38 protein-coding genes are annotated in these 42,526 nt (G+C 69.2%); 14 read left to right on the top strand and 24 right to left on the bottom strand.

Annotation, left to right across the window (positions count from 1 at the left end):
• Positions 1 to 208: 208 nt before the first annotated feature.
• The 7 genes from ACAH41_RS20420 to ACAH41_RS20390 are packed head-to-tail and all read right to left on the bottom strand — an operon-like array spanning position 209 to position 8,409.
• Positions 209 to 1,480, bottom strand: coding sequence for a glycosyltransferase (locus ACAH41_RS20420; RefSeq protein ID WP_370538443.1), 1,272 nt, complete (start codon positions 1,478 to 1,480; stop codon positions 209 to 211).
• Positions 1,480 to 2,733, bottom strand: coding sequence for a hypothetical protein (locus ACAH41_RS20415; protein WP_325653191.1), 1,254 nt, complete (start codon positions 2,731 to 2,733; stop codon positions 1,480 to 1,482). The genes ACAH41_RS20420 and ACAH41_RS20415 overlap by 1 nt, the downstream gene beginning before the upstream one ends.
• A 17-nt stretch (positions 2,734 to 2,750) precedes the next feature.
• Positions 2,751 to 3,095 carry a hypothetical protein gene (locus ACAH41_RS20410; protein ID WP_325653190.1) on the bottom strand — a complete coding sequence of 115 codons (345 nt, stop codon included), beginning with the start codon at positions 3,093 to 3,095 and terminating at the stop codon, positions 2,751 to 2,753.
• 4 nt (positions 3,096 to 3,099) lie between these two features.
• Entirely contained in the window at positions 3,100 to 4,554 is a 1,455-nt protein-coding gene (locus ACAH41_RS20405) for a cytochrome P450 (RefSeq protein WP_325653188.1), read from the bottom strand.
• Positions 4,555 to 4,568: 14 nt separating this feature from the next.
• A complete protein-coding gene (locus tag ACAH41_RS20400) occupies positions 4,569 to 5,717 on the bottom strand; it encodes a hypothetical protein (protein ID WP_325653187.1) in 1,149 nt (382 codons plus the stop codon).
• 31 nt (positions 5,718 to 5,748) lie between these two features.
• Complete coding sequence (locus ACAH41_RS20395) at positions 5,749 to 6,684, bottom strand: MBL fold metallo-hydrolase (RefSeq protein WP_325653185.1); 936 nt, start codon at positions 6,682 to 6,684, stop codon at positions 5,749 to 5,751.
• Between the two features lie 12 nt (positions 6,685 to 6,696).
• A complete protein-coding gene (locus ACAH41_RS20390; RefSeq protein WP_325653183.1) occupies positions 6,697 to 8,409 on the bottom strand; it encodes a long-chain-fatty-acid--CoA ligase in 1,713 nt (570 codons plus the stop codon).
• A gap of 206 nt (positions 8,410 to 8,615) precedes the next feature.
• On the opposite strand from ACAH41_RS20390, the gene ACAH41_RS20385 reads away from it, so the two are divergent.
• The 3 genes from ACAH41_RS20385 (at position 8,616) to ACAH41_RS20375 (ending at position 11,829) form a co-directional block, all read left to right on the top strand.
• Positions 8,616 to 9,122 (top strand): hypothetical protein, encoded by a 507-nt coding sequence (locus tag ACAH41_RS20385; protein ID WP_325653181.1) that lies wholly within the window; start codon positions 8,616 to 8,618, stop codon positions 9,120 to 9,122.
• Positions 9,119 to 10,795 (top strand): GMC family oxidoreductase N-terminal domain-containing protein, encoded by a 1,677-nt coding sequence (locus ACAH41_RS20380; protein WP_370538442.1) that lies wholly within the window; start codon positions 9,119 to 9,121, stop codon positions 10,793 to 10,795. The genes ACAH41_RS20385 and ACAH41_RS20380 overlap by 4 nt, the downstream gene beginning before the upstream one ends.
• A 71-nt stretch (positions 10,796 to 10,866) precedes the next feature.
• Positions 10,867 to 11,829 carry an alpha/beta fold hydrolase gene (locus ACAH41_RS20375; RefSeq protein ID WP_325653179.1) on the top strand — a complete coding sequence of 321 codons (963 nt, stop codon included), beginning with the start codon at positions 10,867 to 10,869 and terminating at the stop codon, positions 11,827 to 11,829.
• Positions 11,830 to 12,381: 552 nt separating this feature from the next.
• On the opposite strand, the gene ACAH41_RS20370 is transcribed toward ACAH41_RS20375, so the two are convergent.
• From ACAH41_RS20370 to ACAH41_RS20355, 4 genes are all read right to left on the bottom strand, one after another.
• Entirely contained in the window at positions 12,382 to 13,230 is an 849-nt protein-coding gene (locus tag ACAH41_RS20370; protein ID WP_325653177.1) for an HDOD domain-containing protein, read from the bottom strand.
• A 101-nt stretch (positions 13,231 to 13,331) separates the two neighbouring features.
• Positions 13,332 to 13,613, bottom strand: coding sequence for a hypothetical protein (locus ACAH41_RS20365; RefSeq protein ID WP_325653175.1), 282 nt, complete (start codon positions 13,611 to 13,613; stop codon positions 13,332 to 13,334).
• 51 nt (positions 13,614 to 13,664) lie between these two features.
• Positions 13,665 to 13,844, bottom strand: a complete 180-nt coding sequence (locus ACAH41_RS20360) for a hypothetical protein (protein WP_325653173.1) — start codon at positions 13,842 to 13,844, stop codon at positions 13,665 to 13,667.
• Positions 13,845 to 14,347: 503 nt separating this feature from the next.
• On the bottom strand, positions 14,348 to 14,950 hold the full coding sequence (locus ACAH41_RS20355) for a hypothetical protein (protein WP_325653172.1): 603 nt from the start codon (positions 14,948 to 14,950) through the stop codon (positions 14,348 to 14,350).
• Positions 14,951 to 15,033: 83 nt separating this feature from the next.
• Here ACAH41_RS20355 and ACAH41_RS20350 point away from each other — a divergent pair, with 83 nt between their 5' ends.
• A complete protein-coding gene (locus tag ACAH41_RS20350) occupies positions 15,034 to 15,960 on the top strand; it encodes a hypothetical protein (protein ID WP_325653171.1) in 927 nt (308 codons plus the stop codon).
• A 15-nt stretch (positions 15,961 to 15,975) separates the two neighbouring features.
• Here the strand turns inward: ACAH41_RS20350 and ACAH41_RS20345 are convergent, their stop codons facing one another.
• The 12 genes from ACAH41_RS20345 to ACAH41_RS20290 form a co-directional block, all read right to left on the bottom strand.
• Positions 15,976 to 17,385 (bottom strand): NADPH cytochrome P450 oxidoreductase family protein, encoded by a 1,410-nt coding sequence (locus ACAH41_RS20345; protein ID WP_325653169.1) that lies wholly within the window; start codon positions 17,383 to 17,385, stop codon positions 15,976 to 15,978.
• Positions 17,382 to 18,398 (bottom strand): FAD:protein FMN transferase, encoded by a 1,017-nt coding sequence (locus ACAH41_RS20340; RefSeq protein WP_325653167.1) that lies wholly within the window; start codon positions 18,396 to 18,398, stop codon positions 17,382 to 17,384. The genes ACAH41_RS20345 and ACAH41_RS20340 overlap by 4 nt, the downstream gene beginning before the upstream one ends.
• A gap of 7 nt (positions 18,399 to 18,405) precedes the next feature.
• The gene (locus tag ACAH41_RS20335; protein ID WP_325653165.1) at positions 18,406 to 19,272 is read right to left on the bottom strand and encodes a DUF4198 domain-containing protein; all 867 of its coding nucleotides are present in this window, start codon (positions 19,270 to 19,272) and stop codon (positions 18,406 to 18,408) included.
• 20 nt (positions 19,273 to 19,292) lie between these two features.
• Positions 19,293 to 19,811 carry a DUF2271 domain-containing protein gene (locus tag ACAH41_RS20330; RefSeq protein WP_325653163.1) on the bottom strand — a complete coding sequence of 173 codons (519 nt, stop codon included), beginning with the start codon at positions 19,809 to 19,811 and terminating at the stop codon, positions 19,293 to 19,295.
• Positions 19,812 to 19,861: 50 nt separating this feature from the next.
• Positions 19,862 to 20,500, bottom strand: a complete 639-nt coding sequence (locus ACAH41_RS20325; protein ID WP_325653162.1) for a PepSY-associated TM helix domain-containing protein — start codon at positions 20,498 to 20,500, stop codon at positions 19,862 to 19,864.
• A 3-nt stretch (positions 20,501 to 20,503) separates the two neighbouring features.
• Positions 20,504 to 21,181, bottom strand: coding sequence for a Fe2+-dependent dioxygenase (locus ACAH41_RS20320; RefSeq protein ID WP_325653160.1), 678 nt, complete (start codon positions 21,179 to 21,181; stop codon positions 20,504 to 20,506).
• A 12-nt stretch (positions 21,182 to 21,193) separates the two neighbouring features.
• Positions 21,194 to 21,613 carry a biopolymer transporter ExbD gene (locus ACAH41_RS20315; protein WP_325653158.1) on the bottom strand — a complete coding sequence of 140 codons (420 nt, stop codon included), beginning with the start codon at positions 21,611 to 21,613 and terminating at the stop codon, positions 21,194 to 21,196.
• A 10-nt stretch (positions 21,614 to 21,623) separates the two neighbouring features.
• Complete coding sequence (locus tag ACAH41_RS20310; RefSeq protein ID WP_325653156.1) at positions 21,624 to 22,397, bottom strand: MotA/TolQ/ExbB proton channel family protein; 774 nt, start codon at positions 22,395 to 22,397, stop codon at positions 21,624 to 21,626.
• Positions 22,398 to 22,415: 18 nt separating this feature from the next.
• Positions 22,416 to 23,162 carry an energy transducer TonB gene (locus ACAH41_RS20305; protein WP_370538441.1) on the bottom strand — a complete coding sequence of 249 codons (747 nt, stop codon included), beginning with the start codon at positions 23,160 to 23,162 and terminating at the stop codon, positions 22,416 to 22,418.
• 229 nt (positions 23,163 to 23,391) lie between these two features.
• The gene (fusA, locus tag ACAH41_RS20300; RefSeq protein WP_325653153.1) at positions 23,392 to 25,485 is read right to left on the bottom strand and encodes an elongation factor G; all 2,094 of its coding nucleotides are present in this window, start codon (positions 25,483 to 25,485) and stop codon (positions 23,392 to 23,394) included.
• A gap of 176 nt (positions 25,486 to 25,661) precedes the next feature.
• On the bottom strand, positions 25,662 to 28,040 hold the full coding sequence (locus ACAH41_RS20295; protein ID WP_325653152.1) for a catecholate siderophore receptor Fiu: 2,379 nt from the start codon (positions 28,038 to 28,040) through the stop codon (positions 25,662 to 25,664).
• 349 nt (positions 28,041 to 28,389) lie between these two features.
• Positions 28,390 to 29,868 carry an AMP nucleosidase gene (locus ACAH41_RS20290; protein ID WP_325653150.1) on the bottom strand — a complete coding sequence of 493 codons (1,479 nt, stop codon included), beginning with the start codon at positions 29,866 to 29,868 and terminating at the stop codon, positions 28,390 to 28,392.
• Positions 29,869 to 30,116: 248 nt separating this feature from the next.
• Here ACAH41_RS20290 and ACAH41_RS20285 point away from each other — a divergent pair, with 248 nt between their 5' ends.
• From ACAH41_RS20285 to ACAH41_RS20240, 10 genes are all read left to right on the top strand, one after another.
• Entirely contained in the window at positions 30,117 to 30,539 is a 423-nt protein-coding gene (locus ACAH41_RS20285) for an EF-hand domain-containing protein (RefSeq protein WP_325653148.1), read from the top strand.
• Positions 30,540 to 30,838: 299 nt separating this feature from the next.
• A complete protein-coding gene (locus ACAH41_RS20280; RefSeq protein ID WP_325653146.1) occupies positions 30,839 to 31,690 on the top strand; it encodes a transporter substrate-binding domain-containing protein in 852 nt (283 codons plus the stop codon).
• A complete protein-coding gene (locus tag ACAH41_RS20275; RefSeq protein ID WP_325653144.1) occupies positions 31,687 to 34,410 on the top strand; it encodes a response regulator in 2,724 nt (907 codons plus the stop codon). The genes ACAH41_RS20280 and ACAH41_RS20275 overlap by 4 nt, the downstream gene beginning before the upstream one ends.
• A 110-nt stretch (positions 34,411 to 34,520) precedes the next feature.
• On the top strand, positions 34,521 to 35,510 hold the full coding sequence (gene phnD, locus ACAH41_RS20270; RefSeq protein WP_325653142.1) for a phosphate/phosphite/phosphonate ABC transporter substrate-binding protein: 990 nt from the start codon (positions 34,521 to 34,523) through the stop codon (positions 35,508 to 35,510).
• Positions 35,511 to 35,532: 22 nt separating this feature from the next.
• Positions 35,533 to 36,609 (top strand): selenide, water dikinase SelD, encoded by a 1,077-nt coding sequence (gene selD, locus ACAH41_RS20265; protein ID WP_325653140.1) that lies wholly within the window; start codon positions 35,533 to 35,535, stop codon positions 36,607 to 36,609.
• Positions 36,610 to 36,775: 166 nt separating this feature from the next.
• Positions 36,776 to 37,966: a sigma-70 family RNA polymerase sigma factor gene (locus ACAH41_RS20260; protein WP_325653138.1), complete on the top strand. Its 1,191-nt coding sequence runs from the start codon at positions 36,776 to 36,778 to the stop codon at positions 37,964 to 37,966.
• Positions 37,967 to 38,098: 132 nt separating this feature from the next.
• The gene (locus ACAH41_RS20255) at positions 38,099 to 38,569 is read left to right on the top strand and encodes a Spy/CpxP family protein refolding chaperone (RefSeq protein WP_325653136.1); all 471 of its coding nucleotides are present in this window, start codon (positions 38,099 to 38,101) and stop codon (positions 38,567 to 38,569) included.
• 53 nt (positions 38,570 to 38,622) lie between these two features.
• Complete coding sequence (locus tag ACAH41_RS20250) at positions 38,623 to 39,144, top strand: isoprenylcysteine carboxylmethyltransferase family protein (protein ID WP_325653134.1); 522 nt, start codon at positions 38,623 to 38,625, stop codon at positions 39,142 to 39,144.
• A 39-nt stretch (positions 39,145 to 39,183) separates the two neighbouring features.
• Positions 39,184 to 39,882: a response regulator transcription factor gene (locus ACAH41_RS20245; protein WP_325653132.1), complete on the top strand. Its 699-nt coding sequence runs from the start codon at positions 39,184 to 39,186 to the stop codon at positions 39,880 to 39,882.
• On the top strand, positions 39,882 to 41,210 hold the full coding sequence (locus ACAH41_RS20240) for a HAMP domain-containing sensor histidine kinase (protein ID WP_325653130.1): 1,329 nt from the start codon (positions 39,882 to 39,884) through the stop codon (positions 41,208 to 41,210). Before ACAH41_RS20245 ends, ACAH41_RS20240 begins: the two co-directional genes overlap by 1 nt.
• Before the next feature lie 13 nt (positions 41,211 to 41,223).
• Here ACAH41_RS20240 and ACAH41_RS20235 read toward each other — a convergent pair whose 3' ends face one another.
• Positions 41,224 to 42,204: an integron integrase gene (locus ACAH41_RS20235; protein WP_370538444.1), complete on the bottom strand. Its 981-nt coding sequence runs from the start codon at positions 42,202 to 42,204 to the stop codon at positions 41,224 to 41,226.
• Positions 42,205 to 42,526 lie beyond the last annotated feature (322 nt).

The following is a 42,526-nucleotide window of genomic DNA, read 5'->3' as shown; positions in this document are numbered from 1 at the left end:
CTTCCCATCCCGAACAGGACAGTGAAACGCCTCTGCGCCGATGATAGTGCGGATTCCCGTGTGAAAGTAGGACATCGTCAGGCTACTAATACCAGAGTAAAACGCCCGGTCTTTGCCGGGCGTTTTTGTCTCTGAAGAATGAACCCTCGTTACTTGGTATCGAGGGTTTTTTGCTTTCTGGGCGATCAATTGGCAATGAGCGTCACGTTCATTGCGTGAGGTGATCTGCTGCAAATTGACAAGCGAGATTTGGATTCCCCGGCAGGGAATGGGTTGATCGGCCAGGTCTGTTCGTTTGAATGCGGCCCGCGAGCTTGGCCAGCGCAGCGACGATTGCCGCTGGTGTCGCCGTTCGACTGTCCAGCCAGATGCCTGTGTTCGTTCTGGCCAATCTTTCTCCGTTGTCATGCTGATCGTAGGCGGAAGCGAGCACCAACTGCTGGGTGCCTGAGGCCAACCCTTGAGCGCAGCTGCCGATGCCACCGTGGTGGATCCAGGCGGCGGCGCGCGGAAGCAAGTGCATGAGGCTGACCGGAGCGGAGACGAACACTTGGTTGCTGTTGAGCGCGTGAGCTTCCGACGAGGATGCGTCGGTCGCCTGGATCAGCACGGCGCGATGCCCGAGTTGCTCGGCCGCCTGGAGCGCCTGCACTCCCCGATGCGCGGTACTTCCGGCAGAGCCACCGAAAATCACGATGGGTTTCGGCCCGGCGTCCAGGAAATTGGACAGGATGGTCGGAAGAGGACGGTCTTCGGCCTCGAACAGCGGAAATCCACTGTTGACCACGCCGCGCCGCGCCCAGCGTTCGGGCACCTTGGCGAAACAGGTGTCGTACAGCGCCAAGCCGCCGTTGGGTGAATGAACCCAGTCGCCGAAGATGCTGCCCGGCAACGGCCTAGCGCCAAGCGATGCCTGCCAACGAGTCAAAACGGGTCGAGCCATTGGTTCCAGTTTCCAGCGGTCAACGCCGCGCCACAGCGCATGGCGCAATGTGGAAGGGACCAGCGTGGGCACTTTCCATGTGCCAATGAACATCGGGTCTTCGACGTTGCGCAAAGCGCTGGGGGCTGTGTAGCCGGTCCACAGATGCATCGGCAAGATGTCCTGCCCAAGGCGGGCACCCACCGCCAGCGGCGAGGCCAGCACGCGCAGCGGATTGGCTCCGTCGGTCGCCAGCGCCTTCAAAGCCTCCACCGTCGGACCGATGGCGGGCACACACAGATGCCGCCATAGCACCCCAAAGCCCGCGATCGGTTGCCACAGCCGTGGATGATTCAGCGTCTTGTTGTGCGTCCTTTCGTCGACGACGGCGGTGAACTGTAGGCCCGCGGCGCGCGCGGCGGGCTCGTATGGGGCCTGGCTCAGCAGATGCACTTCGTGGCCGCGCTCGGCCAATGTGCGGCCAATGGCGAGATACGGATGCAGATCGCCGGCGCTGCCCAGCGTGACCATCGCAAAGCGAAGGGGATGCGAAGGCATCAGCGTGCGGGGGGGCCGAAGCGCTGCAGGTCGCGAAAGCCCGGCACTGCGGGTACCGCCTCAAACCGCCGATCCAGCGTGGACCCGCCTGCGGTGATCGCAAAGAAATCGTAGTCGCCGACCCGCTCGCTGGCCATCAGGTACTGGAAATGGCAGCGGTACTTGTCGCCCTTGACCTCGCGGTAGGTGGCCGGGTTGAACAGTTGCGCAAAACGCGGTGACACGCACTTGGCGCCGCCCAAGTCGCCGGCGGGCGCATTGGTGAGGCCGTCGAGACAAACGCCGCTCGGGTCGTGCAGTGCAAAACAGCAGCCGTCCGGCGGTGCGGTAACGTCCAGCCAGAAGAGTTCGGGGGCGCGCCTCAGCGTGTTGAGTTCCGCCCTGAATGCCGTTGCTTCCGGCTGATAGCTCAACACGGGCATGCATTGCCCGAGCGTCAACAGACTGAGGCGACTCGGGGACGGAAGTCCAGCCGCTTTGGCCATGCGCAATGCGCGGGCGACCGCGCTGACGGCCAGCATCGCGCCCGAGCTGTGCCCGACGACCAGCACCTCGTCCAACTCTGGCTGACAGCGCAACTGGTGCAGCCGACCTGCGAATTCATCCAGGCGGACTTCCAGATCAGGCGTCTCGCCTCGGGCTTGTTGAAGAATCACCGTGGCGCTGCGCATCAGCCAAGCCATTTGCGTGCGCGCTTGCAGCCAGCGGGCGGCAAAGGCCAAGGCGGGCAGGCCCAGCACCAACACGGCGAGCGCAGGCCACCCGCTGGCGCTCGCGGCCTGTGCGCCCAGGGCAGCGGCGAACAGCAGGCCCAACATGATGACCACGCCCAGCACGGTCAACGCCGGCGCGCTGATGGCCAAAAACGCCGGCCAACTCGTCTGCAGCATGCGCCACAGCGAACCGTTGGCCAGCATTCGCCAGGTGGTCTGCAGCGTCATGCCGATCAGCCTGGCCTGGCCTTTGGGCCAATGCTGGCGCACGAAGTCGTCCCAGCGCAGGAATTCGTAGTCTGTTTCGCAGACCTCGCCGTTCGGGCCCTGCCAGGACAGCGCCCAGGTCGCCGCAAGTGCACCCGCGCGCTGGCGTGGTCCAACGCTCAAGGTATAGCCGCTGACCGCAGCCTGCTTGGCGGCTTCGCGCTGGTACATCGCGTGGTAATGCGCCGGGCCCTGCGGATCGAAGCCGCCCAGGTACAGCACATGCCGGCGGCGCACCGGCTTGTGGGTTTCGGCATTGGACACAGCCGGCATGGTGCGCGTGCGTTGCCTCAGAAGATCGTCTGCTTGTGCAGGCCCTTGGCCAGCATCAGGTCGACGACGGGCTGCTCGCGCTTGTTGGCGCGCTGGCAGTGGCCGCGTTGGAAACTGTCGGTGACCCAGATCACCAGCCGCGCCCAGCGGCGCTCGCGCATGCGCCAGGCATGCGAGGAGACCGATTCCCAGGCGTAGCCATTGAACAGCGTGGCGTTGACGAAGTGGTCCAGCGCGCGCACGCCGGCGCGGCCACGCTCGGTGCGGCCGAAAAAGCCGACCCACACCAGCAGCAGGTAGCCGGACACCGCCAGCGGCACGATGGCCGTCATCAACACAAAACCCGCCAGCCGCTCCTTCATGCCCTCATCCTGCCTGCCACCGATGGACCTTCAACCGGATGCCATTGTCGGCCCGGATCGTCAGCCGGCCCACGGGCTGGGGTACATGGCCTGGCACCGGCTCGAAACGGAATTCGCGCGCCAGCATGGCCAGGATCAGCGAGGCTTCCTGCAGCGCAAACGCCGTGCCGATGCAGACCCGCGGCCCCATGCCAAACGGCAAATAAGCCCTGCGCAAGGACTCGCGGGCATGCGGACAGCCCGCGGCGGCTTCCGCATCCGAAGCCTCCCGCTCGTAGCGGTCTGGATCAAAGTCGTCCGGCGCCGCCCACAGCTCACGGTGGCGCTGGATCAGCCATGGCGAGATGACCACCGAAGCGCCGGGCCTGACCTGCTTGTCGCGCATCGTGCAGCCGACCGCCGCCTGGCGCGCAAAGAAGCCGACCGGCGGGAACAGCCGCAGCGTTTCGCGGAACACATTGCGCACCAGCACCATGTCCTTGACGCGGCTTGCCGCCTCGTCGTGGTCCAGCGCCTCCACGCCCACCAGACCGGCCACAGCCTCGTCGTGCATGCGCTGCTGCACGTCCGGCGCATGCGCCAGCAGGTGCAGCGACCAGGACAGCGCGCTGGCCGAAGTCTCGTGGCCGGCCAGGAACAGCATTGCGACCTGGTTCACCAGCTCGTCGAAGCCGAAACCTTCGCCAGTCTTCGCGTCGCGCACGCGCAGCAGCGTCGCGAGGATGTCGTCATCGGGCAGCGCCGCCGCGTCATCGCCCGCCTTCAGCGCACGTTGGTAGTCCTCGTGGCGTGGCTGGATCATGCCGACCAGCAGTGAGCGGATCTCGGCCGCGGCGCGTTCGCTCTGGCGCTGAAGCCACCAGGGGCGCAGCCAGCGCAAGCCGAAAAACGCCGGCATCATCAGCTTCGGTGCCAGGGCCTGGTAACGCTCGAAAGCCTCGAACACCCGGTGGGCGCTGTCACCGTCCAGCGGCTGCGAAAGAATCGTGCGCAGGATGATGTCCGCCGCGACGTGCGTCATCTCCACTTCCAGGTCGTGTTCGCTGCCGGCCGGTACCTGGCGCAGGCGTTGCACCATCGCATCGGCCGCGTCGCGCATGCGGCCGAACACCCGCTTGACCCGCGCCGCCTCGAAAGACGGGTTCATCAGCTCGCGCTGCCGCTGCCAGACGGCGCCGTTGGTCGTGAAGATGCTGTCGCCCAGCAGCGGGCGCAGCGCATCGCCCAGCATCTCGTGCTTGGGGAAATTAGCGGCCTGCTCGACCATCACCTGGCGCACCAGCGGCGGCTCGTTGACCATGTAAAGGTCCACGCCGGGCAGGTGGATTTCGCCCATCTTCATGCGGTAGCTGCGGTCATACAGCCCGTCCAGCCAGGAGCGGCGCTTGTGGAAAAACAGCTGCCACGGCCCCGGTTTGCGAGGCGCGGGTGGTGGGTAGTGCGGGCGGAAATGGGTCATCAAATTCAGCGGAATCAGGGGGCGCGTGGCTTGGCCAGAGCGGCTTGCCGGTCGGCCAGCGTCAGGGGCCCGGCGGTCAGCGTCACCGGATCGTAGCCGCCCGGCCGTTCCGGTGCGTGCAGGTAGTGCATGTGCATGCGGTGGCGGTCGCGGCGGAGCTGCGCGTAGGCTTCGGGCGACATCTGCTGGTGAAACCGTGGCGAACGGGCTTCAAGGCGGGCGGCCGCATCCTTGCCGTCCATCCACGGCGGAACCTGCGCCATCGCTGCCCAGTCCGCTGGCGCGGTGAAGTCCCACCACACCAGCGGCGCATGCGTGCGCAACCGAGCCAGCTCCGCGCGGAATTTTTCGGCCGGCAGTTGCCAGACCATCAGCGGCGTGCAGTGGCCCAGCGTCAGTAGCGCGATCCGCGGCCCGTCGGCAGCCCCCAATTCAGGTGCCTTTTGGATCGCACGCGCCAGCACGCTGACCGCCATGATCGCGCCCACGCTGTGGCCCACCACCAGAACCTCGCGCGCGCCGCCTTGCCGCGCCTGCTGCACCAGCTCGTCGGCCAGTGCGTCCAGCCGCGCATCCATTGCCGGCACACGGCCTTCGGCGAAAGCGTTGACGAAGGCGTACAGGCGCAGCAGCCACTCGCCGTCCAGGCGTTTCTCCAGCGTGCGCCACAGCGGCAGCCAGGCCGCCACGCCCAGCACCGAGGCCAGCCAGGCCGGCAGCGGCGTCAACCACGCCAGCAACGACATCACCAGCGTGACGGCCAGCGCCGTGCCGCTGGCCACGTACAGTGGCATCTGCGCCAGCTGCCGCATGTTGGGCGCATGGCGGCGCACGCGCGTCAACACACCGTGCAGCTGTGCGCGCACATGCAGCTGGTACAGGTCTTTCACCGCCTGGCGCAGGTGGCGCGGCCAGTGTTGCAGCACGATGTCGTCCCAGCGCATCACCGCGTAGCGGGTCAGCAGTGTTTCGCCATTGGGCGCAAGCCAGTTCACGTTCCATTCATCGCGAATCGCCGAGGCTTCCTGGCGCGGTCCGACCTTCACCTGCTCGCCGGCTTCGGGCTGGCGACCGCGCACCGCTGCCCGGTACAGGCGGTGGTAGTGCCGCGGGGTGCGCGGATCGAAGCCGCCGAAGAAAAAGACTTGCCGGTGCAAGGACATGACGCCATTGTCGGCGACCACGCGAACCGTCTCAGGCCGACGGAGCAGCGGGCAAGCGCAGGCGTTCGTTGACCTGCGTCAACAGCCCGTCATCCAGCAGGCCCTGCAGCAGCGCGTGGGCCCATGCCGCTGCGCCGCCGGGCGTGCCGCTGCGCGTGGCCATCGCGGCAAACAGCGGCGTGCGCTGCAGCCAGACGGTCAGCCCGGCGCGCTCGCGTTCGCGCATCTCCATCATGTGGAACATCACCAGCGCACGCGCGGCATGGCGCAGGTGGCGCGCCGGTTCGGCGGCAAAGGCCTTGAGCCGCGCGCGGCTGGCGGCCAGTGCGGCCGGCAGGTCCTCGAATGCGGCACCGTGGCCGGGAATGACGCGTCGCGGCGCCAGGCGTTCAATCAAAGCCAGCGTCTGCGCAGCCGGCTCGAAGCCCGGCTGGTCTTCCAGCTCGGGAAAGATGATGGCCAGGCGGTCCTCCCACAGCGCGTCGCCCGAGATCAGCGTGCGCGTCTGCGGCTCGAACAGCATCAGCGCATCCGGGTCATGCCCCGGTGCCGCATGCACCTGCCACTCGGCCGGGCCGAGGCGGACCGTGTCGCCGTCCCGCAGCACGCCGTCGACCCGGAAGCGCTCGCAGTACTGGCCCGTGGGCCGGTAGCTGAGCCGGCTTTCGTCCCACTGCGACACCGCTTCGAACGAGGCCGCGGGGATCAGCGTCTGCAGCTCACTGCGCGCCTGCAGCGCGCGATTGCCGCCGCAGTGGTCCGAGTGCAGATGGGTGTTGACGATGCGGCCCAGCGGTGCGCCGGCGAGTGCGCGGTCCACCAGGGCCAGCGTCAGGTCCGCATGGCGGGCGTAGCCGGTGTCGACCACGGTGGCCGGTGCCGGCCCGTGGGCCGCGAACACGATGTGGTTGGCCGACAGCCAGTCGCGCTGCAGCAGCTGCAGTCCCAGCGCCTGTTGCCAAGCCACGGCCGGTGCGGGTCAGGCTGCAGCGCTGGCCACGCGCAGCTCGCGCCGCAGCACCTTGCCGACGTTGCTCTTGGGCAGCTCGTCGCGGAACTCGATGAACTTCGGCCGCTTGTAGCCGGTGAAGTTCTCGCGGCAGTAGGCGGCGATGTCGTCCTCGTCCAGCGCCGGATCCTTGCGGATCACGAACAGCTTGACCGCCTCGCCGGACTTTTCGTCCGGCACGCCCACCGCGGCGCACTCCAGCACGCCCGGGTGCAGGTTCACCACTTGCTCGATCTCGTTCGGGTACACATTGAAGCCCGAGACCAGGATCATGTCCTTCTTGCGGTCGACGATCTTCACATAGCCGCGCTCGTCCATGATGCCCACGTCGCCGCTCTTGAAGTAGCCGTCGGGGGTCATGACCTTGGCGGTTTCGTCCGGCCGGTTCCAGTAGCCGGCCATCACCTGCGGGCCGCGGATGCAGATCTCGCCCGGTTCGCCAGCCGGCATGTCTCGGCCGTCGTCGTCGCGGATCGCGATCTCGGTCGACGGGATGGGCACGCCGATGTTGCCGCTGAACTCGCGCACGTCCAGCCGGTTGCTGGTCGCAACAGGTGAGGTCTCCGACAGGCCGTAGCCCTCGACCACCGGGCAGCCGGTGATTTTCAGCCACTTCTCGGCCGTGGCCTGCTGCACCGCCATGCCGCCGCCGTTGGAGACCACCAGTTCGGAGAAGTCCAGCCGCGCGAAGGCCGGGTCGTTGGCCAGCGCGTTGAACAGCGTGTTGACGGCCGGGAACATGTTGACCTTGTGCTTGGACAAGGTGTTGATCAGGCCCGGCAGGTCACGCGGGTTGGGGATCAGCAGGTTCAGCATGCCCAGCCGCGCGCCCATCATGTAGCAGATGGTCAGTGCATAGATGTGATACAGCGGCAGCGCGCAGACGACGGTCAGCTGCTTGTCGCCGACCTTGTCGAGCATCGGCTTGAACCAGGCCTCGGACTGCAGGATGTTGGCCACCACGTTGCGGTGCAGCAGCGTCGCGCCCTTGGACACGCCGGTGGTGCCGCCGGTGTACTGCAGGAAGGCTACGTCGTCCGGTGTCAGCGTCACCGGCTTGAAGCTCAGGCTGCCGCCTTCGGCCAGCGCCTTGTTGAAGCGGGTCACGCTGCGGCCGCCGTCCAGCGGCAGACGGAACTCGGGCACCATCTTCTTCAGGTGGCGCACCGCGAAGTTCACCACCGTGCCTTTGACCAGGCCCAGTTGGTCGCCCATTGCGCACAGCAGCACATGTTTGAGGGAGGTTTGCGCGATGACTTCGGCCAGCGTGTGCGCGAAGTTCTCCAGCACGATGATGGCCTGCGCATCCGAGTCCTTCAGCTGGTGCACCAGCTCGCGGGCCGTGTAGAGCGGATTGACGTTCACCACCACGCAACCCGCCCGCAGGATCGCGCCCATCACCACCATGTACTGCGGCAGGTTGGGCATCATCACCGCGACGCGGTCGCCCTTGCGCAAGCCCTTGGCCTGCAGCCACGCGGCGAGGTCGCGTGAGCGCTCGTCCACCTGGCCAAACGTCATGCGGGCACCCATGCAGTCGCAGGCATCGCGCTTGGCGTGCCGGCGCCAGGCTTCTTCCAGCAAGGCCACCAGCGAGGCGTAGCCATCGGTGCGCACGGTGGCTGGCACCGAGGGCGGGTAATGCTGCAGCCAGGGGGCAGGGGGGAACGCGGCAGTCGACACGGCAAGTCCTGGGATCAAGGGCCCGAAGGCGGTTGAAGAAGAAGCGAGGGCATGCTGCCTCAGCGTGGGGTATCGCGCTACCGTAGTACTCCTGTCGCTAGCGAGACAGCACAGACCCTTGCCTGGGGAAGCTCAGGGTTTGTCATGAAGCAGGCTGGCTCGCAGGGTCCTGGATTTGGCCGGCCTGGCCCGCCACACTGCCCGCCATGCAGAGAAGAACCTGGTTGAAATTGGGCGGGACGGCCGGCGTACTGCTGGCCTTGGCCGGCGCTGGCGCCGCCTTGTGGACGCCGGGTTGGCGCGACGACAAGCTCAGCCCACCGGCGCGCGCCTTGTTCGGCGCCGTGGCCGGTGTGGTGCTGGACGGCAGCCTGCCGGATGCGCCCGCACCGCGCGCCGCGGCGCTGCAGGCCCAGCTCGAACGCCTCGAAGCTTCGCTGCGCGGCCTCGCGCCGGCCACGCGCGAGCAGCTTTCGCAGTTGCTGGCCGTGCTGTGCACAGCGCCAGGCCGGCTGGCCTTGACGGGGCTCTCGGCCGACTGGTCGCAGGCCACGCCGGCCCAGGTCGCCAGCTCGCTGCAGTCGCTGCGCACCTCGCCGAACACCACGCGCCAGCAGGTCTATCACGGGCTGCGCGACCTCACCAATGCCGCCTATTTCGCCGACCCCGGCACCTGGGCTGCAATCGGCTATCCGGGGCCGCAAGCGGTATGAGCCTGTTGAGTCGTTCGAGCGCGCCGCGTGCGGCGATTCCCTTGGCTGCGGCGGCCGCCACCCCCAGCATTCCTGACCCGATCCGCGCCGGCCTGGCTGCGGGTTGGAAAGTCAAAGGCGGGCCGCATGGCGAACTGCCGGCCACCTTGAGCTGCGACGTGGCCATCGTCGGCAGCGGCGCCGGCGCCGGCATCACCGCCGAGCTGCTCACGCGGGCCGGGCTGCAGGTCGTGATCGTCGAAGAAGGCCCGCTGCGCTCCAGCAGCGACTTCCGCCAGATCGAGGCCGAGGCCTATCCCGCGCTGTACCAGGAAAGCGCTGCGCGCAAGACGGTGGACCAGGCCATCACCATCCTGCAGGGCCGCTGCGTGGGCGGCTCCACCACCGTCAACTGGACCACCTCGTTCCGCACGCCGCCGGACACGCTGGCGCACTGGCGCAGCCACTTCGGCCTGAAGGACTTCACCGAAGCCGGCATGGCGCCGTGGTTCGAGCAGGCCGAGCAGCGGCTGTCCATCGCGCCCTGGCTGACCTCGCCCAACGAGAACAACGACCTGCTGCGCCGCGGCGCCGAAAGCCTGGGGCTGCAGAACGGCAGCATCCGGCGCAATGTCAAAGGCTGCTGGAACCTTGGCTCCTGCGGCATGGGCTGCCCGACGAATGCCAAGCAGTCGATGCTGGTGACCACGCTGCCCGCCGCACTGGCCGGCGGCGCCTCGCTGCTGGTGCAAACGCGCGTGGAGCGGCTTGAGCTGCAGGGCAACAGGGTGCAGGCGCTGCAATGCGTGCCGGTGCAGCTGGACGGCAGCGTGGCCACGGGCGGTAGCACGCGCATCGTCGCAAAACACGTGGTTGTCGCCGGCGGCGCGATCAACTCGCCAGGCCTGCTGCTGCGCTCGAAGGCACCGGACCCGCACCAACGCCTGGGCTTGCGCACCTTCCTGCACCCGGTGGTGATCTCGGCCGCGCTGATGCCCCAGCCGGTCGAAGCCTGGCGTGGCGCGCCGCAAAGCATCTACAGCGACCATTTCCTGCACGCCGCGGCGGCCGACGGGCCGATGGGCTACAAGCTCGAAGTGCCGCCGCTGCATCCGGTGATCTTCTCGTCCTCGCTGATCGGCTTCGGCCGCGAGCAGGCCGAGTCGCTGCGCCAGTTCCCGAACACGCACTCGCTGCTGGCGCTGTTGCGCGACGGCTTCCATGAACAGTCACCCGGTGGCCAGGTGCGGCTGCGCAGCGACGGCAGTCCCGAGCTGGACTATCCGCTGACACCTTTCGTGATGGAAGGCGCCCGGCGCGCGCTGCTGAGCATGGCCGAGATCCAGTTCGCCGCCGGTGCCACGCAGGTGCTGCCGGTGCATGAGCTGGCCCGGCCGGCGGGCCGATGGTCCGAGGCGAGGGCGATGATCGAAACCCTGCCGATGCAGCCGCTGCTGACCCGCGTGGTCAGCGCCCACGTGATGGGTGGCTGCGGCATGGCCGGCGATGAAACCCTGGGCGTGGTGCGGCCGGACGGCCAGCACTGGCAGATCGAGAACCTTTCGGTGCACGACGGGTCTCTCTTTCCGACCAGCATCGGCGCCAACCCGCAGCTCTCGGTGTATGGTCTGGCGAACCGGCTTGCCACCGGGCTGGCGCAGCGCCTCGGTGCGAAGCCGGTCAGCCTGGTCTGAGCCGGGGTGGCCGGCGGCAGCCCGGCAGCAAACCGGGAACAACCTCTGATGACACGACAAGGAGCCGACCGATGGTGGCGCGCTGGCAGCGTTTCCTGACGCTGCTGGGCTTTGCGCTGGTGCTGGGTGGCACGGGCTGGTTGCTGGCCCAAGGCCATGCCGGCTGGGCCGCGGCGCTGCTAACGCTGGGCTTGTGCGGTCACGCGGCCTGGCTAGGTTTCACCTGCGCACTGGCGGCATGGCAGAACCGGCGGGACGCGGCGGCCACCGTTCCAGCCGCGAGCGCGGCGCAATGGCTGGCCGCCTGGTGGGCCGAGGTGTGCACCGCGCCGCAGGTCTTCTGCTGGCGCCAGCCCTTCCGCAGCCAAGTCGAGCCGGACGTGCTGCCCACCGACGCGCGCGCTCAGGGCCGCGTCGGCGTGGTGCTGGTGCATGGTTTCCTGTGCAACCGCGGCTTCTGGAACCCCTGGCTCCGCCGTCTGCGTGCGCTGGGTGTGCCGTGTGTTGCCGTGTCGCTGGAGCCGGTGTTCGGCTCGATCGACGACTACGTGCCGACGCTGGAAGCGGCGGTGCGCCGGCTCAGCCAGTTGACCGGCCGGCCGCCGCTGCTGGTTGGCCACAGCATGGGCGGGCTGGCGATCCGGGCCTGGCTGCGTGCCAACCAGGCCGCGGGCGGCAGTGATGCAAGCGTGCACGGCGTGGTGACCATCGGCTCACCGCACCACGGCACCTGGTTGGCAGGCTTTTCGCGGCGGGCCAATGGCGAACAGATGCGCCAGCACAGCGTCTGGCTCAGCGCGCTGGCGGCCAGTGAATCGGCCTCAAGACAGGCCTTGTTCGTGTGCCTGTTCAGCCACTGCGACAACATCGTGTTCCCCGCCAGCAGCGCGGTGCTGCCGGGCGCCCGGGCCGTCCTGCACGTCCCAGGCGCAGCCCATGTGGACCTGATGCAGCGGCCCGAGAGCTTTGCCGCGGTGTGCCATGCGCTGGGGCTCGCGCCGCCTGAGCTTGGCGTTATGCTGGCTGCCGGCTGACGCTGTCCGCCGGCTCAGCAGACCGGCCGGGCCCAGCCACAGCGGCAGCATCTGCAGCCACAGCAGCGCCCGGGCGTCGGCTTCTGCCATCGGCTCGTCAACCTGGGCCTGCCAGCTGAGCAGCCAGAGTGCCCAGGCCAGCAGCACTGCACCGCCTTGCAGCCCGCCCGCCCAGGCCCGCGCCCAGCCGGGGTGCACGTGCTGCGCCAGGCATTGCCGGCAGGCGGCGGTGGCCAGCCAGGCGATGCTCAGGTGCAGCAGCGCGGCGACCAGGGCCATCGGCAGGCCATGGCCCCGCAGCGAAGCCAGCGGATCCAGTGCCGGCAGCGCCGCCAACCCGCAGGCAACCGCCAGAGACAAGGCCGTGAACAGCAGCAACGCGCTGCGGCGGGAGACGGAAGATGACATGGGTGAAAGGCTTGCTCGGCAGCAGGCGCGAAACGGCAGGCGCGAAGTGTCGGCCCGTATGCAAGGGCCACGCCATCGCTCCCTTGGGGGATGGGAACCAGGCAACCCCTTTTGGCCACTGCCGCCTCGCCAGCGACAGCAAAGTCAGGCGTCCAGGTCCTGCAGCAAGCCCAGCGTGGGCGCGGGCGCCATGTTCAGCAGCGCGGCAATGTCGCGCACGTCGTCCGGCACGGCCGGGTTGTCCCAGCCGCGGCTGGTGTGGCGTGCCAGGCGGATCGCCAGCAGCACGTTGCGCACCTGCGAGGCTTCCTCGTGCCGGTCGTCGGTGATGTTGACCAGCAGCTCGGGCAGGTGCCAGGCCAGCATCAGCGCATGCTGCAACTCGGCCAGCGTGATGCCGAGCAACTGGCGCTGCACCGTGGCGCTGCGCAGCGTCGGGTCGGCCTGCTGGCGCAACTGCATCTCCAGCGCCAGCGCGGGCGCGTACAGCCACAGCAGCATGTCGGCGAAGTCGTGCAGCAACGCGGCTTCGTGGATCACGCCGGCGTCGTGGTCCTGGCGGTGCACTGCAAATGCCAGTGCAAAGCGGCCGGCGCGTTCGGCGCGGCTGATCACGGCCATCAGCCCGTGCAGCGCTTCGGGCTGGCCGGCCAGTTGGTGCTCCACCGTGGGCTGCGGGCCGAAGCCGGCAAAAAACGGCGTGATGCCCATCAGCACCACGGCTTCGCAAATCGTCTCGGCGTCGGTGGTGCGGCGCTGCCGGTGCAATTCGGCCGTGCGGGCCAGCACCTTCAGCGTCATCAGCGGGTCCACGCCCACCGCTTCGGCCACCATGCGGGCGTCCACTTCGTCTTCCATCGGCCGCAGCTCTTCCAGTGCAGCCGCGGTGCGCGCCAGCACCGGCAGATCGGCGTGCTGGAACAGGCGCACCCAGCCGGCCAGGTCATGTGGGTGACCGGTGGCGGGCGGGGGTGCGGTGGGCATCTGGGACATGGCGGACGGCAAGGGGCTTCCCCCTGGCTATCGGCATTCAGCGGGCCGACTGAAGACAGCCCGTCACCACCCAGGGTTTTCCTGGCGGTGACGGCGCGTGCTCAGAGCCGCCCGACGTCGATGCGGCCGACGAATTCACCGTTGACGTACAGCGCACCTTCGGGTGCGCCGGCGTCGCTGTGCACGGCGTGGAACTCGATGGTCGGCAGCTCGCAGGCGGGGCCGACCGGGCGCGCCGTGCGCCCGGCGAGGCGGCGGGCGACAAGGCTCAGGCTGGCGCCCGAGCGGCGCAGCAGGCGGGCGAGCCAGCGGCGGGGCGCGGGCAAGAGATCAACAAGGGGCAGGGCGCCATGGGCGGGCGCGGCAATCAGGCGGCGGTGCATGGGAGGCTCCAGAAGGCCCCACGCATGCGCGCGTGGGACCAGGGTCGGGATTCAGGGGCTGTGTCTGTCGGGTGCGGCGAAATGCATCTCGCGTTGCACGTCGCGCTGTAGCGAGCGACGCTGCTGCTGGCGTTGCGCCTTACCGGAGGGCTGGTGTGAGCCGGCGCGGCGCTGGCGGGCCAGCGTGGCGAGGGGATTGCGGGGCTTTTGCGGGGTGAGGGTCAGCTTCATGAAAGTCTCCTTGGCGCATGCGGCGGCGCTGCCCGGGGTCTGGGCAGGCTGGCGGCAAGCGCAATGAACAAAGCAAAACGGCCCGGGGGACACACCACCCGGGCCGCTTCAGCGGAACGCGCCGATGAACGAAGTCAGCGGCGGCCGCGAGGGCGGATCGGGCAATGCACGGGCGACATCGGGGCCACGCCCACCAGGGCTGCCAAAGCAGCACGGGCGGCGCAGGTCCACAAGGTCAACAGCATTGGCATTCCAGTCAGGTGGCAGGGCCGGCAGGTGCGGGAGCCGCCCGGCATGGGAGCCGAGGCTCCGAACCAGGCGCCGTCACCCGCCGGGGCGGTGAGGGCTGGCGCTGGGGGCCGGCGGTGCTTTCCGGGGAAGGAAGCGGTGTCGCGGCTCAGCGCTGATCAACAACGTGCCGCGATGATAAACAACTGATTATCTTGCGCAAGTGATTTTTATCATTTGAGCAACGATTTCCGGCGAGCGCCGGCTGCGGCCGCTCAGCGCTTTTTCTTCAGCGGTGCCACGCCGGTCTGCAACTTCAGCCACAGCGCGTGCGGATCTTCCGGCGCGGGCGGCGGAGGTGGCGGTGGCCGGACGATGCCAGAGCCCGGCGCTGGCAGCGGCGCGCTGCGGGTTGCGGGCGCCGGGCTGGGCTCGGCAGCGGGCGCGGGCACCAGCACCTCGCCCAGCAAGTCCAGCAGCCGGGTGCGGGCGCGCTGCGGGTGGCGCCGGTAGTAGGTCAGCACCAGGCCGACGATGAAACGCTCGTCGTCGTCCTGGGGCAACGGGTGCTCCGCCGCTTCGTCGGCGTCGCCCAGGCCCAGCGCGGCGCGGCCGCCGGCATGCGGCTGGTCCATCCAGCCGGCCGGCTTCTGGCAGCACTGCTCGAACTGGCGGGCCAGCCGTTCGCCGATCTGGCGCGAGCGGCCCTTGATCTGGCTCCAGTAGCTGGGTTGGATTTGCAGACGTTCGGCGAAACGCCGCTCCAGGCCACGCAAGGTGGCGGCGTCGGCGTGTTTGACAGTGCTGCGGACAAATTCGTCGAACAGGACCAGCGCGTTGTCGAGGCGAATGGCGGCCACGTCGCGGGGAAACTCCATGGTCCCGATGATAAAGCCGCCTTGCCCTGCCCACGGCCGGCAGGGTCGGCCGCCGACGATGCTGCGTGCATCAAAATCGCCGCATGCACGCCACTTCTTCTCCCCGACCGAAGTTTGTGAACCGCTGGCACTTGACGCTGGCTTTGGGCTTGGCCGCCGCTGCGCCGCTCGCCGATGCGGCCGGCGCCGCGCCGGACAGCCGCACGCCGATCTACCTGCACCGCGCCGGTTTGGGCAATGTCGCGGGCCTGAAAAACGGCATCCTGGTGAGCGTGGAGGCCTGCCGGCTGGAGAAAAACCTGCCGCCGACCCCGGCACCGGCCAAGCTGCCGTCGGACGACTACCTCGCCAAGCTGATGGTCACCGAGACCGAGGAGTATTTCGACGGCGCCCGCCATGCCACCTACACCACCGTGAGCCGGGTCGCGGCCGATCCGGCCAGTGGCAGTTGCGCGCTGGCGCTGTTTGCCGAACGCCACGCCTGGGCCGGCGACGTGTGCGGCGAGGCGACCCTCGGTGGCTCCACGCCGCTCGGGGAGATGATCGATTACACCGCCCCGCAACCGTCCCGGCCGGAGCTGAGCACCGTGCTCGCCTCACGGGCCGACTGTGGCAAGAAGGCCGTTGCTGACGACCTTGCCGGCCTGCCGGCCGAAGATGCCGGCGGCGCCCGCTGTGTCTGGCAGAGCGACGTGCTGGCCAAGTCGCTGAAGGCCGCAGGCCTGGCCGCCAAGGGCCATGACAGCAAGAGCCGCGAGGCGGACTACTGCCTCTACGAGCGCCAGCCGCTCTACGTGCACAACGGCCACCACGAGCTTGTCGTGCTGAAAGGTTCCGCCTCGACCGAAGGCGATGTGCTGGACCAACTGCTGGGTGAGTCCAGCGCCTTCCTCAATGAGCGTCTGCTGACCATCACCGACGGCACGCCCATCCCCGCAGAGCGTTTCAGCGCAGCCGCGGTGCGCAGCTTCGTGTCGCAGCCCGGCAAGACATCGTTGGCCAAGCCTTGATGGATTGGCTGGAACTCAGTAAAGGTCGCGCTTGTAGCGGCCCTGCGCGGCCAGCTCGGCCAGTGCCGGCCCGCCCAGCAGTTGCTGCAGCGCCTGGTCCACGCCCTGGCCCAGGCCTGTGAGGCTGCCGCAGACGTAAATCCGCCCGCCTCGCGCCAGCCACTCCTGCACCCGCGCGCCTTCGGCCAGCAACTGCTGCTGTACGTGGCGAGGCGCGCTCGGTGCAGCGTCGCGCGAGAAGACGCGGTCCAGCCGCTGCAGCGTGCCGCCGCGCAGCCAGCGCGCCAGGTCCTGCTCGCAAGGCCTGTCGTGTGCGGCGTGGCGTTCGCCATAGATGAGCCAGCCAGGGCCCACCGCTTCGCCGCGCGCTGCCGCCTCGGCGCGTGCCGCCAGGTGGCCGCGCAAGCCGGCCAGGCCGCTGCCGCCGCCGATGAACAGCGCCGGTTGCGCCAGGTCTTCGGGCGCGGCGTGGAAGCGCGGGTGGGCGCGCAGTGTCAACGCGACGGGCGTGTCCAGCGGCGCCTGCTGGCACAGCCAGCCCGAAGCCAGGCCGGGTGTGCCGTCGGCCTGCGACTGCAGCCGCACCAGCAGCCGCAGCGTGGGCTCCGAAGGCAGCGAGGCGATGGAATAACTGCGTGGCGCCTGCAGCACGCCGGCCGCGTCCGGCACCTGCACCAGCGCCAGGTCGCCAGGCTGCCAGGCCGGCCTGTTCTGGCCCTCGGAGGGGGTGAGGTCCAGCTGGTACAGCGGCGCGCCGCTGCTGCCGGGGTTGACCCACTGGCGTGCGCTCAGCCGCCAGGCGCCGCTGGCCAGGGTCTGGTCGTCCAGTGCGGCATCGGCCTCGGCGCCGGCAGCGCCCAGCGGCGCAAGCTGGGCCCACCAGCGGGCCAGGTTCGCGGGGTCGTCACCGTCCAGTTCGATGCGCGGCGCCAGCGGTTGCGCGCCATGCGCATGGCACAGCGCTTCGACCTGCGCGCCAAAGGCGCAGAAGGCCTCGTAGCGCCGGTCGCCCAGGGCCAGCAGCATGAAAGGAGGCCATGGCTCGGACAGGTGGCCGTTGCGCCTTGCCTGTTCTTGCGCCACGCGCTTGAGGAAAGGCAGCGCCGGGTCCGGCGGGTCGCCTTCGCCGGTGGTGCTGACGATCCACAGCGCACGCCGCGTGTGGGCCAGCTCGGCAGGGTCCAGCTCGGCCAGGCTGAGCAGGCGCGCCGGCGTGCCGGCGGCCTGCAGGCGCGCGGCCGTCTGGGCGGCGAGGTGTTCGGCGCGGCCGGTCTGGCTGGCATGCAGCACCAGCACGTGGCCATCGTCCACCGGCGGCGCGGCATGGCGGCGATGGCGCCAGACGATGCCCGCGCACATCGCCGCGTAGGCCGCGACCAGCCCGGCCGCCGCCCACAGGCGGCTGGGTTCCAGCTCGGCGATCACGCCAGGAAGGCCCGCAGCGCCGGGCTGAGGTGCTCGCTGAAGCGGCCTTCCGCTTCACGGCTGATGAACAGCGCCGCCAGGCCCTGTGCCTCGGCGCAGGCCGGGCCGGCCTGCGGGCCGAGCACGGTCAGTGCGGTGGCCCAGGCGTCGGCCCACATCGCGTCGGTGTGCAGCACGCTGACCGAAGCCAAGCCGTGCGAAACCGGCTCGCCGCTGCGTGGATCGATGGTGTGCGAGCGCACTTGGCCGCCGGCCTGGTAGGCCCGGCGGTAGTCGCCGGAGGTGGCCACGCTGAGGCCGTGCAGCGCCAGCACGGTGCTGGGCAACTCGGCGCCTGGCGGGTGTTCCAGAGCGACCCACCAGGGCTGGCCATCGGGCTTGTGGCCCTCGCCGCGCAGCTCGCCGCCCAGTTCGACCAGGAAGCTTTCGATGCCGCGCTCGCGCAGCACCCTGGCCATCACGTCCACACCATGGCCTTTGGCAATCGCCGACAGGTCCAGCCGGCAGCCGCCGGGCTGGCGCATCGCGCACTGGCGGGTGTCCAGTTGAAGCGACTGCCAAGTGGACGCGACCGGCAGCGCTGCGGCCGGTGCGCTGAAGCCGGCCTCGTCATGCCGCCCGGCCGGGCCGAAGCCCCAGTGATCCACGGCCGGCGCGACGGTGGGATCGAACGCGCCGCCGCTGGCCTCGGCCACCTGCAGCGCAGCCTGCATCACCTGGAAAAAGTCCGGCGACAGGACCTGCCATTCACCGGCCCGCAAGCGGCCGAAGCGGCTCAGTTCGCTGTCGGTCTCCCAGGTGCTCATCTGCCGAACCAGCTCGTCCAGCGCGCTTTGCAGCGCATGCTGCACCACCGTGGGCTGCACCTGCCGCGGGCCGACCCAGTCGACCTGCCAGGTGGTGCCCATGCTGCGCCCGGCCAGGCGATGCACGGCCTGGCCCAGCACCAGCGGCGCGGGTTGCAGCGTGGGCGGGATCAGCACCCGCCGCGGTTCAGGGGCAGCAGAAGGCATCCCAGGATCAACGCGGCAGCACTTCCAGCGTGGCGGCGTAGCTCAGGCGGCGCGCCGGTGCGGCGGGCTTGGCAGCGTCAGCGGCCGGCGCGGCGGCAGGGCCGCCAGGGCCGCGACCGCCCTGGCTGATGCCCAGCCAGTAGCGGCCGGCATCGGTCCACTGGATGGCGAACTCGCCCTTGGCGTCGGTGCTGAAGTTCTGCTCGCCCATCTTGTAGCGGTAGCGGTTGCCGCCCTGCAGCAGGCTGACCGCGGCATTGGCATAGGGCTGGCCGTCGACCAGCACGCGGAAACGGCTGGTGTCGCCGGTGCTGATGTCCACCGGCGCGGTCAGCGGGATCAGCTCGATGCCTTTGCCCACCGGTGCAAACGGCGTGCTGCTGGGCGTGTTGCGGGCGACGAAGGTCTCGACGCGGCTGGCCATTTGGGTGACCTGCACATCGGTCGCGTCGGCCGGCTTTTCCTTGGCCCAGGCTTCCAGCGTGCCGCGGAAGCGCTTGGTCTCGCTGCCCAGCTTGTAGCTGGCCATCACGCTTTCGCTGACATTGGCCACGCGGTAGGTCCCGGGCTTGGGCAGCGTCAGGTCGAAGCTGCTGCGGTGGCGTGAAGCGGCGTTGATCTTGTCCTTCTCGACCGGCAGGTTGGCGCCGTCCGGCCCGGTGACGACCAGGCCGTCCAGCGGCAGGCCGCGGGCGTCGTATTCGAACAAGGCTTCGCTGGTCGCGGCGTCGAAGGACACCGCGCCGTCGCGGTTGTCCACCAGCGTTGCGGTCGGCGCGATCCACGGGTGATGCGCGTGGGCCAGTGGCGCCAGGACGGCCAGCAGCGCGGCGGTGAGCGCGGATCGGCGCAGGGAGCTTGTGAAGGTTTTCATCGAATGTCTCCTGACGGGCATCAAGGCTTGACGCTGAGGCTCACGGCGCCCAACTCGTGTTCGCCCTTGACGTTGCTGCTGTCGGCCATCTTCACCGGCCAGGCAAACGGCACCTTCACCACTTCGCGGCCACCGCCTTCGCGCGCCGCTTCGATCAGCAACTCGTACTGGCCCGGCGGCAGTTCGGCGAGGGCCTTGGCGTTGCCCAGGTTCAGCGTGTGCTCGCCTGGCGCGCGCGTCGCGCCGCTCACGCCGTCCACCGGCATCTCCAGCGTGCGGCCGCTGACGCGCCACCAGCTGCGCATGTCCTTGAGCCATTTGGTGCCGGCGTTGTCGCGCTTTTTCACGTCGTACCAGACGGCCAGGTTGCCGGCGAACTTCTGGTCGGCCGCGCTTTGCAGCCACACCGCCACATACGGCGTGTGGTACTCGGCCACGGTCAGGCGCGGCACTTCGACGCGCAGTTGCAGCTCGGCCGCCCAGGCCGGCGCGCTCAGCGCCACCGCGCTGCCAAGGGCCATCGAATATCGGAGTTGCATGCAGGTCACCTTGAGGTACAGGAATGATGTGGGCGTTGTCAGGAAACAGATCAGTGCATCAGCAGCAGCGCGACCAGCGCCGGCAGCAGCAGGCCGGCGCCCACCAGCGGCCAGGTCAGCGCGCGGTGGCGGGCATGGATCTGCAGGATCAACAGGCCGGTCAGCGCGAACAGGCAGCAGCCAATGGCCAGCAGGTCGATGAACCAGCGCCAGGCGGTGCCGGTGTGGCGGCCCTTGTGCAGGTCGTTGAAATACGCGAGCCAGCCGCGGTCGGTCACTTCGGCCTCGTAGCTGCCTTCATGGCGGTCGATGCGCAGCCAGGCGTCGCCGCCCGGGCGCGGCAGCGGCAGGTAGACCTCGTCGGGCGACCACTCGGCTTCGGTCTCCGCCGGCCAGCGCAGCGAGCTCTCGGCCATCAGCTTGTCGCGCACGGCTGGCGGCAGCGGCGCGTTGGCCTTGTCCTTGTTCGCGGCCGGGCTGTCGTCCAGCAGCTTCAAAAGGTCTGGCGTCAGCGTGCCGGTCTGGTTGTGCACGGCGGGCTTGGCCTCGATCTCGCCGGCGTGGTTCAGCGTGAAGCCGGTGATGGAAAAGCCCAGCAGCCCGATCAGGCAGATCGCCGAGCTGATCCAGTGCCACTGCAGCAGCGTGCGCAGCCAGGCATTGCGGTCCTTCTTCTTTGGCTCGTTCACCCTTCAGACCTCGGCCCAGCGGCGCAGGAGGTTGTGATAGTGGCCCGTGAGCGTGACGGTTTCCGGGCAGTCGCCAATGCGGCCGCGCAGCGACTGGATGGCCTGGTCCAGCTCGTAAAGCGCAGCGCGCTGCGCATCGTCGCGCACCAGGCTTTGCAGCCACAGGAAGGCGCACTGGCGCTCGCCGCCGGTGACCGGCTCGACGTGGTGCACGCTGGTCGACGGGTACAGCACCAGGTCGCCGGCCGGCAGTTTCACCAGGTGCTCGCCGTAGGTGTCGCGCACCACCAGGTCGCCGCCTTCGTAGCGCTCGGGCTCGGCGAGGAACAGCGTGGCCGAGATGTCGGTGCGCAAGGCCTTGCCGTCCGGCAGGTAGCGGATCGCGCCGTCCACATGGTCGCCGTAGTGTTCGCCGCCGCTGTAGCGGTTGAAAAACGGCGGCAGCACCTCGCGCGGCAGCGCGGCCGATAGGAACATCGGGTGGCGCAGCAGCGCGCGGGTGACGAACTGCGACAGCTCGGCGGCCAACGGCGACTTGTCGTCCAGCTGGCGGTTGCGCTTGACCTGCGCACCCTGCGGGCCGACGCTGGCCCGGCCGTCGATCCAGCTGCCGCCGTCCAGCCGTGCGTTCAGCGTGTGCAGTTCGTCGGGCGTCAGGACTTGCGGAATGTGCAACAACATGGGGCGGCGGGCTCAGCGAGGCTCGGGTTCGCTGACAAAGCCGATCTTGGTCAGGCCGACACGGCCGGCATCGGCCAGCGTCTCGGCCACGGTGCCGTAGGCGGCTTGGTGGTCGGCGCGCAGGTGGACCTCGGGCTGCGGCTGCTTGGCCGACTCGGCCTGGAAGCGCTCGGCGGCCTGGGCGCGGGTCACAACTTCGCCGTTCCAGTAGCGCACGCCCTTGGCGTCGATCGCGAAATCGATCTTGTCCGGGGGCACGTTGTTGACCTGGCTGCTGGCCTGCGGCAACTGCAGCTTGACGGCATGCGTGAGCAGCGGCGCGGTGACGATGAAGATCACCAGCAGTACCAGCATCACGTCGATCAGCGGCACCATGTTGATCTCGGCCAGCGGGGCCGACGAGCGCTGCTTGTCGAAGGAAGCAAAAGCCATCGTGCGGTCCTCAGGCCGAAGCGGGCGCTTGTGCCTGCTGCGGCACCGGCTTCAGCGGGCGCACGCTGGCGCCGCCAAGCTGCTGCTGGCCGGCGCCGGGCGCTTCGCCCATGGTCAGGAAGCTGTGCAGCTCGAAGGCAAAGGCGTCCAGCCGGCCAGCCAGCACGCGGTTGCTGCGCGTGAAGGCGTTGTAGGCCACCACGGCCGGGATGGCCACGGCCAGGCCGATGCCGGTCATCACCAGCGCTTCGCCCACCGGGCCGGCAACCTTGTCCAGCGTGCCGGCACCGCTCATGCCAATGGCCAGCAGCGCGTGGTACACACCCCAGACGGTGCCGAACAGGCCGACGAAGGGCGCAGTCGCGCCGACGGTGGCCAGCGTGGTCAGGCCGCTCTCGAAGCGGGTGGTTTCCTCGTCCAGCACCTTCTTGATGGTGCGGGTGACGAACTCGCTGGCGCTGCCAGCCTCGGCCAGGCGAGAGGCGCCATGGCGGGCGTGGTGGACCTGGGCATGCAGCGCGTGCGCGCTGAGGTGCGAAAACGGGTCGCGTGCGCCGTGGGTGCTGATCTCGTGGCGGACTTCGTCCAGCGTCGAGGCGTTCCAGAAGTGGTTCAGGAACTCGCTGCTGCGGCGCTGGCGCAGGAACTGTGCAACGCCTTTGCCGGCGATGATGGCCCACGAGGCGGCCGACATCAGGATCAGCAGCGCCAGCAAGGTCTTGCCGACGGCGTCGCTCTGGGCGAGGAAATGGGCCAGGCCCTGGGTGGTCGAGACGGTGTCCATGAGATCAGCGGTGCAAGGTCATTCGAGGTTGAATTCGATCGGGGCCAGCGTGGTCCATTCGATGGGCTGGCCCTGGTCCATGTAGGGCTTGAAGCGGGCCGAGCGCATGGCCCGTACCGCCGCTTCGTCCAGCCGCGCGTAGCCGGAGGACTGCTTGACGCTGACCTCGCGCGGCACGCCTTGCGCCGTCACGACGACCCGCAGCAGCACGGTGCCGGATTCGCCCAGCCGCTTCGAGGCCGCCGGGAAGCTGAGCTGTAGCGGCACCAGGTACTGCACCGCGCTGGAGGGGAGCAGCTTGGGTGCGGCTGGTGGCGCTGGCGCGGGGGCCGGCGCCGGGCTGGGCGGCGCGGCCACGGCGGCGACCGCGACCGGCGCCGGGTCAGCCGGCGGCGGCGGTGCGGTGAAGGTGGGTGCTTCGGCGCTGGGCGTGGGCGGCGCCACCAGCACAGGCCGTGGCGGCTGTAGCGGCAGTTTCTGCACGCGCGGTGGCGGCGGGGCCGGCGGCTTGGGCGTGGGGGCCGGTGGTGCGATCCATTGCACCGTCAGGACTTTGGGCTGGGGCGTGGCTTCCGGCGTTTCGCCCTGGGCCTGCAACAAGGCCCAGACGATGCCGGCGTGCAGCGCCAGCACGCCCAGGCTCAGCAGTTGCCGGCTGCGCCCGCCCAGGTCTTCGCGCTCAATGAACCGGAAGCCACCCGGGGCGCGCTGCGCCTGCGGCGCGGCAGCGGCGCCCGAAGGCACGGGCAGGGCAGGAACGGGCAACGGGCGCATGGTGGCAACAAACGGGGCGGGCTGGGCGAGCCGGAGCGGCGGTCAAACACGCGCTGGCCGCAAGGGCCGCCAGCGCCAACTGGCGGGGTGCCACGTTGCTGCATTGCAGTGACGTCATGTTACTGCAAATGCGAATGATTCGCAAAGTGAACCGCATGGATTGCCCATGGGTTTGATGCCGCGCAAAGGCGCGGCGTCTCGGCGTCAACCCTGTCGTGCGTCAGCCCTCGTCGTGCCGCTGCCATTCCTTGGCCATCTGCAGCTGCACGTTTGGCGGTGCGGCTTCGTGGTGGGACAGCGCCAGCGTGTAGCGCCCCTGGCCACCGGTCAGGGCGTTGAGCCGGCTCTGGTAGCCCTGTAGTTCGGCAGCGGGTGCCAGCGCGCGCACCTCGCTCCAGCCGCCGGCCAGCTGGTCGGTGCCGGTGACCTGGCCGCGGCGGGACGCGAGGTCGCCGGTCAGGTCGCCCAGCGAGCCGGTGGGCAGCTGCAGCGCCAGCGAGACGATGGGTTCCAGCAGCAGTGGCCGCGCCTCCTGCAGCGCCAGCCAGGTGGCCTTGCGCGCGGCGGTGGTGAAGGCGATGTCCTTGGAGTCCACGCTGTGGTGCTTGCCGTCGAACACGGTGACTTGCAGGTCCACGACGGGGAAGCCGGCCACCACGCCCGCGGCCAGCGCCTCGTGCACCCCTTTCTCGACCGCCGGCATGAAGCTGCCGGGAATCGCGCCGCCCTTGACCTCATCGACAAAGCGCTGGCCCTCGCCACGCGCCAGCGGCGCCACCCGCAGGTGCACCTCGCCGAACTGGCCGGCACCGCCGCTCTGCTTCTTGTGCCGATACTGGCCCACCGCCTGGCCGGTGATGGTCTCGCGGTAGGCGACCTTGGGCAGCCGGGTCTGCACCTCGCAGTGGTGCTGCTCGTGCAGCCGGTCCAGCAGCACTTTCAGGTGCAGTTCACCCAGCCCGAAGACCACGGTTTCGTGCGTGGCCGCCACGTGTTCCAGCCGCAGGCAAGGGTCTTCGTCGACCAGCTTCTGCAGCAGCTCCCACAGGCGCTGTTCGTCGCCATGGCGCTGCGGCGAGATCGCCAGGCCGTGCACCGGCGTCGGGAAACTCAACGGTGCGAGGTGCATGCGGCCATCGTCCGGACTGTCGTGCAGCACGGCGTCGAAATGCAGCGCATCGACCTTGGCGATCGCGGCGATGTCACCGGGCACGGCTTCGTCGATGGGCAGATGCTCCTTGCCTTGCAGCCGGAACAGGTGGCCGACCTTGAACGGCTTGCGCGCGTCGCCAATCAGCAGCTGCATGTCGCGCTTGAGCGTGCCCTGGTGCACGCGCAGCACACCGAGCTTGCCCACGTACGGGTCCTGCAGCACCTTGAACACATGGGCCAGCACCGGCAGCGCCGGGTCGGCCGTGGCCTGCACCGGCTGCGCCTCTTCGCCTTCGCCGCGCAGGAAGGCTGGCGGGTTGCTTTCGGTCGGGTCGGGCAGCAGCCTCACGATCACGTCCAGCAGTTCCTTCACGCCCGCACCCGTGCGTGCCGAAACGAAGCAGACGGGAATCAGGTGCCCCTGGCGCAGCGCTTCTTCCAGCGGCGCATGCAGCTCGCTGGCGTCCAGGTCGCCCTCGTTCAGGTAGCGCTCGACAAAGGCGGCGTCCACCTCCACCACCTGTTCCACCAGCGCGCGGTGCGCATCGGCCACCGAAGAAAAGTCGGCCGAGCCCTGGCGCTGGAAGAAGCAGTCCACCACGCGCGCGGCGCCGGCCGAAGGCAGGTTCAGCGGCAGGCATTCGCGGCCGAAAGCGGCCTGCAGCTGGGCCAGCACGCCGGGCAGGTCCACGCCGGGCGCGTCGATCTTGTTGACGATCAGGATGCGGTCGCGGCCCCGTTCGGCGGCCTGCGCCATCAGCCGCAGCGCCATCGGCTCCAGGCCGGCGGCGGCATTGATCACGATGGCGGCGGTGTCCACCGCTTCGAGGGCCGGCAGCGACTGGCCCAGCGCGTCCGGCGTGCCGGGCGTGTCCAGCAGGTGCACGCGGGTGCCCTCGTGCGCGAAGTGCATCACCGCGCTGTTGAGCGAGTGCTGCAGCCGTTTCTCCAGCGGATCGAAGTCGCTGACGGTGCTGCCGCGCTCCAGGCTGCCGGGCGCGCCCAGCATGCCGGCGCGGTGCAGCAGCGCCTCGGCGAGCAAGGTCTTGCCGGCAGCGGCCGGGCCCATCAACGCCAGGCTGCGGATCGCGTGCATGGCATCGCGGGCCGCAGCGCCCCGTGCTGACAGGCCGGCTGTTGCCGGCGATGCTGGGCTTGACATGGGGCGCTCCTTTCGGGTTGCGCGTCCACGGTACGCCTGGCCCTGGTGCAAAGCAAGAGGCCATGAAAGCCACATGGCGACAACGAAAAAGGCCCCGGTTTTCACCGAGGCCTTCACGTTCGAAACAGCGCCGCAACCGACGCGTCAGTCGCCTGACTCGTGGCGCGCAACGTGCATCAGAACTGCACGCTGGCCGTCAGCGAGGCGGAGCGCGGCGCGCCCAGGCGCATCCGGGCGCCGCTGTTGTTCAAGGTGCTGATGTAGTCCTTGTCGAACAGGTTGCCGATGTTCAGTTGCAGGTTCACGTTCTTGTTGAGCTTCCATGCGGCCATCAGGTCGACCACGGTGTACGACGGGATCTCGGGCACGTTGTCAGGCGTGGTGCTGACGCTGTTCTTCGAGATCGCGCGCTTCTGGTCCGACACGTAGCGCACACCACCGCCCAGCGTGAATGCGTTCAGCGTGTAAGAGGTCCACAGCGTGGCGGTCAGGTCGGGCGACCAGCGAACGCCCGTCGTCGTGGTGACGGAGTTGTCGGTACTCGACACGCTGGTCTGGCTCAGCTGCTCGGTCTTCATCTTCGCGATGCCGGCGGTGATCTGCCAGAAGTTGGTGAGCTGGCCAACGGCGGCCAGCTCCAGGCCGGTGACGCGGGTCTTGCCTTCCTGGCGGAAGATCGTCGGGTCCACCGTGTCCTGCGTGACCTGCTTGCTGTTTTCCGAGCGGTACAGCGCGGCCGACAGGTTCAGGCGTTTGTCGAGCAGGTCCCACTTGGTGCCCAGCTCCATGTTGGTGGTCTCCTGCGGGTCCATTGCCGAGTTGGCCGCGTTGGTGACCGTGGCTGACAGCGAGAAGTTGGCGCTGCCAGGAGGCGTCAGCGAGTTCGAGTAGGCCGCGTATACCGTGCCATTGGCCGTGGGCTTGTAGACCGCGCCCAGATTCCAGCTCAGCAGATTGCCGGCATCGCGCAGGTCGGCCACGTCGATGCCACCCACCGCGTAGCCCGGATGGCTGCTGAGGTTGGTGCTGGTCACGATGGTGCCGGCCTTGGTCGTGATGCGGTAGCGCTCGAAGCGCAGCCCGGCATTGAGCTTCCACTGGTCGTTCAGCGTCAGTGTGTCGAAGGCGTAGGCTGCGGCGGTCAGCGTCGTGCCTTCGGTGTCTGCGCCCGTCAGGTAGGGAGTGCCCAGCACGTCATTGGCGTTCGGGTCGTACAGGTTGGCGGCGGGGATCGCGATGGCCGTGTAGTTCACGCCCTTGATGGTCTGCGCGGTGGTGCCGGTGCCCAGCGTCAGCTGGCGCTCGTGCATCAGTTCCAGGCCGCCCGTCAGGTCATGCTTCAGGCCGCCGGTGAGGAAGCTGGTCGTCACGCTGGTCTGGTTGGCAATGATCTCGTTGGTCTGGTCGGTGCGCTGGCGCGAGCGGCCCACGGTCCACTGCGAAGGGTCCTTGATCGGTGTGGTGATGTCGCCGACATCCGAGCCGTTGATCGTGGAGGCGATGCCGGTCATCACCCGGTCCATGTGGGTCCGGCCGAAGCGGAAGGTGCTGCGCAGCGTGGTGGTCGGCGTCAGGTCGTGCTCGAAGCGGGTCGTGACCATGTCGGCCTTGACCTTCTCGTGGTCGTCCTTGCTGCCGTAGTAGTTCTCGGGGCGCACGCGCTCGCCGGCGGTGATTGCGGCGGCCTGGTCGGTCGTGGTGGCCGAAGTGCCGGAGGTCGTCACAGCGCGGTAATAGCCATCCATGCCGATGGTCGGGACGCCGCCGTCGGGCGTGTTGTCCTGGCGGATGTGCTGCGAATACAGGAAGACGCGGGTGGGCGTGTTCAGGCCGAAGGCGATGGACGGGGCCACGCCGTAGCCCTTGTTCTCGACCTCGTCGCGGCCGTCCACGCCGCTCTTCTGCGCCATCAGGTTCAGGCGGATGGCGGTGTTGTCGCCAATGGCCTGGTTCAGGTCGGCGGTCGCGCGTTTCTTGCTCGCGGTGCCCAGCGTCAGCGAGCCTTGGCGCGAGTCGTCCAGGCTGGGCAGCTTGGAGATCAGGTTGATGTAGCCGCCGCTGGCGCCGCGGCCGATGTCGGCGCCCGCCGGGCCTTTGACGATCTCGACCTGCTCCAGGTTGAAGGTGTCGCGCGTCACGGCGCCCAGGTCACGGATGCCGTCGACGAAGGTCGAGTTCTGCGCCGAGAAGCCACGCAGCTGGAAGGCGTCACCAGCCGAGGTGTTGCCGTTTTCACCCAGCTGCATCGTGATGCCCGGGGTATTGCGCAGTGCGTCCATCAGCGTGGTCGCACCCTGCTCCTGCAGCGTTTCCTTCTTGATGATGGTGATCGTCTTGGGCGTGTCGACCAGCGGCTGGGTGATCTTGGACGAGGCGCTGGTGTCGGCCTTGAACGGCACTTCCCGCTGGGCCTTGACGCTGACGGTGGGCAGCGCGCCGTCGGTGGGCTGCGGGGTGGCGGGCGCGGTCTGGGCCAGCACGGCCATCGGAACAGCGCTCAGCAGGGCGACGGCGTTGACGCCTGCATGGCGGCGGCTGCGGATGTATTGCGACATGGGAGACAGGTGAGTTGGGTAATGCGAATCGGGGTTGCGGCGCGCGCACGTCCAACCGGCCAGGCTTGTGTGAAGCCTGGCGGGCGGTCGAGCGCTTGCGAACCCTCCCGGTCTGTTGCCGACCCCGATTGCCACTGGCGGCTGCGGCGGCTTTCGCCCAGGCAAATCGGTTAAGGAAAGTAAATCCAATCATAATCGAAATGAGAACGATTATTGATTGCGAGTCGTTTTCGGCCCCGGCGTGTCGCATGCCTGCCACTGGCTCCCGTGGCACCCCGCAAAGAGGGCGGGGCCACGATCGCGCGGCCCCGCCCTTGAACGCCTTGCGCCGAAGCGCCTGGGTTTGGGCCTACTGGAACGCCACCTCGGCGAAGCTGCGCAGCTTGCGGCTGTGCAGCTGGCCCACGCCGGCGCTGCGCAGCAGCTCCAGCGCGCGGATGCCGATGCGCAGGTGCTGGTCCACCCGCTCGCGGTAGAAATGGTTGGCCATGCCGGGCAGCTTGATCTCGCCGTGCAGCGGCTTGTCGCTCACGCACAGCAGGGTGCCGTAAGGCACGCGGAAGCGGAAGCCGTTGGCGGCGATCGTCGCGCTTTCCATGTCGAGCGCCACTGCACGGCTCTGGCTGAAACGGCGCTCGGGGCCCGGGTGCGGCAGCAGCTCCCAATTGCGGTTGTCGGTGGTCGCCACGGTGCCGGTGCGCAGCAGTGTCTTCAGCGCCTGGCCTGAGAGCTGGGTGACTTCGGCCACCGCCTGCTCCAGCGCCACCTGCACCTCGGCCAAAGCTGGAATCGGCACCCACAGCGGCAATTCCTCGTCCAGCACATGGTCCTCGCGCACGTAGCCGTGGGCCAGCACGTAGTCGCCCAGCTGCTGGGTGTTGCGCAGGCCGGCGCAGTGTCCCAGCATGATCCAGGCGTGTGGCCGCAGCACGGCAATGTGGTCCGACGCGGTCTTCGCATTGGCCGGGCCCACGCCGATGTTGACCATCGTGATGCCGCCATGGCCTTCGCGCACCAGGTGGTAGGCCGGCATCTGCGGCAGCCGCGGCGGTGCCATGCCGCTGGCGCGCTGCTCGGTGCCTTCGCGCGGCGTCACCACGTTGCCGGGCTCGACAAATGCGGTGTAGTCGCTGCTGGCGCTCTGCATCAGCTGGTGGCCTAGGCGGATGAATTCGTCGATGTAGAACTGGTAGTTCGTGAACAGCACGAAGTTCTGGAAGTGCTCGGGTGCGGTGCCGGTGTAGTGGCGCAGCCGGTGCAGCGAGTAGTCGACCCGCGGCGCGGTGAACAGTGCCAGTGGATGCGGCTCCTTCGGGCCGGGCTCGTAGCTGCCGTTGGCAATGCCGTCGTCCATCGCCGCCAGGTCCGGCAGGTCGAAATGCTCGCGCAGCCGGGCGCGCTGCTCGGCCGTCAGCGTGCCTTCGATGTGGTCGGCCTCGCCGAGCGAGAAGTGCACGGGAATCGGCTGCGTGCCCAGGCCCACGTCCAGCGCCATGGCTTGGCCGCCGTGGTTGCGCAGCAGCAGCCGGAACTGCTCGCGGTAGTAGTCGCCGAACAGGTCCGGCCGCGTCAGCGTGGTCTCGTAGGTGCCGGCGCCGGCCACGAAGCCAAAGCTCAGCCGGCTGTCGGGCCGCTGGTCGGTGTGCGTCTGCACCCGCACGCTGGGGTACCACGCGCGCACCCGGCCGGCGGGCGCTTGGCCGTCCACATAGGCTTGCAGCTGCTGCCGCAGGTGCCTGACCTGGGCCTGGTAGAGGGCAACAACCTGGGCCAGTGCGGCTTCCGGGTCATCGAAACGTTGGCGCGGCGTGAACGGGGCTTCGATCATGGGCCGATTGTGAACCGGCGTCGTGACCGCTCGCATGTCGGCGCCGGCACCCCGCTTGCTCTTCTGCCAAGTCCGCTGCGCGCGGTGTAAAGACCTGTAATGCAGCCGGAGGACGATCAACGCCGCATTGTCGGCCCACGTTGTGCATGCGATGCGCCGCCTGGCGCCCCAACGCGGTGGCCTGCCGTTTTCCCCGCCGCGCCATTCTTTCTGCCGGCTTTTTTGCCGAAACCCTCAAGGAGCCACACATGCCCCGTACCGCTTTGCTGTTCAGCCCGCTCGCTGCCCTCGCCCTTGCATTGGCCCTGCCGGCTGCGCAGGCTGCAGATCCCGCCTCCGCCCGCCCCGGTGCCGCCCACTTCAAGCAGTTGGACACCAACGGCGACGGCGCGATCAGCCGTGAAGAGGCCGCCACCGCGCCGGCCCTTGCCGGCAAATTCGACATGATCGACACCGACAAGGACGGCAAGCTGACGCCGCAGGAACTGCGCGGCTTCAGCGAAGCGCACAAGTCCGATGTTTTCGGCAAGCTGGACACCAATGGTGACGGCATGCTGAGCCATGACGAGGTCGCCAGCCGGCCCAAGCTGGCCGAGAAGTTCGACAGCCTGGACGCCAACAAGGACGGCCAGCTGAGCCCCGATGAAATGCGCGGCATGAAGATGCGCTGAACCCCGCAGGCCTTCGCCAAAAAGGCAGCTTCGTGAGAAGCTGCCTTTTTTATGGCGCAGCCGCCACAGGCATCGGCGGAACCCCCATGCCTGCGGGCAGTCGAAGCTGTTAAGTTGACTGTTTCGCGCTGGTTCGGCAGACCGCATTCGCTGCCCCTCCGGGTATCGGATGCGGCGCCACCAGCGCCAATGAAAGCTGCGAATACCGGGAGACTGCGCTAGAGTCGATTCAGCTGTTTTGAGACCGTTTGCCCTTGCCCGCCATTGCCAGGGACATGTCCCGGCACCGAGAGGTGGCTGTGTCACGCAAAAAGATGGTTGGCGCCGCCCTGCTGACATTGGGCGTGCTGCTGTTGCTGGTCGTTTTTTCAGGCCGGCCTGAAGACGCGCTGGGCCGCGTGCGGTCTGCCGGCGTGCTGCGCGTGGGCTACGCGATCGAGGCGCCTTATGCGCAGCTGGGCGCTGATGGCCGCGTGACCGGCGAATCGCCCGAACTGGCCCGCCTGATCGCGGCGCGCGCCGGGCTGCCAGCCATCGAATGGGTGCAGACCAGCTTCGACCAGCTGATTCCGCAGTTGCAGGAGCGCCGCTTCGACCTGATTGCCGCCGGCATGTTCGTGACCCGCGAGCGGGCCGGCAAGCTGCTGTTTTCGGAACCCACTGAACGCGTGGCTGCCGGCCTGCTGCAGCGCAGCGACGCCCCCGTACCATCCAGCCTGCAGGGCCTTGCCGCCGTGCCGGGGCTGAAGCTGGCTGTGCTGAGCAGCTCGGTCGAGCACCAGCAAGCCCGCCAGGCAGGCCTGGGCGACGCAAGGCTGGTGGTCGTGCGCGACGCTGTGGAAGGCCGCGAAGCCGTGCAGCACGGGCTGGCGCAAGCCCTGATGCTGTCTTTGCCGACGGTGCGCAGCCTGGCAAACGTTGCTGGCGCAGCGCCGCTGCTGGCCACGCCCGTGGCCGGCGGCGCCGAGCCGGGCTGGGTGGCGTTCGAGTTCCACCTGGAAGACAGCCAGCTGCAGCGCCACTGGAACAAGGCCCAGGCCGAGGTGGTCGGTTCGCCCGAGCACCGGGCCTTGATGCAGCGCTTCGGTTTCGCGCCGGAGGACCTGCCCGGCCCGGTCACGCTGGCCAAGCTGCTGGCGCCGGCCTCATGAAGATGACCAAGCGCCACCGGCCTGCACCTTCGCCGATGGTGGTGGCCCGTGCGGGTCGCGCGGGCCTGCTGGCCGTCATCGGGGCCAGCCTGGTCGGGGCCTTGTTGCTGGTGTTGTTCTGGCAGCAGATGCAGACCCGCATTCCGCTGAACACCTTGCTGCGCGACATGCGCCAGGCGCGGGTCGAGCTGGTCACCGGCGATCTGTACCTGACCCTGGCCGCCAGGCCCGATTCGGCCTGGCAGCCCGAGCAGGGCAGGGCGCTGCTGCAGCAGTCCACCATGGCGTTGCTGCGCCTGGGGCGGGCGGCCAACGATGCGCTGGTGGCCGTTGGCGAACCGGCGCCGGGCGACCTGGTGCCCGAGGTGAGTGCCTTGCGCGAGCGCCTGGCCGAACTCGGCCCGCGTCCCGGCCCCGCAGAGGAACTGGAACTCAGGCTGGCGCTGCAGGCGGTGGACCGTGCTGCGGTCCTGCTGGACCAGGCGCTGAACGACTGGGTGCAGCGCCTGCGCGCCCAGCAGCAGCGGCTGTTCCTGTGGGCACTGATGCTGGCTGGCGTGCTGCTGGCCGGCCTGTGGACCGCGATGGCGCTGCACCTGCGCAGCCAGCGCCGCCATGCGCTCGAACTGGCGCAGTACCACGCAGAGCTGGAAGCCCAGGTGGCCGAGCGCACGCAGGCGCTGGAGCAGGCGCGCGACCGGGCCGAAGGCGCGAACCGCGCGAAGAGCGCCTTCCTGGCCAACATGAGCCACGAGATCCGCACGCCGATGAGCGCCATCCTCGGCCTGAACTACCTGCTGCAGCGCGACACCGAAGATCCGCAGCAGCTGCGCCGCCTGGGCCAGATCAACGACGCCGCCAGCCACCTGCTGCAGATCATCAACGACGTCCTGGACCTGTCCAAGATCGAGTCCGGCAAGCTGGAGCTGGAGCGCACCGAGTTCTCGCTCGACCAGCTGCTCGACCGCATGATGGCCCTGGTCTCGCAGCGCGCGCAGGACAAGGGCCTGGAGCTGGTGCTGGACACCGATGACCTGCCGAACTGGCTGATCGGCGACCCGACCCGGCTGTCGCAGGCGCTGCTCAACCTGCTGGGCAACGCCATCAAGTTCAGCGACCACGGCTGCGTGGTGCTGCGTGGGCGCCGCATGGCCGGCGAAGCGACGGCCGGCCACGAAGGCCAGGTGCAGATCCGCTTCGAGGTGGGCGACAACGGCGTGGGCATTCCGGCCGACAAGCTGGCCGACATCTTCAACGCCTTCGAGCAGGCCGACACCTCCACCACGCGGCGCTTTGGCGGCACCGGGCTGGGCCTGTCCATCACCCGCCGCATTGCCGAGCTGATGGGCGGCGAGGTGGGGGTGCACAGCACGCCGGGCGAAGGCAGCCGATTCTGGTTCACCGCTTGGCTGGCGCTGTCGGATCGGCCCGAGACCTCGCGCCGGCTGCCGATGCTGCAGGGCCGGCGCGTGCTGCTGGTCGACGACCAACCCGAGGCCCGCGAGGCGCTGGGCGTGATGCTGCAGCAAATGGGCCTGGCCGTTCAGACGGCCGACAGCGGCGCCGACGCGCTGCGCCAGCTGGCCCAGGCCGAGCGCGAAGGCTGGCCCTTCCACCTGGCGCTGGTCGACTGGATGATGCCCGGCCAGGACGGGCTGGAAACCCTCAGACGCTGGCGCCACGGTTCACCCGCCTCCGCGGCGACGCTGCGCGCGCTGCTGATCAGCGCAGGCGACCCGGCCAGCCTGCTGCTACCGGCACGCGAGGCCGGTTTTGCCGCCGTGCTGGGCAAGCCCATCACCGCCTCGATGCTGCACGACAGCCTGGTCGAGCTCAGTGCCGAGCACGCCGTGCCGCTGCCGCGGCTGGCCCGGCCGGGGCCGTTGGCCGCGCCGGTGCCGGGCGAGCTGGAGCAGCTGCTGCGCGAGCGCCATGGCGGCGCACGCGTCCTGCTGGTCGAAGACAACCCGGTCAACCAGGAGGTCGCCGTGGAGCTGCTGCGCAGGGTGGGGCTGGCGGTGGACGTGGCCAGCGACGGCAGCGAAGCCATCCAGCAGGCCGGCCAGTGGCCCTACGCCCTGATGCTGATGGACGTGCAGATGCCCGGCATCGACGGGCTCGAAGCCACGCGCCGCATCCGCCAGCTGCCTGGCCACGCCCGCACACCCATCCTGGCGATGACCGCCAATGCCTTCTTCGATGACCGCCAGGCCTGCCTGGACGCCGGCATGAATGACCACGTCGCCAAGCCGGTCGACCCGAACAAGCTGTATGTCTCGCTGCTGCAGTGGCTGCCGATGAGCGAGCCGGCGCTGCCCGATGAACTCGCGGGCTGGGCCGGGCTGGACGCGACGCTGGGCGTGGCCCGCTGCGGTGGCAGCCCGGTGCTGTGGCAGGCGGCGCTGCAGCGCTTCCGCCAGCACCACCGCCACACTGACACCGAGCTCGGCGAAGCCGTCTCCGCCGGGGACTGGGCCCAGGTGGCGCAGCTGGCGCGCACGCTGCGCAGCGCGGCCACGGTCATCGCCGCCACCGAAGTCGAGCAGGCGGCCGGCGCGCTGGAAGCCGCCTGCCGCGACGCCGCCGAGCTGCGCACACTGCTGGACGAAGCCGCGCAGCTGCAGCGCCAGCTCGGCCGCCTGATGCACACGCTGGCCTCCATCGCACCCACCGCGCTGGCCGGGCGCGCCGCGGCGCAGGCTGGCGAAACGGTGTCCTGAAAAAGTCGGCGCAGGCTCCGCGTGTCATCACGCAGCCTGGCCTCGTCCGCGTTCTATATTGGCGTGACGGGTTGGCAGTCTGGCCGGCCGCTTGATCCTGTTTTGCCGCCATGACCCTGCTTCCCCTGCCTTCCCCACCGAGCGGTGCCACCCGCCGCCAATGCCTGGCAGCCGCCCTCGGCCTGCTGGCCGCGGCTGGCCCGCTGCGGGCCGACGACGAGCCGGCCCACGTGCTGCGCGTCACCGGGCTGGCCGATGAGGCGGCCGGTGGCGACCTGTCCCGCCGCTTCGCCCCGCTGCGCACCTACCTGGAAGCGCGGCTGGCGATGCCGGTGGTCTGGGTCATGGTGCCGGACAGCACCGGCGTGGTCGACGCGCTGGTCCAGCGCCAGGCCGACCTGGCCTGGGGCGGCGGCTTCCAGTACCTGCTGGCCGACGCGCGCAGTGGCGGCCAGGTGCAGCCGCTGGTGCAGCGCGCGCAGGACGACCAGTGGCGTTCGGTGTTTGTCGCCCGGCGCAGCATGGGCCTGCGCAGCCTGCTCGACCTGAAGGGCCGCACGCTGTGCTTTGCCGGTCAGCAAAGCCCGAGCGGTCACCTGATGCCACGCAGCGAGCTGCTGGCCGCTGGCATGCAACCGGCCACCGACCTGCGCCGCCTGGCCTTTGCCAGCGGCGCCCAAAGTACGCTGCAGGTCGTGGCCAGCGGCAAGGTGGACGCCGGTGCGCTGAGCCTCGCGGCCTGGCAGTCGCTGAGCCAGCCAAGCGCTCCGGCCGGCTCCGCGAGCTCGCCAGCCTCACAGCCGCTGCAAATGCCCCCAACGCAACCCGCTCCGTTGCTCCCGCCTTCGCCAGACGCAGCCGCGCTGCAGGTCTTCCACACCACCGCGCCGTACCACGACTACCTCTGGGTCACCCAGGCCAGCCTGCCCAGCGCGCTGCGCGAAGCCCTGCGGGAGGCCTTCCTGGCCCTTGAACCGGAGGCCACGGCGCAGGCGAACGAACTGCTGGCGCTGCAGCGCACCACCCGCTACCAGCCGGCCCTGCCCGAGCACTACCGCGCGCTGAAGGCGGCGGCCGACAATGCACACCTGCTCGCCTGAATCCTCCGACACTTCTCACCGCATGACCACGCCCTCTTCTCCCGCCCCCTCAGCTGAACCGCGGCTCAGCTCGCTCTCGCACGGCGGCGGCTGCGGCTGCAAGATCGCGCCCGGCGTGCTCAGCAGCATCCTGAAGCAGGCGCCCGGGCTGCCGGTGCCCCCGGAGCTGCTGGTCGGCATCGAAACCTCGGATGACGCTGCCGTCTGGCAACTCACCGATGAGCTGGCGCTGGTCGCCACCACCGACTTCTTCATGCCCATCGTCGACGACCCGTTCGACTTCGGCCGCATTGCCGCCACCAACGCCATCAGCGACGTGTACGCCATGGGCGGCAAGCCCATCTTTGCGCTGGCCCTGGTCGGCATGCCGGTCAACGTGCTCAGCGTCGAAACCATCGGCCGCATCCTGGCCGGTGGCCAGGCGGTCTGCCAGGCGGCCGGCATTCCCATTGCGGGCGGCCACACCATCGACTCGGTCGAGCCCATCTACGGCCTGGTCGCACTCGGCCTGGTGCACCCGAAAAACGTGCGGCGCAATGCCGATGCCCGGCCCGGCGACCGCCTGGTGCTGGGCAAGCCGCTGGGCGTGGGCGTGTTCTCGGCGGCGCTCAAGAAAGGCCAGCTCTCGGCCGAGGGCTACGCCGAGATGATTGCCCGCACCACCCAGCTCAACACGCCCGGCCCGGCGCTGGCCGCGCTGCCGGGCGTGCACGCGCTGACGGACGTGACCGGCTTCGGCCTGGCCGGCCATGCGCTGGAACTGGCGCGCGGCGCCGGCTGTTCGCTGCGGCTGGACTGGGCGAAGGTGCCGCTGCTCAGCGGCGCCCGCGCGCTCGCCGAGGCCGGCCATGTGACCGGCGCCTCGGCACGCAACTGGGCCGGCTACGGCGCCCAGGTGCGGCTGCCGGCGGGCTTTGGCGCGGTGGATCAGGCACTGCTCAGCGACCCGCAGACCAGCGGTGGGCTGCTCGTGTCCTGCGCGCCGGAAGCGGTGGACCAGGTGCTGGCGATCTTCCGCGAACAGGGCTTTGCCGAAGCGGCCGAGATCGGCAAGGTCCAGGCCGCAGGCGCGGACGCGGTTTCACTTGAATTGATTTGAAACCGGTCAAAAGCGCCAGGCGCTAAACAGTCTGGCGCGGCGGCCGATGATCGATCGCCAGCCGGACAGCGAGCGGTCCGCGAGGCTGCGGCAAACTGCCGATATCGGCGCCGAAGACCCGGCTCCTCGGCAGACCTGGCGGCAGGTGGCGACCTAAGATTCGGCCATGATCTCGCTGCAAGGTGTGCCGTCGGTTCTCATCGCCAAGAACCAGTCCTGGGTCCGCAAACAGGCCCAGGCGCTGGTGCGCCATCTGCCAGCCAACGTGGAGCGGGCCGACCTGATCCAGGTCGGGCTGATCGCGGTGGCGCAGGCGGCGGTGAGCTTTGAATGGGAAGGCGACCGCGACAGCGCGGACGCCCAGGAAGCGTTCGTGCGCTACGCCCGCATGCGCGTCAAAGGCGCCATGCTCGACGAGTTGCGCCAGATGGACTTCCTGACCCGCGGCGAACGCCGCAAGATCAAGGTCGTGCAGATCGCCCGCGAGCGCCTGCGCAACCGCGATGGCAAAGAACCCGGCCTGGGCCTGCTGGCCGAAGCCACCGGCATGAGCGCGCAGGAAATCTCCTCGCTGATGCAGGCGGACCAGTTCGGCCGCCACCAGTCGCTGGCCGAATCCGACGACGATGAACATGGCGGCGGTGGGCAACGCTTCCACCCGGCCACCGCGCAGGAGGAAGTCGAGGCGCGGGTGGACACCGGCATCGTGCTGCGCCGGCTGGAGCGGTTTTTTGCCGACCTGCCCGAGCGCGAGCGCATGGTCATCGACGCCTACCTCGGGGTCGGCCTGACGCCGGTCGAGGTCGCCAAGTCATTGCAGGTCACGCCCTCGCGGGTCTCGCAGATGTACCAGTCGGTCGTCAAGCGGGTGGCCCAGCATTTTGGCCATGCGGTGCCCACGCGCCAGCGCGCGATCGATCGCCAGGTCGAACGCCCGGTGCAGGTGGACCGCCAGTCCGACGCGTTTGCCGAAATGATGCGCGAACGCGAGATGCAGATGCGTGGCGAAGCGCAAGCCAGCTGGGGCGAGTTGATGGAGCAGGTGCTCTCAGTCGAGCGCTCGCAGGCCGAGCCGGTGATTGCAGCGGCTCGCCGCTCGTCCGGCGCCAGCACGCGCAGCACCGCGCGCCGCAATGCCGCCAGCGCGGTGCAAGCCTGCCCGGACATGGCCGCCGCCGTGGCCCCGGCGGCCGACATCAGCCCCGCCAGCCACGCCATCACCAGCACCGCCAAGCCGGCCCGCGTCGCCAAGTCCACCAGCGCCCGCAGTGGCCCGCGAAGCCGAACGCCGCGCGAGCCGGCCGACAGCGCCAGCCTGTCCGCACGCGACAACGACGCCGCAACCATGGACCTCTGACAGCCGCGCCGCCGCTGCAATAAAACGATACGCAGCGAAACCGCGTCGAGACGACTTCATTCGCCCCGCGGCGCAGCATTCAGGCACGGTAAACCCGTGCCTGTTTTGTTTGCGACTTAAGGAGCGAGCGCCATGAAGAAGACCTGGATCAAACGCGGCCTGATCGGCCTGTTGAGCGTCGGCGTGCTGTTCGGCGGCCTGGCGGCCTATGCCGGCAACCGGTTCAGCCACATGAGCGAGGCCGACATCGCCCGCGTGCGGGTGCACGTCATCGAGCGCGTGCAGAAGGAGCTGGTGCTGGACGCCACCCAGCAAGCCAAGCTCAACACCCTGGCCGACGTGCTGCAGCAGCAGCGCGCCGCGATCAAGGGCAGCAGTGCCGACGCTTCGCCGCACGAGGCCATGCAACGCCTGGTCGCCGGCAACGCCTTCGACCGCGCCGGCGCGCAAGCGCTGATGGACCAGAAGCTGTCCGCGGTGCAGAAGGCCGGCCCCGAAGTGCTGACCGCTGCCGCGGACTTCTACGACAGCCTGCGCCCGGACCAGCAGGAAAAAGTACGCGCCTTCATGGCCAGGCACGGCGATCGTTTCAGCCGGGGCTGAGCGTGGGCTTCGCATTGATGATGCGAGGCGGCTGGCGGCGTCGCGAACCCGAAGTGACCGACTTGCCGCCGCCAGCGGTCTGGCCGGTGATGGGCTCGCTGATGACGCTGCTGCTGGCCGGCGGCGCGCTGGCGCTGCAGGCGGGCGTGGCATGGCTGGTGCCGGTGCTGGCCGAGCCCGGCGGTGCACTGGCCAGTCTCGCGTCCGGCCTGCACCCCGAAGCCGCTGGTTGGGGCAGGGCGGTGGCCGCCCTGGGCGGCACGCTGGCGGTGCTGGGCCTGGCACTGGCCGGCTGGGCTGCGCAGCAGTTGCACGCGGCCGGCGCTGGCTGGCTGCGCGGCCCGGCCATGCTGGTCGACGAAGGGCCGTACCGGCTCTGCCGCCACCCGATGTATGTGGGCCTGACGCTGGCGCTCGCCGGCACCGGCGTGGCGCTGGCCTGGCCGGGCCTGCTGCTGGCAACGCTGGGCTACGCGCTGCTGCTGTGGCAATGGCAGGTGCCACGGGAAGAGCAGCAACTGGCACGCAGCTTCGGCGGCTGGTGGCGGGACTACGCGGCGCAGGTCAGAATCTGAGCGCTTGGGAATCGCCCGCCGCGGGCGCCTTGCTGTTGCATGCACCACATCCTGCTGATCGACGACGACGAACTCCTGGCCCCGCCGCTCGCGGCCTACCTGCGCCGCTTCGACTTTGCGCTGGAAGCCGCGCTGCGGCCCAGCGAGGGCCTGGCCCGGCTCGCGGCCGGCGGCATCGACGCGGTGATCCTGGACGTGATGCTGCCCGAGATGGACGGCTTCGAGCTGTGCCGCCGCATCCGCCGCGACAGCCAGATCCCCGTGCTGATGCTGACCGCCCGCGGCGACCTGACCGACCGTGTCGTTGGCCTCGAACTGGGCGCCGACGACTACCTGCCCAAGCCCTTCGAGCCGCGTGAACTGGCGGCTCGGCTGCAGACCATCCTGCGCCGCGTGGCCAGCCATGCGCCGCCCCCCGCGGCCACCGAAACTTCGCCGCACCTGCTGCGCTTCGACGGCCTGGTCATCGACCTCGAACGCCGCAGCGTGCACCGCCAGGGCGAGCCGGTCGAGCTGACCGGCACCGAGTTCGAGCTGCTGTGGCTGCTCGCGCGTGACCCGCACAAGATCCTCAGCCGCGACGAGATCCTGAACCGCCTGCGCGGCCGCGAGGCAGACCTCTACACCCGCGCGGTCGACGTGCTCATCAGCCGCCTGCGCCGCAAGCTGGAGCCGCTGGACGCCATCAAGACCTTGCGCAACGCCGGCTACACCTTCGCGCTGGCGCGGCTGCCGTGATGCTGATGCAGCGCCTGGTGGAACGCTGCCGGCGGCACCGCGCCGTGCATGCCGCGCGCCGCTGGCGCCATGGCCTGGGCCATTCGCTCAAGCGCCGGCTGGTCTTCCTGTTCGTGCTGCTGGCCGTGGGCACCACGCTGGTCTTCCTGGCCGGCTCGCGCGAGGTGTTCTCCACCGGCTGGCGCGAGCTGGTCAAGCCGCTGGTCAGCGACTACCTGGACCGGCTCACTGCCGAGATCGGCAACCCGCCGGACATCGCCCGCGCCCAGGCACTGACCGAGCGCCTGCCGATCAGCATCCGCATCGAAGGCCCGCAGGTCAACTGGCAAAGCCCCAACAGCGCCCCCGAAGACCGCTACGGCCACAAGCTGCCGCATGACGGCGCCCTGCGCGCGCTGATGACCCGCGACACCGCCGACGGTCACCACATCCGCTACGGCATGGCGGCCTGGCAATGGCAGGACCATCCGCGCTGGTTCTCCGGCATGACGCTGGGCGGCCTGCTGGTGCTCACCGGGCTGGCGTTTTTCTACGTGCGCCGCCTGTTCCGCCCGCTGGACGACATCCGCGCCGGCGCCATGCGCTACGGCACCGGCGACTTCAGCCAGCCCATCCCGCTGCGCCAGCACGACGAACTCGGCGAACTCGCGATCCAGGTCAACGCCATGGCCGCCAACCTGCAACGCATGCTGGACGGCCAGCGCGGCCTGCTGCTGGCCATCAGCCACGAACTGCGCTCCCCGCTCACGCGTGCCCGGCTGAACGCCGAACTCGTCGCCGAGGGCCCCGAACGCCAGGCCCTGCTGCGCGACCTGGCCGAAATGCGCGACCTGATCCACGACCTGCTCGAAAGCGAACGCCTGGCCCGCGGCCACGACGCGCTGCACCGCGAGCCTGTCGACCTGAACCAACTGCTGCGCGACCAGGTCGCCCAGCAATGCCCCGAGCAGCCCATCGAATGGCAGCTGGACCCCACGCTGCCCACGCTGCCACTGGACCGCAGCCGCATGCAACTCCTGCTGCGCAACCTGCTGGACAACGCGCTGCGCCACGGCAGCGGCGGCACGCTGGACCTCGTCACCCACCGCAACGGCCCGCAACTGCAGCTCAGCGTGCGCGACCGCGGCCCCGGCGTCCCCGCCGACCAACGCGACCGCTTGGCCCAACCGTTCTACCGGCCGGATGCGGCGCGCACCCGGCGGGACGGTGGCGTCGGCCTTGGGCTCTACCTGTGCCGGCTGGTGGCCGAGTCGCACGGGGGCACGCTGAAGTTCGAGGACGCGGGGCCGGGGTTGCGGGTGGTGGTGACGTTGCCGGTGCAGAGCTGACGGGCTTCGCTCTTCAGATTGCGTCCAGCGGGCTGCGCACGCCGTGTCCACCGCGGTTGAGTGCATGCGTGTAGATCATCGTGGTCCGCACGTCACTGTGACCCAGCAGTTCCTGCACCGTGCGGATGTCGTAGCCCGCCTGCAGCAGATGGGTGGCAAAGCTGTGTCGTAGCACATGGGGCGTGCACGGCTTGTCGATGCCCGCGCGCTGCGCCGCCAGCTTCACCGCCTTCTGCACCGACTGCTCCATCAAATGGTGCCGCCGCCGTTCGCCGCTGCGCGGGTCGGTGGAGATCGAAGCCGCCGGGAACACCCACTGCCAGCCCCAGCTCCGCGCAGCGCCGGGATATTTGACCGCCAGCGCATCGGGCATCCAGACCGCGCCCAGGCCGTCCGCCAGGTCGCGCTCATGCTGCTGCCGGGCGCGCGCCATCTGATCCCGCAGCGGCAGCATCAAGTTCTCCGGCAGGACCGTCACCCTGTCCTTGCCGCCTTTTCCGTCACGCACGATGATTTCTCGGCGCTCGAATTCAACGTCCTTCACCCTCAGCCGCAAACCTTCCAGCAGTCGCATGCCCGTGCCGTAGAGCAACGAGGCGATCAACCCCATCGTGCCGCTCATCTCCTGCAGCAACGCCGAGGTTTCACGCGAGGTGAGCACCACCGGCAAATGCCGGCTGGTTTTTGCGCTCACCACTTCATCCAGCCAGGGCAAGTCGAGTTTCAATACCTGCTGGTAGAGAAACAACAGCGCGGATTTGGCCTGATTCTGTGTGGCGGCCGCAACCGAACGTTCAGTCGCCAAATGCGAAAGAAAGCCCGCCACCTCCGTGGCACCCATTTCAGCCGGATGCCGCTTGCCATGGAACAAGATGAACCGCCGAGCCCAATCCACATAAGCCTGCTCGGTGCGGATCGAATAATGGCGAACCCGAATCTCCGCGCGCAACCGGTCCAGCAGCTTCGGCGGTGGCGTGGCAGCGGCCGCGGGCAAGGCGGCGGCTGAGGAAGATGCTGGCGTGTCCATCCGCCGATTTTTAGGCGTGCTAACGTGCGGCCGCATCCACCGGAATGACGATGACAACGCATGTCCCACAAGGAGAGACTGCCAGCCATGACCAAGCCATCTCAGCAGGTTAGACCAACCAAGCCCGACCTCGGCTGGTTGTCCATTTGACGTTGGGCTTTTCGGGAATCGTCAAACGCTTCGCTGCGGTCCACCCGGTTTCCAAGGTCTTGGCGGCGCGTCCAAAGGCGAGCTTGCGTCATATTGCTGGCGCAAAGCGGCCGGTGGGTTCGGCAAGATGCAGGGCATG

The sequence above is a fragment of the Ideonella sp. genome (assembly GCF_041287625.1).
Lineage (GTDB): Bacteria > Pseudomonadota > Gammaproteobacteria > Burkholderiales > Burkholderiaceae_C > Ideonella.
This window is presented reverse-complemented; position numbering and strand designations above follow the sequence as displayed.

Coding starts and splice junctions, on each gene's coding strand:
- ACAH41_RS20400 (WP_325653187.1), bottom strand. CDS start 5,717: ATGTCCTTGCACCGGCAAGTCTTTTTCTTCGGCGGCTTCGATCCGCGC.
- ACAH41_RS20385 (WP_325653181.1), top strand. CDS start 8,616: ATGCAGAGAAGAACCTGGTTGAAATTGGGCGGGACGGCCGGCGTACTG.
- ACAH41_RS20275 (WP_325653144.1), top strand. CDS start 31,687: ATGAAGATGACCAAGCGCCACCGGCCTGCACCTTCGCCGATGGTGGTG.
- ACAH41_RS20310 (WP_325653156.1), bottom strand. CDS start 22,397: ATGGACACCGTCTCGACCACCCAGGGCCTGGCCCATTTCCTCGCCCAG.
- ACAH41_RS20285 (WP_325653148.1), top strand. CDS start 30,117: ATGCCCCGTACCGCTTTGCTGTTCAGCCCGCTCGCTGCCCTCGCCCTT.
- selD (WP_325653140.1), top strand. CDS start 35,533: ATGACCACGCCCTCTTCTCCCGCCCCCTCAGCTGAACCGCGGCTCAGC.
- ACAH41_RS20245 (WP_325653132.1), top strand. CDS start 39,184: ATGCACCACATCCTGCTGATCGACGACGACGAACTCCTGGCCCCGCCG.
- ACAH41_RS20340 (WP_325653167.1), bottom strand. CDS start 18,398: ATGCCTTCTGCTGCCCCTGAACCGCGGCGGGTGCTGATCCCGCCCACG.
- ACAH41_RS20410 (WP_325653190.1), bottom strand. CDS start 3,095: ATGAAGGAGCGGCTGGCGGGTTTTGTGTTGATGACGGCCATCGTGCCG.
- ACAH41_RS20380 (WP_370538442.1), top strand. CDS start 9,119: ATGAGCCTGTTGAGTCGTTCGAGCGCGCCGCGTGCGGCGATTCCCTTG.
- phnD (WP_325653142.1), top strand. CDS start 34,521: ATGACCCTGCTTCCCCTGCCTTCCCCACCGAGCGGTGCCACCCGCCGC.
- ACAH41_RS20370 (WP_325653177.1), bottom strand. CDS start 13,230: ATGTCCCAGATGCCCACCGCACCCCCGCCCGCCACCGGTCACCCACAT.
- ACAH41_RS20360 (WP_325653173.1), bottom strand. CDS start 13,844: ATGAAGCTGACCCTCACCCCGCAAAAGCCCCGCAATCCCCTCGCCACG.
- ACAH41_RS20260 (WP_325653138.1), top strand. CDS start 36,776: ATGATCTCGCTGCAAGGTGTGCCGTCGGTTCTCATCGCCAAGAACCAG.
- ACAH41_RS20255 (WP_325653136.1), top strand. CDS start 38,099: ATGAAGAAGACCTGGATCAAACGCGGCCTGATCGGCCTGTTGAGCGTC.
- ACAH41_RS20350 (WP_325653171.1), top strand. CDS start 15,034: ATGCACGCCACTTCTTCTCCCCGACCGAAGTTTGTGAACCGCTGGCAC.
- ACAH41_RS20335 (WP_325653165.1), bottom strand. CDS start 19,272: ATGAAAACCTTCACAAGCTCCCTGCGCCGATCCGCGCTCACCGCCGCG.
- ACAH41_RS20315 (WP_325653158.1), bottom strand. CDS start 21,613: ATGGCTTTTGCTTCCTTCGACAAGCAGCGCTCGTCGGCCCCGCTGGCC.
- ACAH41_RS20320 (WP_325653160.1), bottom strand. CDS start 21,181: ATGTTGTTGCACATTCCGCAAGTCCTGACGCCCGACGAACTGCACACG.
- fusA (WP_325653153.1), bottom strand. CDS start 25,485: ATGTCAAGCCCAGCATCGCCGGCAACAGCCGGCCTGTCAGCACGGGGC.
- ACAH41_RS20240 (WP_325653130.1), top strand. CDS start 39,882: ATGCTGATGCAGCGCCTGGTGGAACGCTGCCGGCGGCACCGCGCCGTG.
- ACAH41_RS20415 (WP_325653191.1), bottom strand. CDS start 2,733: ATGCCGGCTGTGTCCAATGCCGAAACCCACAAGCCGGTGCGCCGCCGG.
- ACAH41_RS20290 (WP_325653150.1), bottom strand. CDS start 29,868: ATGATCGAAGCCCCGTTCACGCCGCGCCAACGTTTCGATGACCCGGAA.
- ACAH41_RS20420 (WP_370538443.1), bottom strand. CDS start 1,480: ATGCCTTCGCATCCCCTTCGCTTTGCGATGGTCACGCTGGGCAGCGCC.
- ACAH41_RS20355 (WP_325653172.1), bottom strand. CDS start 14,950: ATGGAGTTTCCCCGCGACGTGGCCGCCATTCGCCTCGACAACGCGCTG.
- ACAH41_RS20375 (WP_325653179.1), top strand. CDS start 10,867: ATGGTGGCGCGCTGGCAGCGTTTCCTGACGCTGCTGGGCTTTGCGCTG.
- ACAH41_RS20295 (WP_325653152.1), bottom strand. CDS start 28,040: ATGTCGCAATACATCCGCAGCCGCCGCCATGCAGGCGTCAACGCCGTC.
- ACAH41_RS20365 (WP_325653175.1), bottom strand. CDS start 13,613: ATGCACCGCCGCCTGATTGCCGCGCCCGCCCATGGCGCCCTGCCCCTT.
- ACAH41_RS20405 (WP_325653188.1), bottom strand. CDS start 4,554: ATGACCCATTTCCGCCCGCACTACCCACCACCCGCGCCTCGCAAACCG.
- ACAH41_RS20330 (WP_325653163.1), bottom strand. CDS start 19,811: ATGCAACTCCGATATTCGATGGCCCTTGGCAGCGCGGTGGCGCTGAGC.